Source organism: Sorangium sp. So ce590 (genome assembly GCF_051521365.1).
Taxonomy (GTDB): Bacteria; Myxococcota_A; Polyangia; order Polyangiales; family Polyangiaceae; genus Sorangium.
In genome coordinates, this window is record NZ_CP150346.1 from 3,779,217 (window position 1) to 3,836,887 (window position 57,671).

The window sequence follows — 57,671 nt, forward strand, 5'->3', positions numbered from 1 at the left end:
CCGGTCCATCAGCTCCTGGCGGCTGAACCCGAGCGTGCGCTCCCACGAGGGGCTGAGCTCCCTGAAGCGTCCGTCGAGCGTCGCGATGCCGAGCATGTCGACGGCGAGCGCGTAGAGGCGCCGTTGCTCCTTGTCCTCCTCGCGCACCACCGCGCGCAGGATCGTCCCCGTGCCCTCGGTGAGGGCGAGCCGGGCGAGCTGCGTGTCGGCCTGGATGAACCCGCCGCCCGGTCGCCCGTAGAGCCATCGAAACCGCTGCGGCTCGCCGCGGCTCGCCGCGTCGATCCGCTGCTTCAGGCCTTCCGCCGAGGCGTGTCCATCGGGCTGCAGGAGCGGCGAGAGGCCCGTGAATTCGCGCCCGAGCAGGCCCTCCGTTGGCCCGGCGAGCAGCCGCACCGCGCTCGGGTTGGCGTCGATCACGCGGCCGTTCTCGAGGAGGAGGAGCGCGTCCTCGGCCGCCTCGAACGCGGCCCGGTAGAGATCACGATGGCTCATCGTTGGCGCCGCCTGGCGCCGGGAGTGTCCTGCTGCCGCGTTGTCCTCTCGAGCTCGATCGCCAATCCGCACCTCGAGCGGCCGCCTGCTTCCCCCTCTGCCGCCGCCAACGGCCATTGTGCAGGAAGCCTCGGTGGAGATCGAGAACCATGAGCCCGCTCTGTGCGTCGCCGTCGCGCGCGGAGCTGTTGTCTGCCTGCCACTTGCCGGCGACGACCTCTCGCGTGCCGCGCGCGTCGTGGTAGCGTTGTGCTGTGTCGGGGAGGTTTCCTGCTGCACGACCTGCTGGCGGGCCGCGCTCGCGCGGCGCGAGGGGGGCACGATGATCTCCGAGGCGTGCGGGCTCTGCGCCTGGCCGGTGAGCCTCGAGGTCGGGGACGTGCAGCGGCACAAGAGCGCGCTCATGGATGTGGCGCTGCAGATGCGCGCCGAGGGCAAGGATCCGCTCGCGCGCGTCGCCTTCCGGGGTGCGCTCTACTGGCAGCGCTGGCTCTTGACGAAGGAGCCGGGCCTCCATGAGGAGGCCCGGGTCGTCTCCGGTCTCGAGTTCGCCCGCGAGGCTGGCGACTGGAAGGAGGCCGATCTGCTCCTCGCTCATGTCGACAGGTCGAGCGCGCTCGCGGAGCTGCCGTTCGTCGATCACTGGAAGAAGCTCGTTGCGGAGCACTTGCCGGAGCAGGTCAGCGACGAGCACGAGCTCGAGGAGGCGTTCCAGGAGTTCCGGCGGCATCCCAGCGAGGCGGCCGCGGAGAACGTGCGTCGCTGTGCGACGGCGATCGCGCCGCTCGGGTCGCCGGTCCCGGTGCACAGCCTCCTTGCGCGGGTTGCGGTGGACCTCGGTCAGACCGAGGAAGCGGAGTTCCACCTCGCGGCGCTCGTCGTTTGCCGGCCGCTCTGGATCCCTTACGTCGTGCAGCTGGCCGAGCACCAGGCCAAGCTCGACCTCCCCCGCGCCCTCCGCACCATCGAGGCCGCGCGCCGCCTCTTCGGCCCCGACTTCTGGCTACCGCTTTAGTTACACGGCGGGGGCACGCGCCCCCGCCGCCCCGCCGAGCAAAGCTCGTCGGGGCCCCACCACCCCGCGAACCACACGAGCCGTTGGGGACGTGTTGTCGCTTCGGGCCTGACATTCGTCTCGGCTGGAAGCGTCTGTAGCGCCACGGAACACGCCTAACTCGCCTCGGAAATCAGGCGAGCGCCAGCGTCCGCATCCACCCGCTGATCCGCGTCCCCGCCGGCTTGGGCCACCCCATCCGCGCGAACCGCTCCAGGAGCTGCGGCGTGTGGTCCCCGGTCCGGCTGTCCTTGAACGACGCCCGCGCCGCGTCGAGCTCCCGCGCCGCCTCGTGGAACCGCCCCTCGTGGTACGCGAGCCACGCGAGCGTCAGGTGCCGGTGCTGCCGCGGCTCCGCCTCCGCGAGCGCCACCGCCTCGCACGCGATGAGGTGCTCGCGCGCCTGCTCCGCGTCCCCGCGGTGGAGCGCGATCTGCGCGAAGAGCAGCCGCGCCTCGACGAGGCCCCACGGGTCCGCGAGCGTCTCGTAGATCCTGCCGGCCGAGAGCGCGTGCTCCTCGGCGAGCTCCGGCGCGCCCGCGTCGAGCGCGGCCATCGAGAGGAGCCGCTCGCACCCCGCCTCGCCGCGCGGGTTCGCGAGATCGCGGAAGCTCTGCCGCGCCGCGAGCGCGCCCGCGCGCGACGCCTCGAAGCGGCCGAGGCGGTGATCCACGTGCGAGAGCGTCAGGTCGCACTGCGCGAGCCCGAGCCGGTAGCCGATCGCGTCGAAGTTGGCGCGCGCCGTCGTGAGCAACGATCGCGCCGCCTCCGAGAGCGCCCCGGCCTGCTCGACCATGCTCTGGAGCAGCAGGCACTGCGCTCGGCCGAGCCGATCGCCGACCTCGAGAAAGCGCGCCTCCCCCGACGCGAGCACCGCCCGCGCCCGCGCATGCTCGCCGAGCTGGTAGTCGATCTCCCCGAGCAGCACCTCGCACTGCGCCTGCCCGTGACGGTGGCCGATCTCGTCGAAGATCGCGTGCGCGCGCGCCACGAGCCGCCGGCCCTGCGCCTCCGCGCCGACGTCCGACGCGATGTGCCCGAGCAGGCGCAGGCAGTGCGCCTGGTTCTCCCGATCGCCGGCGTGCTCGAAGATGCGCCGCGCGTCCTCCGCGTCGCGCCGCGCCTCCTCGAGCCGCCCCGCCAGCCGCAGCGCCTCGGCCCGGAAGCGCAGCTGCGTCCCGAGCCGCGTCCCCGTCAGCGCGGGCCGCGTCTCCACGCCGCCCCGGAGGCCCGGGCGCGAGTCGCTGCCCCCGGGCAGCTTGCCGTCGAGCACGGCGAGATCGCGCAGCGTCGCGGCGATGTCGCGCGAGCTCTGCCAGTGCGCCGCCACGTGCGCGTGCATGAGCGCCGCCGCCTCGTCGGTGTCGCCGGCGCGCAGCAGGCTGACCACCCGGTGCCGGAGGATGCGGCGGCTCGACGCGGCCGGGTGCGCGCCGAGCGCGTCGGCGGCGGCGCGGAAGACGCGGGCCGCGTCCGGCTCGAGGAACAGCTGCGAGAGGAGGTGCTCCTGGAGCAGTGCGTGCGGCCAGCGGAGGCGATCGCCCACGGCGAGGAGGATCTGGGCGCGCTGCATGGCCGCGATCGCGCGGTCCGCGGGGATGTCGAGCGGGGTGAGCAGCGCGCGCAGGATCTCGCGCCGGATGTCGCCGCCGAGCGCGGCGGCGGCGCGCGCGCCGGCCCGGAGCTCCTCGGGCAGGGCCGCGAGCCGCTCCTCCCAGAGGTCGGCGGTGGTCGCCGCCTGCACGGCCATCGACGCCTTCGGCACGAAGTACTTGCCCGCGCGGAGCTGCAGATGGCCGCCGCCCGCCCACGCGTGCAAGAGCTGCAGCGCGAAGAGCGGGTTCCCCTTGCAGCGGGCCGTCGCCGCCTCGGCCGCGGCGTCGTCGAGCGGCAGCGTCTCCCGGAGCAGCGCGTGCGTCTGCGTGGGGTTCAGCGGGGCGACGTCGAGCCGCTCCCCGCCGTAGGCCGCGAGCGCCCCCTCCACCCGCTTCGCCGCGACCGGATCGCTCTCGACCGCCTCGCTCCGGACGGTCGCGACGACGAGCAGGCCGAGGTTCGGCGCGTCGCGGTGGAGCGTGAGGAGCCCCTCGAACGTCGTCGAGGACGCGTAGTGCAGGTCGTCGAGCCAGAGGAGCACCGGCCGGTCGCGGCCGATCCGCTCCAGGGTCTTGCGGATGATCAGCCAGCGCAGCTCCGGCCGGTCCAGCCGGAAGCGCTTCCCCGTCGGACCGACCGCCTCGCTCCCCGGGGGCGACGGCTTGATCCACTCGGCGGTCGCCGCGACCCACGTCTTGCCGACCTCGTCCTCGGGCGGGACCTCCCAGAGGTTCATCAGCACCTTCTCGACGATCTCGCGCTCGGCCCGCTCCAGCCGGTAGTGCTGGGTCACCGCGCCGAGGACGCCGTCGAGCGGCGCCGCGATCCGCCGGTAGCGCGCGCGGAGCGGCACCATGAACGCCCGCTCGTGGACCTCCTCGCAGAGCCACTCGGCCAGCCGGCTCTTGCCGACGCCCGCCTCGCCCGCGAGCAGGACGAACCGGTGCATCGCCTTCGGCGCGTCGACCATCTCGGCCACGACCTCCATGAGGCGCGCCCGCTCGCCCGTCCGGGCCACGAACGGGCTCGGCCGGAGCGCGAGCAGGCCGGTGGTCGTCACGGACGGCGGCGGATCGTCGTCTGGAGGCTCGATCAGCTCGGGGGTGAGCAGCTCCTTGCGGCTCGGGGGAAGCCGGCCGCTCGTCAGCAGGGCGAGCGGCAGCGGCGTGGCGGTCACGTTCACGTCGCTGCGCGGCTCGAACCGCTTCCAGACCCGCCGCGCGTCGCCCGCGAAGTCGAAGCGGTGCCAGGGCCGCTTCGCGAGCAGCCGCTTCACGAACTTCGCGACGTCGCCCGGCACCTCCGGGGGCAGCGGCAGGTCCGGGACCGGCGCGCTCCGGTGCTGCTGGAGGAGCTCGTCGTTCGTGCCGTCGTAGACCTCGCCGCCGGCGAGCAGGGCGTAGAGGATGCAGCCGAGCGCGTAGAGGTCCGTCGCGGACCCCACGTGCGGCGCCGCGAAGCGGATCTGCTCCGGCGCCATCCAGCCCGGGGTGCCCGCGCCCCAGCGCACGGTGGGCTCGCTCTCCCTGGAGCCGTCGAGCCGGTGATCGACCCGGTCCTGGATGAGCCACGCGAGCCCGAGGTCGAGCACGTGCACGAGCGGCGGCTCGCCGCCGTGCTGGAGGTCGACGAGGACGTTGGACGGCTTCAGGTCCCCGTGGATCACCCCGCGCGCGTGCGCGTGCGCGAGCGCGCCGAGGACCTGGTCGATGACGCTCCAGATGATCGGCCAGGGCAGCGGGTCCTCGAGCCGGGCGAGGTAGAGCCACTCGTGGAGCGACCTCCCCGGGACGGCGTCCATCACGAGGTAAGGCGTCCCGTTGCTGAGCGCGCCGAAGTCGCGGGCCTTCACGAGCGCCGGGTGCGAGAGGCCGGCGAGCGCCCGGGCTTCCTCCTGGAACCACCAGGCGTCTTCGGGGCGCGCGGCCGCGCCTGGCCGGTCGAGCAGCTTCACGGCGACGCGCTCGTCGATCACGAGATCGCGGCAAAGATAGACGACCCCCATGCCGCCGCGCCCTAGCTCGCGGCGGACCTGGTAGCGACCGGCCAGGATCGTGCCCGGTAAAAAGCCTTCTTCGGACATGGCGGTGAGCGGTCCGATGATAGCCGTGCCGGCCGGGCCCGGTAGACTCGATCTCGCTCGGGCGCTCCCAGGTCGCTCGGCCCCAGTTCGTCGTGTCGCGGCAGCGGCGCGATGCTAGGTTGCAGCCATGGATGCAGCGGTTCGCGTGCTCGCTTTCGCAGGCGCGAGGGACGTCCTCGGCGCCGGAGAAGTGGCGTTGCCCCTGCCTGGCCCCTGCACTGCGGCGGAGCTCCTGGATCACGTCTGCGCTCGCTATCCGGGGCTGACGCCCTACAAGGGCTCTATCCGGGTGGCGGTGAACGGCGTCTATGCGACCTCGAGCGATCCTGTAGGTTTCGGTGACGAGGTGGCGCTCATCCCACCGGTGGCAGGCGGCTAGGGGACCCGCTAGGGACACGTCATGCCTTCTTCTACCGGCCTCGATTCTGCGCGCACGGCGGCCGAAGCCTCGGCCTCGAAGCGGCGCTCGCTGCCGCTCGTCGGCGGCGGGGAACCCGGCCGCCGCGCCGCCGTGATCCCGTACCGGGAGGGCGCCGGCGGGGGGACCTCTGCGCAGGCGGGGCCTGCGCCGCGGAGCGTGCGCATCTCGGTCACGGACCGGTGCGATTTCGCGTGTACCTACTGCCGCCCGTCGCGCCACGACGGCTACGCCGACGTCCGGCTGATGACGTCCGCCTGGCGCACCATCTTCGAGGCCCTGCGCGACGCCGGCATCCGGCGGGTCCGCCTGACCGGCGGCGAGCCGCTGCTCCACCCCGAGATCGTCTCGATCGTCGCGTGCCTCGCCTCGCTCGGCTTCGAGGATCTCGCGCTCACGACGAACGCCTCGCAGCTCTCGCGGCTCGCCTCGCCGCTGCGCGAGGCCGGGCTGCATCGCCTGAACGTCTCGATCGACTCCCTCGATCCCCGGCGTTTCCGCGAGATGACCCGCGGCGGCGAGCTCGCCCGCGTGCTGGAGGGCATCGACGCCGCGATCGCGGCGGGCTTCTCGTCGATCAAGCTGAACACGGTGGTCCTCCGCGGCGTGAACGACGACGAGATCGAGCGGCTCGCGCTGTGGGCCTGGGAGCGGCGGATGGTCCCGCGCTTCCTCGAGGTGATGCCGATCGCCGAGGGCGCGAAGCTCGTCGGCGAGCACCTCGTCACCGCGCCCGAGATGAGGGCGCGCCTCGCCGAGCACCTCCTCCAGGAGGACGCGGTCACCGAGCCCGGGCTCGGGCCGGCGAGGTACGTCCGTGCGCGTCGCGACCCGTCGCTCCGCGTGGGGTTCATCACGGGCACGAGCGACACGTTCTGCGAGAGCTGCGATCGCCTGCGCGTCTCCTCGACGGGCGTGCTCCGGCCTTGCCTCGCCACGGACGACGGCGTCGACGCCTCGCGCGAGGCGAAGGCGGGCGATCCGGCGGCGATCCGCCGGCGCCTGGACGAGGCGTGGCGCCTCAAGCCGGACGGCAAGGTCTGGAAGGGCTGCACGGAAGAGACGGCCTCCACGGTGTCGATCCGCGCGATCGGCGGCTGACCTGCGCGGCGCCGGATCACGGATCGGCTTCGGTCCTGGCGGCTGCCGTGTCAGATTCCGGAGCGATGTCGCAGACCCCTGATCGACCCGGCGAGGGCGGAGCGCTCTCGACCCACCTGTCCCCGAGCGGCGAGGCCCGCATGGTGCCTGTCGAAGGCAAGCCCGTCACGCACCGCCGCGCGGTCGCGTCGGGCGCCGTCCTGATGCGCCCCGAGACGATCGCCCGGGTCGCGCGCGCCGACGCGCCGAAGGGCGACGTCCTCGCCGCGGCGCGGATCGCCGGGATCATGGCGGCGAAGCGCACGCCGGAGCTCATCCCGCTCTGTCACGGGATCGCGCTCACCCACGTCGCGGTCGAGCTCGACGTGGACGAGCCCTCCGCGGCGATCCGGGTGACCGCGGCCGCGGAGGCGCTGGATCGCACCGGGGTCGAGATGGAGGCCATGGTCGCGGTGAGCGCCGCGTGCCTGACGATCTACGACATGCTCAAGGGGATCGACCGCGAGATGGTGATCTCGGAGATCAAGCTCCTCGAGAAGAGCGGGGGCCGTTCCGGTCATTTCCAGAGGAGCGCGCCGTGAGCCGGATCCGCGCCGAGCCGCTGAGCCTCGACGAGCTCATCGCCGCCGTGTCCCATCCTGGCGCGGGCGGCATCGCCACGTTCCTCGGCGTGGTCCGGGACGTCAACGACGGCCGGTCGGTCACGCTGCTGGAGTACGAGGCCTACGGGACGATGGCCGAGGCCGAGATCGAGCGGGTCCTGGCGGAGATCGCCGCGGAGATCCCCGGTGTGCGCGTCGCCGCGACGCACCGGGTCGGCGCGCTTCACATCGGCGACGTCGCCGTGGCCTGCGCCGCGAGCGCGCCGCATCGGGGCGAGGCGTTCCGGGCGTGCCGCCTGCTCATCGACGGCATCAAGGCGCGCCTGCCGATCTGGAAGCGCGAGCACGGCCCGGACGGCCCGTACTGGGTCGGCTGGGAGGACGCCCGCTGCGGCGGCGAGCACGGGCCCGAGGAGCACCACGGGCACGCGCACGGCCACGGCGGGGCGGCGCCTCCAGACGGCACTGGCGGCGCCTAGCGCAAGCCATGGGCCCCGGCGGCGGCGCGCCTGCGCCAGGCGCCTCCAGGCGGCGTCGCCTAGCGCAGGCGCAGCCCGGGCGGCGGCGGCGGCGGCGAGGTGAGCGGGTCGTTCTCCCTCAGGTGGTTGCTGTGCCGGATGTCCGTGCCCTTGACGAGGAACACGACCGACTCGGCGATGTTCATGGCGTGATCGGCGATGCGCTCCAGGTACTTCGCGATCGACTGGATGCGCGTGGCCCTGTACACGGTGCTCGGATCGCGGCTCATCATGCGGAGCAGCTCCTGGAAGATGCGGGCGTAGTGCTCGTCGATCACGTCGTCGCGCGTGAGCAGCTGCTGCGCCCGCTCGCAGTCGCGGGCGACCAGCGCGTCGAGCGCCTCGTGCACCACCTCGATCGCCTCGTCCGAGAGGCCTTGCAGCTCCGCCGCCGGCGCGAGCGGCGGCTCCTCGTTGAGCTCCTGCACCCGCTCGCAGACGTTCACCACGAGGTCGCCGATCCGCTCCAGATCGGTGACGATCTTGAGCGCGGTCGTGACGAAGCGCAGGTCGGAAGCGACGGGCTGGCGCGTCGCGAGGATCCTCATGCAAAGCTCGTCGACCTCGCACTCCAGGCGGTTGATCCGGCGATCGAGCCGGATCGTCGCCTTGGCGAGGCCCGTGTCGCGCGTCGCGAGCGCGGTCGAGCCCTTCTGGATCATCTCCTCGACCAGACTGCCCATCAGGAGCAGTTTTTCGCGCAATGTGCGCAGCTCGTGCTCGTAGACCTTGCTCGTGCGCGACGTCGGCATGAAATTCCCCTCTCCCCTCAGCCGAACTTACCGGTGACGTAATCTTCCGTCTTGCTTTCCTTCGGGTTGGTGAAAATTGTCTCGGTTCTGTCGAACTCCACCAGGTCCCCCATGTAGAAGAAAGCCGTGTAGTCGGAGCACCGCGCGGCCTGCTGCATGTTGTGCGTGACGAGCACGCAAGTATATCGCTGCTTCAGCTCATCGATGAGCTCCTCGACGCGCGCGGTCGCGATCGGATCGAGCGCGGAGCACGGCTCGTCGAGCAGGATCACCTGGGGCTCGACGGCGAGGACGCGGGCGATGCAGAGCCGCTGCTGCTGGCCGCCGGAGAGCGAGAGCCCGGACTGGTCGAGCTTGTCCTTCACCTCGTCCCAGAGCGCGACCTGGCGCAGGCACTTCTCGACGAGACCGGTGGAGTTCTTGACGGAGACCCCGTTCAGCTTGTGCCCGGCGAGGACGTTCTCGCGGATCGACATGGTGGGAAACGGGTTGGGCTTCTGGAACACCATGCCGACGCGGCGGCGCAGTCGCACCGGGTCGACTGCCTTATCATAGATGTTCACGCCGTCGATCATCACCGAGCCCTTCGCCGTGGCCCCGGGCACCTGCTCGTGCATCCGGTTGAGACAGCGCAGGAACGTCGACTTGCCACATCCGGACGGGCCGATGACCGCGGTGACATGGCCGTCCGGGATGTCCAACGTGATGTCGTGGATGGCGTGGAACTTGTGAAAATATGCGTTCAACCGCGTGACGCTGATCTTGGCCGGCGGCGCCTCGGATTCGGGCTCCGCGGAGCGGTGGTCGACGTCGGCGTCGAGGTCTCCGCGGCGTTCCCCGGTCTGTCCATTGTGCGGTGAGTCGAACGAGCTCATCGGGTGCCTTTAACGTGCCTTGACGCTCCGGGACGTCGCGATGCGGGCGAGCAAGTTGAGGAAGAAGACGATGGCGATCAGCACGAGCGCGCCGGTCCAGGCCTCCTGCTGCCATTTCGGGTAGGGCGAGGTCGCGTTCCTCCAGATCTGCACCGGCAGCGAGGCGATGGGGCGGTCGATGGCGACGCTCCAGTACTGGGAGCCGAGCGCGGTGAGGAGCACCGGCGCGGTCTCGCCGGCGATGCGGGCCACGGCGAGCATCACGCCGGTGCCGATGCCCGGAGAGGCCGTCCGGAGCACGACGAGCAGGCTCGTGCGCCACTCCGGAACGCCGAGGGCGAGCGACGCCTCGCGGAGGTGCGCGGGCACGAGCTTGAGCAGCTCCTCGGTCGTGCGGGTCACCGTCGGGAGCATCACGATCGCGAGCGCGATGCCGCCGGCGAGCGCCGAGAAGCGCTTCATCGTGACCACGACGAGGGCGTAGACGAACACGCCGATGGTGATCGAGGGCACGCCGCCGAGCACGTCGGCGATGAACCGGATGGCGCTCGCGAGCTTGCCCCGCCCGATCTCGGCGAGGTACATGCCGGCGAGGATGCCTGTCGGCAGCCCGATGCCGCAGCCGATGGCGACCAGGATGAGCGTGCCGACGACGGCGTTGCCCATGCCGCTCCGCTCCTCGCCGACCGGCTTCGGGAGCTGGGTGAAGAAGTCGAGGGACAGCCCGCTCAGGCCCTTGCCGACCACGTAGATGAAGATCAAGAACAGCGGGACCAGGACGACGACGGCGCTCGCGGCGCAGAGCCCTTCGAAGAAGTAGCCGCGGGCGCGGCGCAGGCGCTCGCCGGGCGCGGGCGTGAGCAGCGTGCGTCGGGGGGCGGTGGACGGGCTCGCCACGGGGGCAGGGGTGTCGCTGCTCATGCGCGCCTCTCCAGCTTGCTCTTGGTCGAGCTCACGAGCCACCGGGCAAAGAGGTTGAGGACGAGGGCGACCCCGAAGAGGAGCAGCGCGATCTTGGAGAGCGCCGACACGTACATGTCGCTTGTCGCCTCGACGAACTCGTTGGCGATGACGCTCGCCATCGAGTACCCGGGGTGGAAGATCGAGGCGCTCACCTTCGGGACGTTGCCGATCATCATCGTGACCGCCATGGTCTCGCCGAGCGCCCGGTTCAGCCCGAGGATGATCGCTCCGATGATGCCCGAGCGCGCGGACGGCAGGACCGCGTAGCGGATGGTGTCCCACGCGGACGCGCCGAGGCCGATCGCCGCCTCGCGATGCAGCTGCGGGACCGCCTGCATCACCTCGCGCGACACCGAGGTGATCGTGGGGACGATCATGATCGCGAGGATGACGCCTGCGGCGAACATGCCGAAGCCGAGCGGCGGGCCCTCGAAGAGGGGCAGGTAGCCGAAGTACTCGATCATGAACGGCTCGACGGTGTCCCGGAGCCAGGGGCGGAGCACGGCGATGCCCCAGAACCCGTAGACGACGCTCGGGATCGCCGCGAGGAGCTCGACCATGAAGCCGAGCGGCTTGCGGATCCGGTGGGGAGCCAGGTCCGACAGGAAGATCGCGAGTCCCAGCGAGACGGGGACCGCGAGCACGATGGCGATCAGCGAGGTGACGACCGTGCCGTAGACGAACGGCAGCGCGCCGAACTGCTCGCGCGCCGGGTCCCACACGGTGCCGGTGAGGAACCCCAGGCCGAACTTGTCGATGGCCAGCCGGGATGACTGGACGAGCTGCAGCACCATCAGCGTGGGCACCGCGAGCACCGTCAGGCCGAACACCGTCAGGATGACGCGGAACGCTCGATCCGCGCCGCGCGCGCCGCGCGCCGCGTCGATCACCGGCGCGGACGATGCGGCTTGTTGCATCGGGACTTCCACCGTGCTCATGGACCTATCCTGCGCGCGCGACGGAGCGCCGTATGCGCCGCTGACGCGCCTTCCTTCATGGTGATGGGGCGAGGAGGGGCTTGCCGTCAGGGCCCACCAGCGCGGCGAGCTTCTTGTCGACCTTCTCCACGACGGCCGTCGGCAGCGGCGCATAGTGGAGATCGTTGGTGAACTTCTGGCCGTCTTGCAGCGCCCATTTTACGAAGCTGGCGAGCACCTTGCCCTTCGCGAGCTCCTTCTGCTCCTGGTACACGAGCAGGTAGGTGAAGCCGGCGATGGGGTACGCGTCCTCGCCCTCGGCGTCGACGAGCGAGACCCGGAGGTCGTCCGGCATCCGGGTGGCGACGCCGGCGCCCGCGGCGGTCGTGCTCTCGAGCGACGGGGCGACGAACTTGCCGCTCTTGTTCCTGAGCGAGGCGAACGTGAGCTTGTTCTGCACCGCGTACGCGAGCTCGATGTAGCCGATCGCGCCGGGCGTGCTCATGATGAGGGCGGAGACGCCGTCGTTGCCCTTGGCGCCGAGGCCGCCCGGCCAGTTGACGCTGGTCCCGCTCCCGGGCCCGCTCTTCCACTCCGGGCTCACCGCGCTCAGGTAGTCGACGAAGATCTTGGTCGTCCCGCTGCCGTCCGAGCGGTGGACCGTCGCGACGTCCTTGTCGGGGAGCTTCACGTCCGGGTTCTCCTTCTGGATGGCCGGGTCGTTCCACTTCTTGATCTTGCCCAGGAAGAGGTGCGCGGCCGCCTCCGGCGTCAGCTTCAGGCCCGACGGCACGCCCTCGAGGTTGTAGGTCAGGACGACCGCGCCCAGGCAGGTCGGCAGGTGCAGGATGCCGGCGGCCTTCGCGAGCTGCTCCTCGGTCATCGGCGCGTCGGTGGCGCCAAAGTCGACGGTCCGCTCGGTGATCTGCCGGATCCCGCCGCCGGAGCCGATGGACTGGTAGTTGATCTTGACCTTGGGGTTCGCTTTCTGGAACTCGGCGATCCACTTCATATAAAGCGGGTACGGAAACGTCGCGCCCGCACCGGTGAGGGGGACCTCCCCGCCGGCGGCCGGCTGGGGCGCCGCGTTCTTGTTCGTGCCAGGGAGCGAGCCGGCCTCTTGGGGAGCGTCGGAGCGACCGCATGCGGCGGCCAGGAGGAGCATCGTCAGGGTGAGCAGAATTCGAGCCATGCACCGCCAGGCGTAGTCGAGTTCTGTGACAGCTGTGTGACAGCAGGGTGGAAGGGCGAGCACCGTGTTTCCCTGACTTTGCGGGCTCACGCCGCGCGCGCGAGGCGGACGGTGAACTGAGTGCCGCGGCCGATTGTGCTCTCGACCTCGATCGAGCCGTTCATGAGCTCGACCAGGTGCTTCACGATGGCGAGGCCGAGCCCCGTGCCGCCCAGATCGCGTGAGCGGCCGGCGTCCACGCGGTAGAACCGCTCGAAGATGCGGCCCAGGTGGTGGGGCGGGATGCCGGGCCCGTCGTCGGCGACGGCGATCGTCACCTGGTGATCGAGCGAGCGCGCCTTCACCGTGACGTGAGCGCCCTCACCCGCGTACTTGATGGCGTTGTCGAGCAGGTTCATGAGCACCTGCTCCAGCGCGCGGCGGTCGCACCGCGCGGGCGCGAGCGCGGCGGCGTCGACGGTCAGCGTGACCCTGCGCCGGCGCGCCGCCTCGGCGAGCAGGTGCGTGACATGATCGATCGCGGGGACGATGTCGAGCTCCGCCAGCGCGAGGGGGAAGCTCTTCGCCTCGATCTTCGAGAGGTCGAGCAGGTCGTCGACGAGGTGGCAGAGCCGCTTCGCGTGCCGATCGATCACGTCGACGAACTCGGCGGCCTCGAGGGGGTCCTGCAGCGCGCCGAGCTGCAGCGTCTCGGCGGCGGTGCTGATCGCGGTGACCGGCGTCCTGAGCTCGTGGGACACGTTGGCGACGAAGTCGGTCCGGATCGTCTCCAGCCGGCGGAGATCGGTGACGTCGTGGAACACCGCGATGAGCCCCGGCTCCGCCGACGCGCCGCCGTGCTCCGCGCGCGCGTCGAGCGCGTCACGCCCGGCGCGCGCCGGGCCCTTCCGGCGCGACACGCGCACGAGCAGCCGCCTCGGCAGCGTCCGCCCGAGCTCGACCTCGACGTCGACCGGCTCGTCCCGCTGGCCGGCGAGCTGGATCGCCTCGGTGAGCCGCGCGTTGCGGATCGACTCGATGACCGAGCGGCCCAGCGCGTCCTCGTCGAGGGAGGCCATCGCGCGCAGCGCCCGGTTGGCGAGGAGGATCCGCCCGTCGCGATCCAGCACGAGCACGCCCTCGCTCATGCCGTCGAGGATGCCCGCGAGCAGGTCGCGCTCGGTCCGGACGTCGGCGATGGAGCGGGAGAGCTCGCTCGTCAGGTGGTTCAGTGCGCGCGCGAGCTGGCGGAGCTCGCCCGAGCCGCGCAGGGGCGCGCGCGTCGACAGGTCGCCCTCGGACATCGCCAGCGCGAAGCGGGTCAGCCTCCGGATGGGGCGCGTGATGAAGAAGGTGGTGGCGGCGCCGACCGAGACGGCGACGACGATCACGGCGCCCATGCCGAACAGCAAGGTCCGCCGCGAGCGCGAGAGGGCCGCGTCGACGGCGGCGCGCGGGCTGTGCTCCGCGAGCAGCGCCGCTTCCATGTCGCGCGCGGCGAGGCGCTCGATCGGGACGCCCGCGAGCAGGAGGACGAGCACCGTCGCCGCCACGAGCTTCGCGCCGACGCCGAGCTGCCTCAGCACGAGCATGGAGCCCCTAGGCGACCTCGGGCCCGGCGCGGAACCGGTAGCCGACGCCGCGCACGGTCTCGATGTAGTCGCCGGCCGCCCCGAGCTTCTCGCGGACGCGCTTCACGTGCGTGTCGACGTTGCGCGCGGTGACGTCGACGTGCGAGCCCCACACCTCGTCGAGGAGCAGATCGCGCGAGAGCACGCGCCCGCGGCGATCGTGGAGCATCATGAGCAGGCGGAACTCGAGCGCCGTCAGCGCGATCTCGTTCTCCTGCACCCACGCCCTGTGCGCGGCCCTGTCGACCCGCAGGATGCCGAAGTCGAACTTCTCCGGGGCCGACGTGGGGCTCTCGGAGCGCTTGAGGATCGCCCGGGCGCGCAGGATGAGCTCTCGCACGCTGAACGGCTTGACGACGTAGTCATCGGCCCCGAGCTCGAAGCCGACGATCCGGTCGATCTCTTCCCCCTTGGCCGTGACCATGATGACGGGGACCGCGGAGGTCTGCGGGTTCTGCTTGAGGCGACGGCAGATCTCGGTGCCCGACATGTCCGGGAGCATCAGGTCGAGCAGGACGAGATCGAACCGCTCCTCCTTGACCGCGCGAAGCGCTGTCTCTCCGCTCCCGGCGGAGACCACATCGAACCCAGCTTGACGGAAGTTGTACGTGAGGACGCGCTGCAGGTCGCGCTCGTCCTCGACGATGAGCACGTGGCTCGGCATGGCCGATGGGTGTAGCAGCGCATTGTGACAGCTTGATGGCGATCGCACGTGCCGCGCGTCGTCGTCGCGAGGCGGAGCTCCTGCGAGCAGGCGGTGGAGCGCGAGGGCGAGGAGAGCGCAGCGAGGCGCGACGGACGGCGGAAGGGAAGCGCACCGGAGGGCGGGCGGCCCGAGCGGAGGCAGCTCTGGGGCAGCGCCGGGCGCAGCCGGGGGGGGCCGCCGGGAGCGGCGTGGCGGCAGGCGGGCGGAAGCGACGGGAGCGCGAGAGCACGCCGGGGGCGCGCAGCGGGACGGATCGCGGACCTTGAGGACGGAATGCGTGGCGCTTGCAACGCTGGGCGTTTTCGCCTAACTGGGCCGCCCATGGCCCTCGAGCGAACCCTCTCAATCATCAAGCCTGATGCGGTAGAAAAGAACACGGCCGGCGCGATCATCGCCCGCCTGGAGCAGGAGGGCTTCACGATCAAAGCGATGAAGCGCATCCACCTCACCCGCGCGGAGGCGGAAGGCTTCTACGCCGAGCACCGTGGACGCGGCTTCTTCGACGAGCTCGTGACGTTCATGTCGCGCAGCCCCATCCTGGTGATGGCGCTCGAGCGCGAGGACGCGGTCGCGAAGTACCGCGAGGTCATCGGCGCGACCGACCCGGCGAAGGCGGCGGAGGGGACGATCCGCAAGCTGTACGGGGCGAACGTGGGCGAGAACGCGGTCCACGGGTCCGACAAGACGGCGACCGCTGCGCGCGAGATCGGCTACTTCTTCGCGGGTTACGAGGTCGCTCCGAGCGCGACGAACTGATGCTCGGCGAGCGGCTCGCCGCTGCGCTCGGCGCGGCGCGGGACGGCGCTGCAGGCATCGAGAGCTTCGCGCACCTGCTCGGCTCGCGCCGCGTCGGGCCGCGCGGGGTCGCCCTCGCGCTGCCGGAGGTGTGTGAGGGGTGCGCGGCGCTCGTCTCCGCCCTCGACAGCCTCTCCGCGGCGGTCCGCGACGGCTTCGTCGAGACCGACGACGCCGCGGCGGCCGACGCCGCGTGCGCGCTGCTCGAGCACGCGGGCGTCGAGGCCGCGCGCCTCACGGAAGAGCTGTCGCGCGCCGCGGCGAGCGCCCCGCCGGGGCGCGGCCCCGGGCGCGGCCGCGGGGAGCGCGCCGGCTCCGAGCGCGGCATCGACGCGCGGCAGCGCCTCGCGCTCGAGGCGTCGGTGCGCAGGACGGCCCGGGAGCTGAGCGGCGCGCTGCGCCTGTCCGAGCTCGTGATCGCGACCCTCGAGCTGCGCCCGACGCCGCTCGATCTCATCGACGTGCTCCGCAACTGGAGCGCCTCCGCGGTCGAGGGGCGGCCGGTCGTCGGCATCTCGGTCGCCTCCGCGGACAGCCGCGCCAACGAGGTGGAGGGCGACGTGCGCGCCGTGAGCGGGCTCATGGAGCTCGCGGTCGGCATAGTCAGCGCCGCGGGCATCGCGAGCCCTCACCTCACCGTCTCCCGCCTGCCGGACGGGCGCTCGACCGTGCGCATCGCGGAGCGCGGCCCGCGCGAGGGGGCGCCGGTGGTCTCCCTCGACGTGGTGCTGCGCGACGGCGGCGAGCGGGCCGCCGCCGTCGCCCGCGTCGTCGCGCGCCGCGCGCGCGTCGATCTCGTCGAGGGGGCAGGCGGGCGCGTCGTCACCATGACGTTCTGACGCCGGTGCCGGTGCTAGCGCGGCCGTGCTAAGGCGGCGCCATGGCCACCGAAGAATCCATGAAGTCCCTTGTCGAGGCGGCGTTCCGCGACCGCGAGCTCCTGCGCTCGCCCGCGCACGAGGCCGCGGTCCTCCGCACGATCGAGTGCCTCGATCAAGGCCTGCTCCGCGTCGCGGAGCCCGACAAGACCCCGCAGGCGGACGGCGAGGTCGCGGCGCCAGGCGGCGACGGCGCGGCGCACCGGTGGGTGACGCACGCGTGGATCAAGGAGGCGATCCTTCTCTACTTCGCGCTCCGCAGCATGAGCGTGATGGAGGTCGGCCCCTTCGAGTTCCACGACAAGATCCCGCTCAAGCGAGGGCTCGACAAGGCGGGCGTCCGCGTCGTCCCGCCGGGGACGGTGCGCTACGGCGCGTTCCTCGAGCAGGGCGCGATCGTCATGCCCGGCTACGTGAACATCGGCGCGTGGGTCGGCTCGGGATCGATGGTCGACACGTGGGCGACGGTCGGGAGCTGCGCGCAGATCGGTCGCGGGGTGCACCTCGCCGGGGGCGTCGGCATCGGCGGGGTGCTCGAGCCGCCGGGGGCGCGGCCGGTGATCATCGAGGACGGCGTCTTCGTCGGCTCGCGCGTGATCGTGGTGGAGGGCGTCGTCGTCGAGGAGGAGGCGGTGCTCGGCGCCGGCGTGGTGCTCACCGCGTCGACGGCGATCCTCGACGTCACGGGGGCCGAGGTCGTCGAGCACCGCGGCCGGGTGCCGGCGCGCAGCGTGGTCATCCCGGGCACGCGGCCGAAGCGCTTCCCCGCGGGGGAGTTCGCGATCCCCTGCGCGCTCATCATCGGCAAGCGGAGCGAGGCGACCGACCGCAAGGTGTCGCTCAACGCGGCGCTGCGCGACTTCGCGGTGCCGGTGTGAGCGCGCGGCCCGACCAGGACGCGGCGGCCGGGGCCGCGCTCGTGGACACGCTGCTCTGGCTGTGCTCCGTCCCGTCGCCCACGGGCGAAGAGCAGGAGCTGTGCTGCGCGGTGGCGGAGCGGCTCGGGCGAGCGCAGCTCGCCGCGCCGGTGCGCCGTCACGGCGATTCGCTCGTCGTGCAGGTGACGCAGGGCACGGGCGGCCCGAAGATCGCGCTGGCCGGGCACCTCGACGTGGTGCGCACCTCGCACGACGGGCCGCCGCGGATCGAGGGGGATCGCCTCTACGGCCCCGGCGCGAGCGACATGAAGTCGGGCCTCGCGCTGATGCTCGATCTCGCCGAGGGCGAGCGGAGGGACGTCGCGGGGGTCGATCTGACGCTCGTGTTCTACGCCCGGGAGGAAGGCCCGTACCTCGAGAACGAGCTCGCGCTGGTCATCGAGCGCGAGCCGGGCCTCCGCGCGCTCGATCTCGCGGTGTGCCTCGAGCCGAGCGACAACAAGCTGAGCCTCGGCGCGAGCGGCTCGCTCCACGCGGGGCTGACGTTCCGCGGGCGGACGGCGCACAGCGCGCGACCGTGGCAGGGCGAGAACGCCATCTACAAGGCGGGCCCGCTCCTGGTCGAGCTCGCCGCCCTCGCGCCGCGCGAGGTCGAGATCGACGGGTTCGTCTACCGGGCCGTGACGACGGCGACGATGGCGCAGGGCGGGCGCGGGCGGAACGTCGTGCCCGACGAGTTCACGATCAACCTGAACCACCGCTTCCCGCCCGGGACCTCGATCCAGGAGGCGCAGCGGACCATCGAGGCGCTCGTGGGCGGCCGCGCCGAGATCGACTGGCGCGACCTCAGCCCCTCGGCGCCGCCGCACGCGTCGCACCCGCTCGTCGTGGCGCTGCGCGAGGCCGGCGTCGCCGCGGTCGAGCCGAAGCAGGCGTGGACCGACGTGGCCCGCTTCGCAGAGCTCGGCGTGCCCGCGGTGAACTTCGGCCCCGGCGAGAACGCCCAGGCGCACCAGCGCAACGAGTGGGCGTCGCTGCAGAAGCTGTCGGAAGGTCGCGCGATCCTCCGCCGCTGGCTCTCGGCGCTCGGACCGGCCTGACCGCACGCGCGCCCCGCTCCAGCGGCGCGCGGCGGTGCGCACCCCTTCCGCGGCGCACGGGCTGTCCGTCAGGACGTTGCGCGCACCGAGAGCCCGACGGCGGGGATGGTGAAGAAGAACGTGCTGCCCTGGCCGGGCGAGCTCTCGACCCAGATCGTGCCGCCGTGGGCCTCCACGATGCCCTTGGTGACGAAGGCCGCGAGCCCCATCCCCTGTCCCAGCGGCCGGCGAGGGGGCGCGTGGCGGGCGAACAGCAGCGGCTGTTGATCCGGCGAGATGCCGGGGCCGGTGTCGGAGATCGAGAATCGCGCGTCGGTGCCCGCGGGCTCCGCGCGCACGGTGATGCGTCCGCCCTTGGGTGTGAAGCGCATCGCGTTGCCGAGCAGGGTGGCGATGACCTGAACGATGCGCTCCCGGTCGCACGCGATGGGCGGCACGTCGTGCGGCAGCTCCTTCGCGATCTCGAGCGGCTTCAGCGCGACGGTCGGCGCGACGAGCTCGATCGCCCTGTCGAGGATCGGCTCGACCTCGTGCGCGCCCTTGCCGACCTTCAGCGAGCCGCTCTCGATGCTCATGGCGTCGATCAGGTCCTGCGCGAGCTGGTTGATCTCGTCCGTCGCGCGGGTGATCGCCTCGAGCTGCCTCCGCCCCGGGCCGTCCTGGGGGATCGAGCGCATCAGCATGCGGGCGCTGACCACGATCACGCTCAGCGAGTTCCTGAGGTCGTGGGAGATGGTGGACACGGTCTCGCGGAGCATGCGCTCGGCCGCCTCCGCGCGACCCTCCAGAAGCTGGCATTGCTCCTCGAGCCGCTCACGCTCAGCCGCATCGCCCCGTGGGGCATGCCGGTCCGCGTCCGCCTTCGATCGCCTGGGCACCCTGGCGCGCAGGGTAGCCGGTCCCGCGGAGCGGGGCCCGCTCGCCGCAGTGGACGTCGAGCCCCTCTTCGGCGAGCGCAGGGGCACCGTGCTGGCGCGCCCGCGGAGCGTGCGGCCGTGCGCTGCATCCGCGCTGTCCGTCGCGTCTTTACCGGCTTTTTTTCTCGTCACCCCCGCCATCCTGGTTCCCTCTTGTCTCTCAGGCGATCAGTTAGCCAGAAAGACTGTACTTGGGATAGTCAGGTGGTGCCTCAGTCAAGTCCTGCCAACGCGGGAGCGCACGTGCGCTGTTTCTCTCGTCGGTATCGCGTCTCGCGCGTCTCGAGGATCTCGCGAGCTCGTGTGCGCGGGACAGGTTTCGCAGGCTGGCCGGGGAGGGGATTGGCGACGCGTCAGGTCGTTCTTTCCGGCTGCGACGACGCGCCCCGCGCGTCGCCGTCGCCGCGCGACAGGAGGCGGCGAATCTCGAGCACGAGCGTGTCCGGCAGACACGGCTTCGTGAGGAAGGCGTCGCACCCCGCGTCCTTCGCCTCGCGCGAGTGCCCCGCGAGCGTGTGACCGGTGAGCGCGACGATGGGGATCCGCTTCGTGCGAGGGTCGCTCTTGAGGTGGCGCGTCGCCTCCCAGCCGTCGATCTCCGGGAGCGACAGATCCATCAGGATGAGGTCCGGGAGCAGCTCGAAGGCGCGATCGAGCGCCTCCCGCCCCGTCGCGGCCTCGGCCACGCGGAACCCGGAGAAGGACAGGTATTCCGCGAACATCTCCCGGTTGTCCTGGAAGTCGTCCACGACCAGGACGAGCGGCGAGAACGCGTTGTCGTCACACTTCACTTCCATCCCAGTGAACCTTTCCATTCCTCGGCGCGCCGCCCGATCGGCGTGAACGACTCCGGCACCGTGCGGTCGGCCTGTCACGCAGGTCATGTAGGGGGCGATCCGCTCGGGTCACGCGATGTTTGTATACCTGATTGCCGGCCCGACGCCGGGCATTTCCCCTCCCCCGCAGGGGTTGCCCTGCACTTGCCCTGAAGGGATCTAAGGTTGTCCCTTACATGCCCTAGGTAGGCCCGTAGGGCCGGCGGACGCCGACGATGTCGTGGAGCAAACGAGCGGCGCTGTCCCAGTCGACCGGCTTCACGAGCACGCCGTCGAAGGCCGAGGCGTTGAGGGCGGCGCGGGCCTCCAGATCGCGCCGGCCGGTGCACGCGAAGATGGCGACGTGCTGGGTCGCCGGGTCGGCGCGCAACGCTTCGGCGACGACGAAGCCGTCGATGCCGGGCATCCTCAGGTCGCACAGGATCACATCCGGCACGTCCTGCGTGGCGAGGAACACGCCGCGCAGCCCCCCCGCCGCCCGCTCTACCAGGAAGCCGTGCGCGGCGAGCGCCGCCTCCGCCATGACGAGGAAATCGGGATCATCGTCCACGATGAGGACCCGGCGACGTCGTTCGACCACCAGGGTGTCCTCGTCGACCTCCTCGTCGTGCTGCTCGGCGAACTCTCGGCGCTCTGCCTCGGACATGCTCCCCCGCTCGCGGCTCGGCTGACAGCGGCTCCCCAGGTGCTCGGCTTCGATGCGTGGCAGCAGGGCAACGACCCCCCCGCCGGCGTTCCTGGAAAGGCCCCCCTGCGTTGGTGGAGGCGAAACCTGAACCCCGGGTACACCTTGTGCCCAGGTCGCTTATCCGCAACCATCAACTGTCCAGCGTAGATGAGGTCTCGGCGCGGTTCGACCTCAGCGTCTGGCGACGGCTGTTTCGGGGCGGTCCCGACGACAGTTGGCTTGCTCGTCCGATGCTCGAAGTCCGCGTTGCTGCATATTCGGAGCAGGCGTCTATGTGGATGGATGACGAGTTCTTCGCGCGGGTGGGCCACGATCTCCGGGGCGAGCTGGCGACCATGCTGGCGGGGGTCCACTATCTTCTGCGTTACCAGAAGGACCTCGGGCCAGCGCCGCGCGACATGCTGGAGCGCGTGCGCGGTGCTGGCGAGCGGCTGAAGCGGCTGCTCGACGAGTTCGACAACTCCATCTGGCTCCGCGCGGACGCGAGCCGTCCGATGACGATCGCCCGCTGCGATGCGGGCGAGCTCGTCCGCCGGGCGGCCGTGCAGCTCGAGGGGACGGCCGCTGCTCGCGGTGTGCAGATCTCCTTCGAGGCCGAGCCCGATGGGGTCCCCACCGTGGAGGGCGATCCGGAGCTCCTCCGGGTGGCGCTCGAGTACGTGCTCGGCTTCGCCATCTTGCGATCGCGCGATCGGCCGGTGCAGGTCCGCGTCTCGAGCGCCGATGGCATGCCGGTGGTGACCTTCATCGACGAGGCGGGCGCTGTCCCGCCGGAGCCGCTCGCCCGGCTGCTCGATCCGTTCGGCGAGCGGGCGGCGATCCCCGCCGACCCGGTCGCGCCGCGCCGTCGAGAGCGGCTCGGCCTCGGGCTCGCGATCGCGCGCGGCATCCTCGACGCGCATGGGGGCGGGCTGACCGTGGAGCCCTCGTCCGGGCGCACGGACGGCGGCACGCCGGCGCCGGTCGCGGACCTCTCCGCGACCGGGCTGCGCTTCACATGCTTCCTCGGCGGCGTTGGGCGGGATTCTCCCACCCAGCTTGCCTGAGACGGAAGATCGCTGCTACGCGGCGAGCGGCGGCGACCAATGAGGCCCCTCCGAGGCCTCCCAACGCGTGGATCGTGTCCGATGAAGACTTCGTCTAGGATGGACCGGGCCGCACGTCGCGAGCGTGCTCCAACCTCCACCGCACACCGATGAATGCGCCTCGATGCCGACGCTGAGCTCTCTCCTCGTGCAGCATGGGGTTACCTCGATGCGGGTGGTCGAGGAGGCCATCGCCCGCCAAGTGCTCCATGGCGGCGACCTCGCCACGAACGTGCTGGAGCTGGGCGCGGTGCGCGAGCGCGAGCTCACGGCGTTGCTCGCGGAGAGCCTCGGGCTCCCGCCCGCCGTGGGTCGGCTGCAGCCTGCGTCGCCCGACGTGCTCCGGACCATCCCGGTCGATCTCGCGGTCCAGCACCGCGTGTTCCCGCTCGACGTGCGCACGGGCCTCGACAGCGCGGCGACGGGAGCCGCGCAGCCGGAGCCGACGCTGGTCATCGCCACGGCCGAGCCCCTCGCGCCGGCCGTGGCGGAGCAGCTGAGCTTCGCGCTGGGGGTCAGCCTGCGGCAGCTCGCTGCGCCGCTGGTGCGCATCCGCCAGGCGCTCGCGGAGCACTACGGGATCGCCCTCGAGCGGCGCCTGTCGCGGCTCGTGAAGCAGCTCGACGCGCGCGCCGAGCCGAGCCCGGCGGAGCGGGTCGAGCCCGCCCCGGCGGCCGCCGCCGCGCTCCCGCCGGAAGCGCCTCCGCCGACGGCCTCGCCCGCCGGTGCGGATGCGGCGCCGCCCGCGCGAGTCGACGCGTCCTCGTCCGCGCAGGTCGACGCGGCGTCCTCTGAGGACGCCGACGCGACGTTCCCCGACGGCGTCGGTGCTCGTGAGCAGGCGGCTGAAGCGGAGCAGCACAAGCGATCGATCATCGACGATGCTCCGACGGTCGAGGCGCTGACCTCGATCCATGACGAGGAGACCGTCGTCGCGGAGGTCTCGCTCAACGAGGCCGTGCCCACGCCGAGGAAGCCGCCGCTCCACGAGCTGGATGACGAGCCGACCGTCGTCGCTGAGTACCCGATCGATCTGCCGTCGTTCCGCTATCTCGAGGCGAACACGCCTGGGGCAGAGGCGCTCGCTTCACGCCTCGCCGAGCTCGCGCCGCGGCGCGGCCGAGCGGCTGCGGCGCCGGCCACGCGCGATCTCGCCACGGCAGATCCGGGCGAGGAGAGCGCGCCACCGGGCCACCTGGCCGCGCCGCAGGAGGAGCCCGCGATCGAGCCGGCGGAGCCGACGCCCCGCCCCGAGGAGCTCGCGCCGCGCCTCTCGGCGTTCGCGGCGGGTGTGCACGCGGCTGCTCCCGTGGAAGCGGCGGCGCCGGTGCCGGCTCCGTCCGGCGCGCGTCCTTCAGCGCCGGGCACTCACCTGCTGACCGGCTGGTTGAAGCGGGCGTCGGCCGCGCCCCGCGCTCGGCAAGATGCGCTGCCGCAAGCCACCGCGTCACACCAGCGCCGGCCCGGCGACTCCGCGCCTGCGACGCAGGCGCCTGTGGCATCTGCACCCGCGGCGCCCGCGCCTGCGGCGCCTGCTCCTGCGGCATCCGCGCCCGTGGTTCCCGCAGCAGCGGCGCTCGCACCTGCGGCATCCGCGCCCGCGACGCCCGCGCCTGTGGCGCGCGCGGTCTCGGCGAGCGCGCCGCCGGCGAAGGGCTCGATGCGCGAAGCGGGCCGGTCTGCGCCGACTGCGCAGCGGCGCAAGGGCCCGTTCACGCTGGCCATGGCCGAGCAGGAGCTCTCCGCGGTCGACTCGAGCGAGGCGGTGCTCGCGATCCTCTTCGACTTCGCGCAGCAGTACTTCGAATACACGGTCCTGTTCACCGTCCACGGCGAGCGCGCTGAAGGCCGCAACGCCGCAGGCCCCGGCGCCGAGCGCGAGCGCGTCACGAAGATCACCGTGCCGTTCGAGCGTCCGACCGCCCTCGCCAGGGCGCGCGCGCTCCGTGCGCCGCTCATCAGCGCCCTCGCCGGCAGCGCCCCTGACGCGGAGCTCCAGCGCGAGCTCGGCAGGAAGGTTCACGCGGCCGCGGTGGCGGTCGTCCCGATCGTCGTGCGCGGCCGCGTCGTCGCGCTCGTCCACGGTGACGATGGCGCCGCGTCGGTCGAGCTCTCCAGCATCGGCGACCTCATCGCGCTCGCCGGGCTCGCGGCAGCGGTGCTGGAGCGGCTCATCCTGCGAAAGAAGCTGAACCGGAGCGGCGGAGCCCAGGAGCCCGTCGCGCCGCAGAGGGCGTCCGCGCCGCCGGCCGAGGCCGCCGCGCCTGCGCAGAGGGCGTCCGCGCCGCCGGCCGAGGCCGCCGCGCCTGCGCAGAGGGCGTCCGCGCCGCCGGCCGAGGCCGCCGCGCCTGCGCAGAGGGCGTCCGCGCCGCCGGCCGAGGCCGCCGCGCCGCTGGACGAGCACGGCGACGAGCTCGCCAAGGATGGCCCGCTCTCCCTGCGCACCCGCGCCGCGCTGCTGGAGCTGAGCAGCAGGGTCCGCGCGGCGTCGCACGGGTCGCCCGCGCCCGACGCTGGATCCCCGCCGCCCGCGGCGCATGCAGACCTCGGCGTGGGAGAGGCAGCGCATGCCGACCGCGAGGAGGTCGAGCCGCAAGGCCCGCGGCACCAGAGCGGCTGGTCCACGGAGGACGGCGGATCCGGGATCGATGCCGTCGCGCGGGCATTCGGGCTCCGCGGCACCGGCGTGGAGGCCGAGCCCGTGCCGCCGGACGAAGGCGTCGCGCACACGATGGCGTTCAGCTCGACCATCCCGTCGGCCCCGGCGCTGCACACGCCGATCCCCGGCGCGGAGCCGCAGTCCCGGCTCGGCCGCGAGGCGAGCGTGGACGTCGTATCGGGTACGGCCGTCACGGCGCCGATGATGCCAGCGGTCACCGAGCCGCTCCTGCAGGCGGTCAAGGCGCCGTCTTCGCCGGTCATCACGGCGTCGTCGGCGCCGCCCGCCATCGACGAGATCCCCGACCTGGAGATCCCCGCGGCGCCGGCGCTCTCGCGGTCCGAGGACTTCGATCTCGGCGAGCCTGAGGAGGCGCGGACGAAGCGGTACTCACGTCCGCCGTGGATGCTCGACAGCTCGATCACGCCCGGCGAAGAGCACCGGGACGCCGGGCCGGCGCCGTCGTCGGACGCGGCGCGCCCTCACTGGCGCCGCCGCACGCCCGTCGCCCTCGAGGCCGCCGCAGCGTATCCGAGGCCCCCGTCAGAGCGGCGCGCCGCGGCCTCGCCCTCTCCGGCCGGCGAGCTGCGCGCGGAGTACAGCTCGCTCGTGCAGCACGTCCTCGCGGGCGGCGAGGCGGGCTCGAGGGCTTTTGCTGAGCTCGTGCGCAACGGCGAGACGGCGATCTCGATCGTCGCCGCGCGTTTTCCCGGTCCGCTCCGGGTCGATCGCCAGCGCTTCCGTGAGCAGATCGCCGGCCCGGATGGCGTCGCGAGCGTCGCCGCGGCGCCCCCCGCCTCCCAGTGCGGGACGCTGCTCGAGCTCATCGTCGCGATCCGGCGCCCGGCGCTTCCCTTCATGACCGTGCGGAGCTCCTCGCCCGACCCCGAGGTGCGCTTCTGGGCCACGCACGTGCTCGGCGAGCTGCCGTATCCGGAGGCTGCCAACGCGCTGCTCCCGCGGCTCTTCGACGACAGCATCGCCGTCCGGCGGATCGCCGTCCGGTCGGCCGCCTTGTTGATCGCGGCGCCGCCCGCGGGCGGCCCGATCCTGCAAGGGCTCGATCACATCGCGCGCGACCGCGAGGAGTCGCCGGTGCGGCGGCTGACCGCCATCGAGACCATGGCCGAGATCCGCTCCGGCTCCAGCGTGCCGGCGCTCGTCAGCGCGCTCTCCGATCCGCACGAGGTGATCGTCGAGGCGTCGGCCCGGGCGCTGCTCGTCATCGCGCGAGAAGATCACGGCCGCGACGCGCGCAAGTGGATGTCGTGGTGGTCGAGGAACGGCGAGCGCCATCGCATCGAGTGGATCATCGACGCGCTCACGCACGAGAAGCCCGCCATCCGCCGCGCGGCCATCGACGAGCTGAAGGGCATCACCCGGGAGTACTTCGGCTACTACGAGGACCTGCCGCGACAGGAGCGGGAGGCCGCCCAGGAGCGCTATCGCGCGTGGTGGACCTCGGAGGGGCGCTCGCGGTTCCGCACCATGGGCTGACGTAGCCGCGCCGAGCGCAACCTGCGGCCGCAGCGGCGAGCGACCTGCTGCCCGTCGCGGCGCGCGACGCCGTTGCGCGTGGGACGTGGGGGGGCGGGCCCGCCCTCACAGGAGGCGGGAGCGACGAGAATGCCCACCGAGCCCGCGCAGGGCAGGGGGTGGGCGGCTCATCCGGTCACCGGGAGCCGCCCCTCGGGTGGATTGGCTGTGGCAGGCGAGAGATCAGACCGCGCAGCGGCGGTTCACTTGGGGGCGGCGGGAGCGGCGGCAGGCTGCGCGGCGGGCGCCGGCCTCCTGGGGGCCGCGGGAGCGGCGGCAGGCACGGTCTCGCCGGCCTCCTTCATGGCCTTGTCGATGAGCTTCTTGAACTTCGAGAACGGCTGCGCGCCGCTGAGGAAGTAGCCGTTCACGACGAAGGCCGGCGTCCCGCTGATGCCCGACTTGTCCGCCACGGAGTTCTCGGCGTCCACGAACGCCTTGTGGGTGTTCGTGTCGAGCGCCTTCTTGAACTTCGTCATGTCGAGGCCCAGCTCCTCGGCGTACTTCTCGAGCGAGGCGCGCGAGAAGGCGTCCGGCTGCCCCTGGTTCTTGAAGAGCACCTCGTGGTACGCCCAGAACCCGGCGTTGCCCTTCTGCGCGAAGGCCTCCTGCGAGGCCTCGGACGCGAGCGGCGCGTTCTTGTGCATCGGCAGCGGCCGGTGGCGCCACACGATCTTCAGCTTGTCGCCGTAGGTCTTCGAGACCTGCGAGACCGTATCCTCGACGCGCTTGCAGAACGGGCACTCGAAGTCCGAGAAGACCTGCATGACGACCTTGGCCCGCTCGCCGCCCTTCCACGGGCTGTTCGGGGCCGGCGCGGCGACTTCCTTGCGCTCGGGCGGCGGCGGCTCCTTGCCGTCCTTGATGATCGCGGCGTAGAGGTCCTTGGCGGCGACGCCCTTGGCGAGCATCCCCTCGGCCTTCTTGATCTCCTCGTCGATGATCGTCTTGAACTTGTCGATCGGCTGCGCGCCGACGAGCCGGCGGCCGTTGATGAAGAAGTGCGGGGTCCCGGACGCCTGCAGGTCGTCCGCGAGCTCCTGATCGGCGGCGATCGACGCGCCGTGCTTCTTGGTGGCGATCGCGACCTTCACCTTCTCGGCGTCGAGCCCGAGCTCCTTGGCGTAGCCGAGCAGGTCGTCGTCGCTGAGCTTCTGCTGGTTCTTCCAGAGCAGGTCGTACGTGTCCCAGAAGCCCTTCTCGCCCTTCTGAGCGCGGGCCTCCATGGCGAGCTCGGCCGCGGGCTCGGCGCGCTGGTGGAACGGGAGCGGGTTGTTCTTCCAGACGAACCGGACCTTGTCCCCGTAGGTCTTGAGGAGCTCCTCCATGGTCGGGACGACCTTGGTGCAGAAGGGGCACTGGAAGTCGGACCACTCGACGATGGTGACGAGCGCGGTGGCCGGCCCCTTCGCGGGCGAGTCGCCGACGGGCACCTTCCAGACCGTCGTGTCGTCCTCCTGCGGGCGCTCGCGGTCCTTCTGGGGGGGCGCCTTCGCCTTGTTCTCGCCGGCGAGCTTGGCGTACACCTTGTCGGGCTTCGTCCCCGCGGCGACCGCCGCCTGCGCGGCCTTGAGCTGCTCCTCGATGACGGCGGTGAACTTGTCGATCGGCTGAGCGCCGCTCAGGAACACGCCGTTGATGATCGAGGCGGGCGTGCCGGTGACGCCGGAGGACTTGCCGACCGCCATGTCGGCGTCGATCTTGGCCATGTACTCCTGCCGATCGAATGCCGCCTTGAACTTCGCCTTGTCGACGCCGGACTCGACCGCCCACTTCTCGAAGTTGTCGGGCGTGAGGCTCTTCTGGTTCTGGAAGGCGAGCTCGTGGAACTTCCAGAAGGCCTTCGAGCCGCCGAGGCGGAACACGGTCTCGGCCGCGAGCGCCGCCGGGCGCGCGTTCTTGTGGAAGGGCAGCGGGTTGTTCTTCCAGATGACGCGCAGCTTCTCGGGACCGTACTTGTCCTTGAGCTGGTTGATCGTGGTCTCGACCCGGGTGCAGAACGGACACTCGAAGTCGCTGAAGACGACCATCGTCACCGGCGCCGTCCGCGCGCCCCACATCGGGTCCTTCGACGACACCGGCACCGCCGCGTCCTCATCGGTCCACGGCTGACCGTCATCGACGGCCGCCGAGATCTCATGCCCGCGCGAGCCGGCGCTCCGATCGATACTCCACATCAGCCCCATCCCTGCGATGAAGCAGAGAAGAAAGCCGACGATGGCTGTTCCCTTGTTCATGATATTTCCTCTCTCAACGGTGGTGGGGCTCCGCCAGGCGGGCCCCTCCTTCAACGCGGGCGCGACACCAGGTGGCGTGCCCGCGACAAGATCGCCAATCGTGCGCTCCCAGGGCGGCGAGCCACCCTGGGCCGAAGGAGCCGCCACCGCGCAGTGCGGCCGCAGCCCCCCGGCGGAGCGCCGGGACCGCTCTGGACCCGCCACGCCGGCGTCTGCGCCCGGCCTCCGTCGCGAGGGCGCGTCGCCCCGGAGAGGGCGAGCCTGCGCGACGCGGAGCCGGACGAGCCGCCTAGCGGGCTCGGGTCAGAACGGCGAACGCTCCGGATCTCGCGGCAGGGCCGGCCACGAACCGCCAGCAGCGGGCTCCGAGAGACCACGCGGCGCGATCGAGCACGGCCTGCCGGCGAGCTCGCCTCATCGAGGCGGGTGGTAGACGCCCTGCTCCACGCCGGAGCGCGGCCCCCCGGGGACCGCGAGGAACGAGAAGAGCCCCACGGGCGTGCCCACGGCAGGGAGGACGAGCTCCGGAACGAGCAGCGCCTGCTGCGGCGGGCTGGAGAGCTCGCTCACAGGGCCGGGATGGCGCGAGCTCGGTCCGACCCTCGGCCAGAGATCGCCCCCCTCGCATCCAGGGACCGCGTCGATCCGCGCATCGGTGATCGGGAGGGTGCGGGGCGGGGCGACCGACGATGCGCCGCGGGGATCGCAGATGGGCGCAGCCCTCGTCGCGCCCGTCGCGTCGTCGACGCTCGTCAGGACGGTGCACGATGGCTCGTCCGGCGGAGCGACGATCGTCATCCGGTCCTCCTCGCAGACCGGAACGATCGCAGCGCCCGCGCGCAGCGGGAGGACCAGCGCCAACGCGAACGTCAGCAAGGTCATCAGGCGCTGGACGGCGTGTCGCGACATCCCTGCCAAGGAGTAGCCGAGGCCAGCGGGGAGAGCAATGGCCGGGGCCTCGGGGGATTGCGGCGTTTTCTGGACTCCCTGGACGGATTCCGGCGCCGCTCAGGGCGGCCGCCCGGAGCGCGCGACTTGTCGACAGGGTGGGGATAACCCTGTGGATAATCTGGAGAGCCCCTGTGTCGAAACGGCGCGGCACGGCGGGAGCACCGCGAAAGCGCGGCCCGTTTCGGCGCGGCAGAGCGAACCTCCCGAAGTTGGCCCACCTTGTCCTACATCCGGTAGGTTCGGTTCATGGCGAACTCCTCCGCGACCGTGCCTCGCCCGGTTCTTCCGCCCTCGCATGAGCCCAACAAGAGCGGCTTCGCTGCGGACGATGTTCCCCGACCGCTCGGACGCTACGTGCTCCTGCGGCGCATCGCTCGGGGGGGCATGGGCGAGGTGTTCCTCGCCTCCACGACCGGCCTCGAGGGGGCCGAGCGCGCCGTCGTCGTGAAGATCATCCGCCGCGAGCACGCGTCCGACCCGAGCTACATCGCCCGCTTCCTGGACGAGGCGCGGGTGCAGGCGCAGCTCCAGCATTCCGGCGTCGCGCAGGTCATCGAGGCGGACGTCGACCCGGCGACGGGGGAGCCGTACGCGGTGGTCGAGCACGTCGAGGGCCGGAGCCTCGGCGAGGTCCGGGCGCGCGCGGTGCAGCTCGGGCACCGCTTCGACTGGGCGGAGGCGGTCGCGATCGCGACCATGATCGCCGAGGCGCTCGCCCACGTGCACGAGCGCAGGGACCCGTCGGGCGCCGCGCTCGGCATCGTGCACCGCGATCTGTCGCCCCAGAACGTGATGCTCGGCTTCTCCGGCGACGTGAAGATCATCGACTTCGGCACCGCGCGCGGGCAGAACCGGCGCTGCCACACGGTCGCGGGCGTCGTCTTCGCGAAGCCGGGCTACGTCGCGCCGGAGGTCGCCAACGGCGATCCGGGCGACGCGCGGGTCGACCTCTACGCGCTCGGGATCATGCTCTGGGAGCTGTGCGCGGGGCGCCGCTTCCTCCAGGGCGACGCGCAGACGCACATGGCCGCGGTCGCGCGCAACCAGAACGACCCGCCGCCGATCGCTCTCTCGCTCGGGGCGACGCCGGCGCTCGACGCCGCGATCGCGCGGCTCACGGCCTTCGACAGGGAGGCCCGGTACCTGTCGAGCCGCGCCGCCGCGCGCGACCTCGCCGCGCTCCTCGGCGCGGCGGTCGCGCTGCCGGGCGGCGAGCGCGGCGTGCGCGCGCGGGCCGCGCACCTGATGCAGCGGCTCTTCCCGGGCGAGCCGGGGCGCTCGCGCGGAGAGTTCGCGACCCTCGCCGCCGCCGCCAAGGCGCACCGCGCCACGGCCGTGACGCCGGTGAGCCCTCGCGCCGAGGCGATGGCCTCGGCCGAGCGCGGCGACGAGGGCATGCTGCCGGGCACGCGCTACCGGCTGCTGCGCGAGATCGGCGCCGGCGCGAGCAGCACGGTCTACGAGGCGGAGCACGTCGACCTCGGGCGCCGCGTGGCGCTCAAGGTCGTCTCCGCCGAGCACTCCGCGACGGACGTGATCGCGAACCGCTTCCGCCGCGAGGCGCGCGTCCTCTCGCGCCTGTCCCACGAGCACCTCGTGAAGGTGCACGACTTCGGCATGGCCGCGGATGGCCGCCTGTTCTGCGGCATGGACCTGCTCGAGGGCGCGACGCTCGACGCCGTGCTTGCCCGCGGGGCCGCGATCGACTGGAGGGACGCGCTCGCGATGGCGGTCAAGGTGCTGAGCGCGCTCGAGCTCACGCACGCCGAGGGCCTCGTGCACCGGGACATCAAGCCCGAGAACCTGTTCCTGACGCGCCCGAGCGGCGCCGAGGGGGCGCCCTCCATCGCGGAGGCCGGCCTGAAGCTGCTCGATTTCGGGCTCGCGAAGTGCCTCTCGGAGGACCGCGGCGAGGTCGACGGCGTCGCGGACGCGACGGGCGCGGGCGAGGGGCCGGCGCGGGCCGCGGTCGCGATCGTGGGGACGCCCGAGTACATGGCCCCCGAGCAGGCCGCGTCGGGGCGCATCGACGGGCGCGCGGATCTCTACGCGCTCGGGTGCGTCCTCTACGAGATGCTCACGGGGCGCCTGCCGTTCGTCGAGCCGAGCCTCGTCGCGCTGCTCGACGCGAAGGTCAAGGGCAGCCCCGAGCGCCTCCGCGAGCGCGCGCCGGCCCGACAGATCCCTCCCTTCGTCGACGAGCTGGTGATGCGCGCGCTGGCGCGCCATCCGAGCGTCCGCTTCCAGAGCGCCACCGAGATGCGTCAGGCCATCCTGACGGCGCTGGGCACGCCCGGGCGCGCGCGCGCCCGCCGCCGCGCGCTCGGTTTCGCGGCGGTGGCCGCCATGATGGCGCTCGCGGGCGTGGTCGTCGTGGGCAAGGGGCGCGAGATCGCGGCGCGCGTTCCAGCGGCCGCTGCGCTGCTCGGCGTCGCGGGCGAGGCGGCCCCTCCGTCGGGCGAGGCGGCTCAGCCTGCTGCGCCCGGCGACGCGCCGGCGGTCGTCTCGGAGGCGCTAGCGGCCGGCGCGGCGCTGCAGGCCCTCGCGGCCGGCGCACCGGCGCAGGCGGCCGGTGCGCCGGCTGCCGCGGTCACCCCGGATGCGGCGGCGCCCGGCGCAGCCGGCGCGCTCGTGCCCAGCGAGGCGGGGCAGGGGAGCGGCGCCCCTTCGGCCCTCGTGGCCTCGCCCGCCGCCGGACCCGATGCGGCCGCGCCCCGAGCAGGGGCCGCGCAGCCCGCCGCCGTCGCGCCGTCTGCGCAGCCCGCCGTCGCGAAGGCCGACGCGGCGAAGCCGCCCGCCAGGAACCAGACCGTCCCGCGCAGGCCGGCGGTCGCGACGCGCGGATCGGCGCTGAAGGCGGACAAGCCTGCGGCGCGCGGCGCGGCGGATCGCGCCTCCCGTGAGGTCGCGAAGCGCGAGTCGAAGGCGCGCGAGCGATCGTCCTCGTCCTCAGCGCGCGAGCCGTCGACGCCGACGCCTGCCCGCGGCGACGCTGACGCGGCAGAGAAAGACGGCAACGAGCACGAGGAACCCACCGAGGCGAAGCGGCGCCGTCACAAGCGGCGGTCCCGGGTCGCCAAGGCCGAGTAAGCTGCGCCCCACGGGGAGCATTTCTCTCGCGCGCACGCTGCGGCGTTGTATACCGCGCAGCCTGCGATGGCTCAGATAGCTCTGTCCGCCCCGGGATCGAACGCCGTTACCTCGGGCCCACCCCATCGCGCCATCCTGCGGCTCGCGCTGCCGACCGTGGCGGCGATGCTCACCCAGAGCATCGTCAACGAGGTCGACATCGTCTTCTTCGCGCACCTGCCGTGCCCCGAGTCGTCGAACGCGCACGCGGCGCTCCTGCCGTCGCTGATCGTCCTCTGGCTGTTCGGCGGCTCGCTCAGCGCGATCTCGGTCGGCACGCAGGCGTTCACCGCGCGCCGATTCGCCGAGAAGCGGTCCGAGGACGCGGGGGCGGTCCTCGCGAACGCCCTCTTCTTCGCGATCGTCGCCGGCGTCGCGTTCTCCGTGATCGGGTACCTGACGATGCCGTACATCCTGTCGGTCATCATCAAGGTGCCCGACGCGCGGCAGGCGGCGCTCGACTACCTCGGCTGGCGCCTGCTCGGGGTGACGTCGATGGCGGCGACGTTCGCCCTGAAGGCGTTCTTCGACGGCATCGGCAAGACGCACATCCACCTCGTCTCGGCGCTCGCGATGAACGCGCTGAACATCGTGCTCTGCATCGTGCTCATCTTCGGCAACGCCTCGCTCGGCATCCCGAAGTACGGCATCGCCGGGGCGGGCATCGCGGGCTTCATCTCGACCTACGTCGGCCTCGCGATCATGGTCGTGTACGCGCTCCTGCCGCAGTACCGGCGCCTCTACCGCCCGTTCGCCACGAGCAAGCTCTCGGCCCCGCTCACCTGGTCGATCCTCAAGCTGTCGATCCCGAGCGCCGTCGCCACCGTCGCCATCATGACGGGCTTCGCCCTGTTCTACGCGATCGCCAGCAAGCTCGACCAGGTCGCGCCGGCGGGCGTGATCTCGCCGCTCTGCCCGGGCGGCCGCGCCGAGCCGGTCTACGGCGCGGCGACCACGGTGATCGTCGGGATCTTGAAGCTCACGTTCACCGCCTGCCTGGCCTTCGGCACGTCGACCGCGACCCTTGTCGCGCAGTCGCTCGGCGAGAAGGACGGCGACAAGGCCGCGCGCTTCGGCTGGGTGAGCGTCCGGCTGGGGCTCGCGATCTTCGGGGTCGTCGGCCTGCTCGAGGCGATCTTCGCCCCGCAGATCCTCGCGTTCGCCAGCAGCAGCGAGCTCGTCCAGGCCGCGGCGCTCCGGCCGCTCCAGGTGATGGGCATCTGCACGCCGATCGTCGCGGTCGGCATGATCCTGACGCAGGCGCTCTTCGGCGCGGGCAACACCGTGTTCGTGATGGTGGTGGAGCTCATCCTGCACTTCACCTGCCTCGTCCCGCTCGCGTGGCTGCTCGGCATCACGCTCGGCTTCGGCCTGATGGGCATCTGGGGGGCCGGCGTCATCTACGTGGTCCTCCTCGCGGCGACCATGGTGTGGAAGTTCCGCTCGGGGGACTGGAAGAAGATCCGGCTCGACGCCCAGCATCCGCCCGACAAGGCCGTGCTCGGCGGGGGCGGCGGCGGTCCGGGCGTGGAGGGGCTCTGACCCGGGCTCAGCGGGGGAACGCGGCGGCGTTCCCGCCGTCGACGGTCACGACGCAGCCCGTCGTGGCCTCGGCGGTCGCGAGGTAGACGAAGGCCTGCGCCACGTCGGCGGCGGTGGTCTCGCGCCGGAGCAGGTTGTCGCGGAAGTAGTCGTCGACCGAGACGTTGCGGGCGCGGGCGCGGGCCTCCAGCAGACCGGCGCCGAACAGCGCGGTCCGGATGCGGTCGGCGTTCACGGCGTTCGCCCGGATGCCCTGGGGGCCGAGGTCGACGGCGTACTGGCGCATCAGCGCGACGAGCGCCGCCTTGGCGACGGAGTACGGGCCGAAGTCGGGCCCCTGGTTGAACGCGCTCTTCGACGCGTTGAACAGGAGCGCGCCGCCCGAGTCCTGGGCGAGCAGCACCCGCGCCGCCGCGCGGGCGACGTTCTGGTGGCCGAGCAGGTTCAGCTCGAGCGAGGCGCACAGGGCCTCGTGTCCCTCGGACGTGTGGATGGGCCCCGAGAACGCGCGGCCGGCGTTCGACACGACGACGTCGACGCCGCCGAAGTGCGCCGCGGCCTGCGCGAACGCCCGGTTCACGCTCGCCTCGCTGCGCACGTCGCAGGCGATCTTCGTGCAGCGGCCGCGGTGGCGTCCCCCGAGCTCGGCGGCGGCCTTCTCGAGGGGCTCCTCGTCGCGATCGGCCAGCACCACGTGCGCTCCCGCGGCGAGGAACGCCGCCGCGGTCGCGTGGCCGATCCCCGAGGCGGCGCCCGTCACCAGCGCGATCCGCCGATCGAGCGGGCCCCTCTGCCCCGCCCCGAGCTTCAGCTTCGCCTGCTCGAGGCTCCAGTACTCCATGTCGAAGAGGTCGAGCTCCGGGACCGGCTGGTACCCGCCGAGCGCCTCGGCGGCCTCGATCACCGAGACGGTGTGATCGTAGACGTCCGCGACGATCTCCGCCTCGGCGTGCGAGCCGCCGACGCACAGCGCGCCCACCCCGGGGAAGAGCAGCACCCGCGGGAACGGATCGAGCTCGTCGCGGGCGACGCCCCGCGCGGCGCAGGAGCGGCGGAAATAGTCGTGGTACTCGGCCACGTACCTCGCGATGGCCTGCTCGACGGCCGCGCGGAAGCGCGCCGTGTCGGTGACGTCGCCGCCGTCGACGATGAGCGGCCGCGCCTTGGTGCGGATGACGTGATCCGGGGTCGCGCAGCCGATCTGCGAGACCCGCGCGACGTCGTCGCGGTCGCAGAACGCGATCAGCTGCAGGCTGGTGCGGAGCGTGCAAACCCAGGGGCGACCCGAGGCGCGGGCGAGCGCGCCCCGGACGACCGGCCCGATGGCGGCGCGGAACTCCGGATCGGGCGCCGCGACCGTCGGGTGCGGGACGATCGCGCTGCGCTGGGCGATGTAGCGCTCGGCGCGCGTCACGGCGTCGATCATGCGCGCATAGCTCTCCTCCGCGGTGTCGCCCCACGTGAAGACCCCGTGCTTGTCGAGGATCATCACCGACGGGAGCGCCCCTTGCGCGAGGCGCGCCCGGACGAGCTCGGCGACGCGACGGGCGAGCGCGAAGCCCGGCATGACATACGGCACGAAGAGCGCCTGGTCCCCGTAGATCTCCCGCACGACCTCGGCCGAGCCGGGCTGATCGATGACCGAGAGCACGGCGTCTGCGTGGGTGTGATCGACGAACTTCGCGGGGAGGATCGCGTGCAGCAGCGCCTCGACCGACGGCGTGGGGCTCGATGGATCCAGCATCTGGCCGCGCAGGAGCGCGACCATCTGCTCGTCGGTCATCGCCTCGAGCTCGCACGCGCGCTGGAGCGGCGCGAGGCGGCACGCGGGGAAGCCGCGCGGCTCGATGGTCGCGAGATCCCACCCGCTGCCCTTGATGAAGAGCACGTCGACGCGATCGCCGAGCAGGTCGACGGCCGTGCTCTTGACGCTCGTGTTCCCGCCGCCGTGGAGCACGAGCGACGGATCGGCGCCGAGCAGGCGCGAGGTGTAGACGCGGAGGGCGAGATCCTCGCCGCAGGTAGCGGCGTAGGTGTCGAGGTAGCGCTGGGCTTCGTCCCTGCTGTGGCGAGGATCCATCGTTCGGCCGCCTACCCCAGCGGCGGAGGCGCCGAAAGCCCGCCGCTCAGTAGCGGTAGTTCTCGGCCTTGAAGGGGCCCTCGGCGGGGATGCCCAGGTACTTCGCCTGCTCCTGCGTGAGCTCCGTCAGCTCGACCCCGAGCTTCGGCAGGTGCAGCGCGGCGACCTTCTCGTCGAGCTTCTTCGGCAGCAGGTGGACGCCGACCGTGTACTTCTCCGTCCACAGGGCGATCTGCGCGAGGACCTGGTTGGAGAACGAGGTCGACATCACGAACGACGGGTGGCCCGTGGCGCACCCGAGGTTCACGAGCCGGCCGCGCGCGAGGACGATGAGCCGCTTGCCGTCCGGGAAGATGAAGTGATCGACCTGCGGCTTGATGTTCTCCTCCTTGATCTCGGGGTTCTTCTCGAGCCACGAGATCTGGATCTCCGAGTCGAAGTGGCCGATGTTGCAGAGGATCGCCTCGTCCTTCATCGCGGTCATGTGCTCGGCGCGCACGACGTCGGCGCATCCGGTCGCCGTGACGAAGATGTCGGCGACCGGGGCGACGGTCTCGAGGCGCTTCACCTCGTAGCCCTCCATCGCCGCTTGCAGCGCGCAGATCGGGTCGATCTCGGTGATGATCACGCGCGCCCCGAGGCCGCGCAGCGACTGCGCGCACCCCTTGCCGACGTCGCCGTAGCCGCACACGACGGCGACCTTGCCGGCGAACATCACGTCGGTGGCCCGCTTGATCCCGTCGCCCAGCGACTCGCGGCAGCCGTAGAGGTTGTCGAACTTGCTCTTCGTCACCGAGTCGTTGACGTTGATCGCGGGCACCTTCAGCTTGCCGGCGCGGTGCATCTCGTAGAGCCGGTGCACGCCCGTCGTCGTCTCCTCCGAGAGCCCGCGGATCGGGTCGGTGCCGGCGAAGAGCTCCGGGTGCTTCTCGTGGGCGATGATCGTGAGATCGCCGCCGTCATCGAGGATCATGTTGGGCCCCTTGCCGCCCTTGAAGGCGTAGATCTGCTGCTCGATGCACCAGTCGTACTCCTCGAGCGTCTCGCCCTTCCAGGCGAAGACCGGGATGCCGGCCGCCGCGATCGCCGCCGCGGCGTGGTCCTGCGTCGAGTAGATGTTGCAGCTCGACCAGGTGACCTCGGCGCCGAGGGCGACCAGCGTCTCGATCAGCACCGCGGTCTGGATCGTCATGTGGAGGCAGCCGGCGACGCGCGCGCCCTTGAGCGGCTGCGACGAGCCGTACTCGGCCCGGAGCGTCATCAGGCCCGGCATCTCCTTCTCGGCGATGCGGATCTCCTTGCGACCCCAGTCAGCAAGCGTGATGTCGGCGACCTTGTAGGAGAGCTTTTTCTCAGCAGTCATGGTGTCCCTTTGCCTTTTCCGGTGAATGCGCTCGAGCGCGCGCCGCGCCAGCCGACGAGCAGCTGCCAAACGAGGTGTCGATCCGGACCTTCGCCCTGCCAGGCGGACGGCAGCCGCCGGATCTCGACGCCGGAGAGCCCGGCCTCCTCGGCGAGGCACCGGAGGTCGTCCGGCGAGAAGCCGAGCCAGATGTCCGCCTCCTGCTCTCGCAGGGTCTGATCGTGGTGCGCCTCGTAATCGAGCACGCACACCGCGCCGCCGCGGGCGTGCGCGGCGTCCTCGCCGCGGCCGGGCGCGGCCGGCCGCGCGAGCTCGACGAGGGCGCGCATCGCCCTCGCCGGCTGCGGTGCGTGGTGCAGCACGCGGGCCGCGAGGACCACGTCCGCGCCGCCGGAGAGGGCCTCGCCGGCCTCCGGCGGACCGCCGCCGAGCGCGCGGGCCACGGCCTGGATCACCTCGGGCCCGTCGATCTCGCCGCACACGAGCTCGACGTTCTCGAGGCTGCGCCGCCGCAGGCGCTCGCCCGCGAGCTGCAGCTGGGCGCTCGCGCGATCGAGCGCGACGACGCGGTCGAAGACGGGGGACAGCACCTCGAGCAGCGCCCCATCGCCGGTGCCCGCGTCGACCGCCAGCCGGCGGTGGGGCAGGAGCGGCGCGAGCGCGGCGAGGTACGCGGCGAGCTCGGACGGCGGCCCCGGGCGCAACGGGCGCCCGCCGCGCGCGAAGAACTCGCGCGTCTCGGCGTCGCGCGCCGCGAGCACCTCCTCGATGCGCGCGAGCGTCCCGTCGGCCGCGCACGCGCGCCGCCCCGCGCGCACGGCGTCGTCGACAACGGGGTCGCTCGTGGCGCGCGGGTCGAGGCGGAGCAGCGTCCACGTGCCCTGACGGCGCGCCAGCAGGATCCCCGCCTCGCGCAGCGCGGCCGCGTGGCGCGAGATCTTCGGCTGGCCCTCACGGAGCAGCTCGGCCAGCTCGCCGACCGCCAGCTCCTCCGCTGCGGCCAGGCCGAGGAGCCGCACCCGCACCGGATCCGAAAGGAGCCGGTACAGCTCGCACCGCGCGACCGCCCCCATCGGCTCGGCCGAGACCTCCGTGAGCGTCATCACGGTTCACATATATGTATCGATGCGCATGAATGCAAATTGAAAGTTCACGCGCAGGAGCGCACGTGCGGTGACGCGGACGTCCGCCAGTCAGGCGCGGACGGACTCAGTCGAGCGATTGGACGGGAGCCGCTGAAGTTGCGGACGGGATCAGCCGAACGAGCGGACGGCCTTGTCGAGCTTCGCCTCTTCCGAGGAGCGGAGCAGGCCCACGGCCACCACGGTGAGGCGCTCCGGCCGGAACAGCGCGCGCGCGGCGTTGCGCACGTCCTCGGCCGTGACGCGGGCGAGCTCCTCGTGCCGCGCCTCCGGGGTGCGGGTGATGTCGGCGAGCGCGGCGAGCCCGTGGAAGCCCGCGGTCGCCTCGGCGTCGTCGAGCATCGCCTCCACCGACCACAGGTGGCGGTCGCGCGCCTTGGCGAGCTCGTCCTCGCGCGGGCCGACCTCGGAGAGCTCGCGGAGCAGCGAGAAGATCTCCCGGACCACCACGGTCGCGCGGTCGTGCTGCACGCCCGCGGCGATGTCGACGACCCCGTCGTCCTCGTAGGCCTCGAACATCCCCGACACGTCGTAGCAGAGGCCCAGCCGGTCGCAGATCCGCTCGTACAGCCGCGTCGACATGCCGTCGTCGAGGACGCGGAGCAGCATCTCCACGGCGGGCTCGCGCGGATCGCGCTCGCTCACGCCACGGAACGCGACCCGCAGCTCGGTCTGGCTCGACTGGTTCTCGATGAAGCGGAACCTCGGCTTCTTCTGTCCGTTCGGCGGCGGCGCGGCGGGCACCTGCTCGCCGCGCGGCATGGCGCCAAAGTGCCGCTCGACGGCCCGCGCGCACGCGTCTGGATCGAGCCGCCCGGCGAGGCAGAGCACCGCGTTCGCCGTCGTGTAGTGCCGGGCGTGATGGGCGCGCAGCATCGGCTCGTCGAAGCGATCGAGCGCGTCGATGCCGCCGGTGATGGTGAAGCCGAGCGGGTGCCGCTCGTACATGAGGGAGCGCGCGTTGTTGTCCGGGTCGATGTCGCGCCCCTCGTCGTCGAGGTCCTCGAGGATCTCCTCGCGCACGATGCCGCGCTCGACCTCGATCGCGGTGAAGCGGGGCGACGTGGCGACCTCGCCGAGCAGGGCGATCACCGGCTCCAGGTTCGCGGGCGGCACGGAGATGCTCATCACGCCGTGGTCGACGTGGGTCGCCGCGTAGAGCGTCCCGCCGAGTCGCTCGAACGCGAGCGCCTGCGCGTGCGCCGACGGCAGCGTCGGCGTCCCCCGGAACACCATGTGCTCCAGGAAATGGGAGATCCCGTTGTTCTCCTGGTTCTCGAACCGCGAGCCGACGCGCAGGTAGAGCGAGGCGACCGCCCGGTGAACGTGCGGCTGCGGGACGAGGACGACCTTGAGGCCGTTCGAGAGGAGGACGTCGCGAGCGTCACGCGGCGGGAGCGACGTCATTCCCCCTCGTCCCCGAGCGGGAGCTCCGACTCGCCGGAGCCGTCCTCGGCCGGCCTGGACTCCTTGAGGAGGTTCTGGTCGTACTTCACCTCGCTGCCGATCGTCGACTTCAGCCGGCGCATGTACCCGATGAGCGCGTCGTTCTGCTTCGCGGCGCGCATCGCGGCGGTGTAGAACTCGCGGTCCTTGTCCCATTGCTCCTGGCTCGCGGACGTCTTCTCCTTGAGCTGGATCACGGCGTAGCCGTTCTCCAGCGCCACGACGTCCTTGGGCAGAGCGCCCGGCTTGTCGAGCTGGAAGGCGATGCGCGCGGCCTCGGTGCTGTCCCTCGCGTCCGTGATCGGGGAGCCCGACACGTTGAACGGCAAGCTCGTCTCGACGGTCGGCCGGTTCGGGTGGTTCGCCATCGTGTAGGGCGGCCGCGCCTCGCCAGGCTCGGCCTGGCCGCCGTCCTTCGCGCCCTCGTTCTTGTTCCCGTCCTGCTTCGCGGCGGCGGGCTGCGCCCCCGCGGCGGCGCCGGCCTTGTCCTTCGCGGGCGCGGGCGCGAGCTGGGCCAGGTAGGCGGCGAGCGCGTCCTCCAGCGACTTGCCGCCCGCGGCGGCGGCGAGCACCTGCTTCGCGGCCTCGGCCGCGAGCCGCTCCGACTCGTGGGCGATGTACAGGTCGCGCGCCGTCTCCAGCCGGCCGATCCTCTCGGCGTCGGCGTCCTTCGCGATCTGCTCGAGCTTGAGCACGTGGAAGCCGTCCTCGGTCTCGATGAGGTCCGACACCTCGCCCGCCTTCATCTCGAAGAGCTTGTCCTCGACAGGCTTGCTGAGCCGGCCCTTGGTCACGCAGCCGAGCTCGCCGCCGCGCGCCGCGCTCGGATCGTCGCTCGCGCTGCGCGCCACGTCGGCGAAGCCCTCGCCCTTCTTGAGGCGCTGGACCGCCGCCTCGATCCGGGCCTTCGCGGCGGCCTTGCCCGCCTCCGGCCCCTGCTCGGCCTCCGCGGGCTGCACCTCGACCATGAGGTCTCGGGCGACCCGGCACTCGGGCAGATAGTGCGCCTTGCGCCCCTCCCAGGTCTTGTCGAGCTCTTCTTTGTTGACGTCCGCCCAGGCCTGGATCGCCTTCTCCGAGGTGTCGACGATGAGGTCGCTGTAGAAGCGCCGGTCGAAGCGCACGTAGCCGAGCGTCCGGGTCGACTTCTCGCGCGAGAACTGCTCGAACGCCTCGCTCTCACCGACCCGGACCCGCGCGCGGATGAGGTCGCGCATCCGCGCGGCGACGAGCTCCTTCCGCTGAGTTTCGCGGAAGTCCGTCGGGCTCATCTTCGTGATGTTCCGGATTTGCTTCTCGTACTGCTTGCTGTCGAACTTCTTTGTCTGGCGGTTGCGGACGTCCAGGTAGCGAATCAGGTCTTCCCGGAGATTCAGGGCGTAACCGACCTGGCGGATCTTGTCCGCCGGCAGCGAGACACGCACCCTGCCGGCAACGAGCTCGGCCGTGAGCTCGTCGTCCGAGACGCTGATCCCGAGGCGCTCCGCGTCCTCGTTGAGCAGCCACCGCTCGTAGAGCCCCTCCGCTGTGAGCCGCCGGTACCCCATCGCCCGGAGGCGGTTTTCGTCGACGGCGCGCATCGCGAGCAGGTTCCTCGAGGCATTGAAGTCGACCGAGGAGATGCAGCTGCCTCGGACCTCGACGGCGCAGCTGCTCGCGGTCGACTGCACGGGGCCCGTGCTCGGGCGGAACTGGACGATGAAGACGACGGCGATCGCGATGACGATGGCAGCGCCGAAGATTTGGCTCAATCTGTTCACGAAGGGCTTGCTCCCGGGGCGTGCGCCGCTCGCTCCTCGAGCGGCCTCCCGCCTTGGCCAGGCGCGGCATAGCACGGCGTCGACGGCGTGTCTTTACGGCGGTCGAGAGCGGGGCTAGGGGCACAGGCCATGGCAAGCTCGAAGTCACACCTCCCTGATTGCGGCCTCTACCTGACGACAAAGCCGCTCCCCGGAAACGAGGACAAGGTGCCTGCCGGCATCCTCGTCTCCTTCCACAACCACTCGGACAACGGTCTGCCGACGGTCACGACGCCTGATCACAACGTGCACAACCGCTGGCACTTCCACGGCCCCGCCGTCGCGTTCCGGGGAACGACGTGGGCGGACTCGCTGCAGCGTCTCCCCGCCGAGGGGTTCTACACGCTGCGCAAGGAGCTCTCGTTCGACGGCGGCAACTGGCCGAAGGGCACGCTGGTGCAGCTCGGTTACACGCAGGCGGGCATGCCTATCCTGTTCATCGCCCGCGTGCGATCGCGGCTCCAGGAGAACGACCTCTTCTTCTCCGACAAGGGCGTGGGCATCAAACGCGACCAGCTGTCCCTGCTCGAGCCCGTCTCCGTCTTCGAGGAGCCGAACGACGGCTCCGGTCACAAGCCCGACCATGCCGAAGCCCACTGAGCGGTCCCACGCTCCCGTCCCTGCTGGATATCAGCCGTAGCCAATATTTCTGTCCTCGGGCACGGCTTGTGCTTGTAAATTTCTTCTGTGATTCGACGCAGAACCCTCACTCCCCCGTCGCTCCAGATTCCCCCTGAGCTCCTGGCCAACCGTCGCAGGAGCCCGCGCCGCGAGCTGAGCGAGCGGGTCCGCCTCGAGGCCGCCGACCGCGCCGTCTCCGGCTGGACGCTCAACATGAGCGTCGGCGGGCTCCGGGTGGTGATAGAAAATTCACTCGACCCCGGCACGGAGCTAACGGTCTGGCTCGACGGTAGATCTCCGCGCCCGGGTCGGATCATGTGGGTGCAGGACGAGCCGGACGGGTCGATCGTGGGGGTCTGCTTCCTGGATGCCCCCGAGGGGGCAGAGGTCCCGGGTCGCCTGGACGACGGGGCGTCGAGGTCGTCACGGTCGAGCTCGTGAGCGGGCACAAACGCGCCGGCCCGCCAGAGCGCCCCACCCCGGTCAGCGCTGGCAGCTTGACGAGGCACCCGTAATTTTGCGATGGATGGTCCTGCTCGCAGCTGGGGGTAGCCGGAAACCAGCGGAAGATGCCGACACCCGCGGAGATAAAGAAGGCCCTGCTCCAAGCCGGATTCGAGGTTTATCGCACCCGTGGCGACGCCGTTCAGGTCGCCGAGCGGGTGCGGGAGAACCTCCTCATGGACTCGGGCATCGTCGTGGGCGCCGAGCCGCTGCGGGTCGGGTTCGTCGTGCGCGCCCAGCGCAACGACTTCCCGGGCGCGACGGACGAGCAGCTCTTCGAGCGGGCGCGGCGGATGGCCGAGCCCGCCGTGGCGCGAGGCTACACCGAGGGCGAGGCCGCGCTCCTGCACGTCCGCGACCCCGGTGACGCCGAGCGGACGCTGGACACCTGGTGCGAGGTCCAGTTCGAGAAGCCGGTCGCGTCGCTCGAGCTCGCCCTCGGCGAGGTGGGGTTCGCCCTCTCGCTCGAGAAGACTGCCCTGCCGCGGTAAGCGGTCAACGATGCCCTTCGACCGAGCCGCGAGCCTGCTCGGGCCCTCGGGCCCGTTCGCGCGCGGGCTGCCGGGGTACGAGGACCGCGAGGGGCAGGTCGCGATGGCGAGCGCCGTGGAGCGGGCGATCGCGGAGGACCGCATCCTCCTCTGCGAGGCGGGCACCGGGACCGGCAAGACGCTCGCGTACCTCGTCCCCGCCATCCTGAGCGGCCGCAAGGTCGTCGTCTCGACCGCGACGAAGGCGCTCGAGGACCAGATCTACACGAAGGATCTGCCGCTCGTGGCCGAGCACCTCCGGCTGGATCCGCGCGCGGCGCTGGTGAAGGGGCTCGGCAACTACCTCTGCCTGCGCCGCTTCAACGAGCTCCGCCAGAGCCCCGGCGCGGGCGCCGGGACCGCGGGGCGCTCGCTGCCGCTCATCGAGGCGTGGGCGCAGGAGACCGAGATGGGCGACGTGGCCGAGCTCGCCTACCTCGCCGAGGGGGATCCGGTCTGGCGGGAGGTGGCGTCGTCCAGCGAGACGCGGCTGGGCGCGTCGTGCGACTACTTCGACGAGTGCTTCGTCACGCGGATGAAGCGCGACAGCGAGGCGGCGCGCCTCCTCATCGTCAATCATCACCTCTTCTTCGCGGACCTGGCCCTGAAGATCGCCGGGGCGCGCCGCGGCTTCGCCGGCGCGGGCGCGCTCCCGCCGTACGATGCGGTCATCTTCGACGAGGCGCACCAGCTCGAGGACATCGCGACGAGCTTCTTCGGCGTCCGCGTCTCGCGCGCGCGGGTCGACTCGATGCTGCGCGACGCGGACCGCGCGTTCATCACGTCGGGCCTCGCCGACCGCATCCTCGGGCGGGGCGAGGGGACGGCGATCACGGCCATCGTGCGCGAGTCCGCGGACGCCCTCTTCGATCGGCTCGCCGCGCTCGGCGGCGCCGCGGGCAGCGGAGATCGCGGCGACTCCCGGGTCCCGCTCGCCAGGGACGCGTGGTCCGGCGAGCTGCTCGGGGCCTACCATCGGCTCGACAACCACCTCGAGGCGCTCGCGGGGTACGCGAGCGCGAACGCGAGCAGCGAGGCGGTGCAGCTCGTCGGCAACCGCGCCGCCCAGCTGCGGGACGACGCCGCGCGGATCGTCGACCCCGGGACGAACCAGGTCACGTGGGTCGAGGTGCGCGGCCGCGCCGTCTCGTTCGGCGCGTCGCCGGTCGATCTCGGGCACATGCTGCGCGAGCACGTCTTCGAGCGGATCGGCGCCGTGGTGCTGACGAGCGCCACGCTGACCACGGGCGGCTCCGCCGGGTCGGGGTTCCGCTTCCTCCGCTCGCGGATGGGGCTCGACGCGGACGTGCCGGTGCCGGTCGACGAGCTCACGGTTCCATCGCCCTTCGACTACCCGAACGCGGCGCTGCTCTACACGCCGCGCGACCTGCCCGAGGCGACCGACGCGGCGTTCGTCGAGCGCGGGGCCGATCGCATCGCCGAGCTCATCGGCATCACGGGCGGCGGCGCGTTCGTCCTCTGCACCTCGGTCCGCGCGATGAACGCGCTGGCCGCCGCGCTCCGCGTCCGGCTCGCGCGCGCCGCGGCCGAGGCCCGGGCGGGCGGGGGCGCGCCGCGGCAGCCGGCTCCGCTGCTCGTGCAGGGGGACGCGCCGAAGGGCGCGCTGCTCCGCCGCTTCCGCGCCGAGCGGCACGCCGTGCTGGTCGCGACGATGAGCTTCTGGGAGGGCGTGGACGTCCCCGGCGAGGCGCTGCGCCTCGTGATCATCGAGAAGCTCCCGTTCGCGGTGCCCACGGATCCTGTCGTCGCGGCCCGGTGCGCGGCGATCGAGCAGGGCGGCGGCAACCCGTTCATCGCCTACAGCGTCCCGCAGGCCGCGATCACCTTGAAGCAGGGCTTCGGCCGGCTGATCCGCGGGCGCACCGATCGGGGCATCGTCGCGATCCTGGACCGCAGGGTCCGCACGCGCGGCTACGGCCGCGTGCTGCTCGACAGCTTGCCCGACGCGCGCCGGACCGAGCGAATCGAGGACGTGCGCGCGTTCTGGGCCGCCGCAACGGCCGGCGCGGGAGCGGAAGGCGAGGAGCGCCGGCCGGGAGAGGCGCCCTGAGGCGAGGCGCAGGGCGAGCGTCCCGGTGAGGCGGTCGCGGGGCGGGGCGAGCGGCCGCTCCGTCGATCGTCAGGGGTACGACGTCTTCCCGTAGATGCACCAGGCGCCGCCCTTCTTCAGGGCGATGGCCTGGCGGAGCTTGTAGTCCTTCTTGAACCTGGGATCGCCGTACGAGGCGCGCGAGGAGGGCACCGTCGGACTCTTGCAGTCGGCCCCGGAGGCGATGATCACGAAGTAGCGCGGGTTCTTGGCGAAGAGCGCGTCGGTGTAGCCGGTCCCCACCTTGTGCGTGTACCCGCCCGGCAGGCGCGAGACCTCGGGGCTGAGCAGCCCGAGCATGTCGACGACCGGGAAGCCCGTGCGGTACCCGATGTAGCCGATGTCGGCGACCGCGATGGGGCCGGGCTCCCCCTTCTGGACGAGCCAGTCGGCCGTGCGCCCGGCCGCGTCGTCCCAGAAGCCCTTGTCGTTGACGAGGAGGTTCCGCTGGGCCCGCACCAGCTCTCCGGTGCGGGTCGCCAGCGTGATCGCGCCGAACGCGGCGATCGCGAGCGACGCTGCCCGCTCGCGGCGCGCGGCGATCGCGCGGATCGCGTCGTCGGCGAGCAGGAACGCGAACGGCTCCGCGGGGGCCAGGAACCGGAAGTACGGCATCCAGTCGCCGCCCACGAAGACGACGTACACGCCGAAGAGCAGCGCGATCGACGCGAGCGCGAGGCCGCTCCGGCGCCGGTGGACGATGGACGAGGCGACCGAGAGGAGCCCGAGCCAGAGGAAGGTGCCGGCGTGCTGCGCGTACTTGCGGACGTAGTCGCTGCCGCCCTGGATCTGCTGCGAGAAATTGCCGGTCTTCGCGGCGAGCGTGTTCGGGAGCCACTCGCCGTAATAGCTGTGCCGCCAGAGCAGGTGCGCGGCGACCGGGAGCGCGAAGGTGAGCAGGCGGAGCACGCTCCGCCGCGAGAACGCCTGCTCCGCGTGCCAGACGACGAGCAACCCGAGGAATAGCGGCGCCTCCGGGCGGGTCAGCGCGGCGAGCGCGAACACCGCGCCGGACCAGGGGAAGGCGAGCGCGGGCCGAGGTGCGTCGCCGGAGGCGGCGGCGTCCTCTTCGCGGAAGAAGAGCTCGGTCCCGCCGAGCGTGAGCAGGAGGAAGAGCGGCGTCTCCAGCCCGAACACCGCGTAGCCGGAGAAGAGGATGCTCGTCGCGAGGAGCCACGTCGCGAGGCAGGGGACGTTCGAGAACGGGCGCAGCCGCTGCGAGAGGAGGTAGGTGGGGACGAGGGCGCCGCAGGCGCAGGCGGCGCCGAGCACCTTCGCGGCGGCCTCCGGCGTCGCGCCGACCTTCACCGCCGCGGCGAGGAGCACCGTCCAGAGGAAGTTCGTGTAGCCCTCGACGCGCTCGCCCACGTTGTAGACGAGCCCGTTTCCGTTCGCGAGGTTCTCCGCGTACCGGAAGGAGATGTACGCGTCGTCGATCGTGAAGCTCGCGACGCGCAGCGCCGCCACGAGCGTGATCAGCATCGGCACGGCCAGCCCGAGCGTGAGCTGCAGCCAGGCGGGGAGGGGAGCGCCGGCGAGCCACGTCCGCAGGTCGCGCGCCGGCGAGGTGTGGCGCTCCTCTTCCATTTCCATCGGCACCTCGCCTCCTGCCTCTTCGCTCATGTCCACGGCGCTCTTCGGCTCTTCGCTCATCGGGCGCCGACCATACCGCGACTGTCACAGCCGCAACGTCGGGCTGCGTAAATCAGGACAGGACGGTGTGCGAACACCCCGACGCAGCGCGAACGAAATTGCGCACTCTGGGCGTCGGACTACGCTGTCGAGGCAGCCAGGCGATGGCTTCCCGCTGGGAAGGAAGGAGTCGAGTGATGAGCGAGCTCGTTGCGCATCTGCCCGTGATCTGTCTCGTCATTGCCCTCGCGGCGCTCGCCGCCGCCGTGGGCCTCGCCCGCCGGGCTTCGCCCCCCGGGGCGCGCTCCCGCGCGCTCTCCGTGAGGGAGCGGGCCATCGTGGCTGCCTGCGCCGACGCGCTCTTTCCCGCCGGCGGCCCGATCCCGGTCTCCGGCACCGAGGCGGGGCTTGTCGAGTACATCGAGCACTACGTCGCCCGCACGCCGCGGCCTCTGCGGCCGTACATGCGGCTGCTCTTCCACTTCGTCGAGCTCTCGCCCTGGGTCTTCGGGCCGCGCCGCGCCCGCTTCACGCGCCTCCCGCAGGCCGATCGCATCGCGGTGCTCGCGTCGATGTCGCAGAGCTGCATCTACCTCCGGCGGGTCACGTTCCTCTCGCTCCGGACGATGCTCTCGATGGGCTACCTCGCGAACGAGAAGGTCGCCCGCGCGATCGGCGTCGCCTGCTGCGCCACGCCCTTCGAGCGCCGCGCCGCCACGCGCGCGTCGGGAGAGCCGGTCGCCGTGGAGCCCCCGTCGCTCGCGCCGGGGGTGACGGCATGAAGCTACCCGCCCCTCAGGAGCCGCCGCGCTCCGCGCACCCCGATCGCGGCGACAAGCGCTCGCTCTCCGGGGCCACGCTCCGCTCGAGGGCCGAGGTGGAGCCGCTCCCGCCCGTCGAGCCGCGCTCCCAGGTGAAGGTGTTCGCCGACTACGACGGCGAGGTGCAGGCCTCGTGCGAGGTGCTCGTCGTCGGGTCGGGGCCGGGCGGGGCGGTCGTCGCCAAGGAGCTCGCCGAGGCGGGGCGCGACGTGATCCTCGTGGAGGAAGGCCCGCCGTTCGGGGTGGAGGATTTCCGGCAGGAGGCGGGCGAGTCGCTGGCGCGCACGCTGCGCGAGGGCGGGATGCGAGCGGCCCGGGGGCGCATGCTCATCCCGACCATGCAGGCGATCGCGCTCGGCGGCGGCTCGGTCGTCAACTCGGCGATCTGCGCGCGCTCGCCCGCCTGGGTGTTCGACAAGTGGGCGGAGCGAGCGGGGACGGCGGCGATCACGCTCGACGCGCTGCTGCCCCACTACCAGCGCGTCGAGCGCCTGCTCGGCGTCTCGCCGACGCCGGTGGAGGTGCAGGGCGAGCGCAACCTGCGCTTCAAGCGCGGCTGCGACGCGCTGGGGCTGTCGAGCGAGCCGACCCACCGCAACGTGCGCGGCTGCCGCGGCTCGGGCGAGTGCTTCACCGGGTGCCGCAACCGCGCGAAGATGTCGACCGATATCTCGTACGTCCCGGCCGCGATCCGGGCAGGCGCGCGCGTGTTCACCAGCGTCCGCGCCGAGCACCTGCTCGTCTCGGGCAGGCGGGCCACCGGGATGCGCGGTCGCACCATCGAGCCCTTCACGTGGCGCGAGGGCGCGCCCGTCGAGATCCGGGCGAAGCTCGTCGTGCTCGCCGCGGGCTGCATGGCCACGCCGCTGATCCTGCTCCGCAGCGGCGCCGCCAACTCGAGCGGCCACGTGGGCAACGAGCTGCAGCTCCACCCGGGGCTCGCCATCATGGCGGTGTTCCCGGATCCCACCGATCCGTGGGAGGGCGCGACCCAGGGCTATCATTCGCTCCACTTCCTCGAGCAGGGCATCAAGCTCGAGGTCCTCTGGTCGCCCCCCGCCGTGCTTGCCGCGCGGTTCCCCGGGTTCGGGTACGACTACCAGCGTCACCTCCGGACCTACAACCGGATGGCGCCGTTCGACGTGATCATCGCGGCCGAGCAGTCGCGCGGGACGGTCCGTCCGAAGCGCGGCAGCTGGGATCCCGATGTGCGGTTCGACTACGCACCGCGCGACGTCGAGAAGATCCAGCGCGGTCTGGGCATCCTGTCCGACATCTGCTGGGCGGCCGGGGCCGCGTCGATCCTGCCCGGGCTGCACGGCGTCCCCGACGAGCTGACGTCGCCGGAGGAAGCCGAGATCTTGAAGAGCAAGCGGCTCGACGGGCGCGACACGATCACCGCGGCGAACCACGCCTTCGGCACGGCGCGGATGTCGCGGAGGCCGCGGGACGGGGTCGTCGACGAGGAGGGGCGCTGCCACGACCTCGACAACGTTTACGTCGCCGACACGAGCATCTTTCCTGGAAGTCCTGCCGTGAACCCGATGCTCACGTGCATGGCGCTGGCCGATCGCATCGCGTACGGCATCATCGAGCGCTGGTGATGCGCGCGGCGGCGTGTCACCACAGGAGTCAGCGATCCGGGGGCGTCGCGTCCGTTGCGCAGGAACGACATGTCACGGACGGCATGTGAGGGGGGCCTTGCACCCGAGAAGGAGGCAACTCCCGAGTTGATGAGGGGCCCGCGCGAGCTACAAGTTTAACGGCACGTTTCATAACGCACGGGGCCGAGCCGTCCGTCCGCCGAGCTGGGAGGGAAGCTTTGGGACCGAACGCAGTTTCTGCTGCAATTCCGCGCGGACAGGCGCGCTCGCCGCACCGGAGCCACAGCCACCACGGCCGGGTGCTCCTCGTCGAGGATGAGCCTGACCAGGCAGCCATCCTCGAGGCGGTGCTGCGCCATGAAGGGCTCGACGTGGTCGTCGCGTCGAGCGGCGAGCAGGCGCTCGAGATCCATCAGCGGACGCCGGCTGACGTGCTCGTCACGGATCTCAACCTGCCCGGGATGACGGGCGTCGATCTCATGCGCCGGCTCTCGCCGAGCGAGCTCGATGGCCCCGAGCCGAAGGCGCCGCCGCCCCACGTGGTCATGGTCACCGGCGCCGCGTCGATCACGAGCGCCGTCGACGCCCTCAAGCTGGGAGCGGCCGACTACCTGCAGAAGCCGCTCGATCCCGCCCGCCTCGTGCTGCTCGTGCGCGAGCTGCTCTCGTCGCCGCCGACCGAGTTCGACGACGACGATCCCCTCCACGGGCAGCTCGTGTTCGAGGGGATGATCGGTGGCTCGACGCGGATGCGGGAGGTCTTCACCCGCATCGATCGCGTCGCCGCGACGATGGCGCCCGTGCTGATCGTCGGCGAGAGCGGCACGGGCAAAGAGCTCGTCGCGCGCGCCATCCACAACCGGAGCCGCCGTCGCGCCGGCCCGTTCGTACCGGTGCACACCGGGGCGATCCCGCGCGAGCTCATCGGCAGCGAGCTCTTCGGTCACGAGAAGGGCTCGTTTACCGGCGCGTTCGCGGCCGCGGAGGGCAAGTTCGAGGCGGCGGCCGGCGGCACCGTCTTCCTCGACGAGGTGGGCACGATGGACGCTGCCGTGCAGGTCAGCCTCCTCCGCGTGCTCGAGACGTACCGGTTCACCCGCGTCGGCGGCCGCAAGGAGATCGAGGCCGACGTGCGCGTCGTCGCCGCGACGAACAAGGATCTGCTCGACCTCGTCGACGACTGCGTCTTCCGCGAGGACCTCTACTACCGGCTCAACGTGTTCACGGTGACGCTGCCGCCGCTGCGCGAGCGCCGGGACGACATCCTGCCGATCGCCGAGCGCTTCCTGCTCAAGTTCGCCAAGCGCTACGGCACCCCGGCCCGCCGCCTCTCGGACGCCGCCGTCGAGCGGCTGACGGAGCACGACTGGCCGGGCAACGTCCGCGAGCTGCGCAACGTCATCGAGCAGACCGCGCTCTTCGCGTCGAACGAGCTGGTCTCGGCGAACGACGTCCAGCTCGGCCAGGGCCGGATCGAGCGGCGGTCTGCCCGGCGTTCTTACGACAGCATCTCGACGGGGAGGGCCGCGGCGCCGGTCGTCCATCCCGAGCCGGCCGAGCCGCTGTCGGTGCCGATCGTCCACGTGTCCGACATGGCGGTCCCCTCCGAGCCGGCGCCATCGCACGTCGTCACAGCGCCGCCTGCGCCGCCCTCCACGGGCCCTGCCTCGCTCCCGCGGAGGCCGCAGGGGGAAGCGGGCGTGCACGAGGCCGAGCCGCCCCGGGACGCCGGTGAGGCGGCGGAGCACCCGCTCGTGCTGCGCCTCCCGGTCGGCACGCGCCTGGCCGACGCGGAGCGCAAGCTCATCCTCCTGACCCTCGAGGCCGTGCGCGGCAACAAGCAGCGCGCGGCGCGCGTGCTCGGGATCAGCCGCCGCGGCCTGTACTCGAAGCTGCAGGCGTACGGGGAGCACGTGGGCAGCCACGAGGCCCAGGGGCCGAGCGAGAGCGTCGAGCCGCAGGACCCGGTCGACGATGTGCCGGTCGTGGCCGACGAGCCCAGCCTCGACGAGCTCGGCTCCGTGCGCGGCGACGCCTGAACGGGGATCTCTCGCCGCGCCGTCCTGCCGTACGGCAGCACTCCAGCCCTGCCGGACCCCGGCACCGCTGGGTGTGAGCCAGATCCCCACCGAGCACCGGCGTTTGAGGCGCTCCGCACGGCGGCTGGTCTCACTCCAGGCGCCGGCCTGCGGGCTCCTACGATGCGTCCCGACAACGGTTACGTCGGCGGCTCGTCCCTTTGTGCTTTACGAAGGGACGACGACCTCGGCTATCGTAAAGCGGAGCTGCGAGATCAGACGCGCGACTGGCACGTCAGAGAGCGGGCCACCGGCGCGGCATCAAGGTAAACTCTACGCGACGCCTCGCCGGCACCACACCCCTGCGGGCCAGCCCCCAATGAAGATCACCTGCCAGTCCTGTCAGTCGAAATACACCGTCTCGGACGAGAAGGTCCAAGGCAGAACCGTCAAGATCAAGTGCCGCAAATGCGGCGCCACGATCCTCGTGAACAGCTCGGGCGTGACGACCAGCGGCGGGGTCGCCGATCCGGTCTCCGGCACGAGCATTCCGGCCGACGGGACCACGTACCTGGTCAACGTGGCGGATGGCGATCAACGCTCGATGACGGTGGCCGAGATCGTCGCCAGCTATCAGGCGGGGACGATCAACGCCGAGACGTACATCTGGGCGGACGGGATGGCCGACTGGCAGCCGCTCGGCCAGGTCGACACGATCGTCGCGGCGCTGCACGCTGGCAGCGCCCCGGCCTCCGTGGCCGCGCAGGACTCGGCGCCCGTGCAGTCGCAGTCCGTGCCCAGCGCCGCCGCGCCGGTCGGTCCGACGTCCCCGGGGGTCGAGGCGGTCGCGGCGGCCGCTCCTCGCGCGGCGGCGGTGCGCCGCGATCCGGCGCGCCCGACGCAGGACCTCTTCGGCGCGAGCCCGGGGCCCGAGGCGCACCGGCCCAGCTCCGACGACGTGGCCACGAGCGCTCCGCTCTTCAAGAGCGGCGCTGCTCCTGGCCAGCGCGACGAGAACTCGATGCTGTTCTCGCTGAGCGCCCTCACGGCGAAGGCCGCCCCTGCTCCGGCACGGGCGGCCGTCAGCGCCTCGGACGACTCCGGCCTCATCGACCTGAAGGCCCTCGCCTCGGGGGCCGGCGTCCGAGCGCCGTCGCCGGTCGCGAGCATCGTCGCCAGCGACGGCGGCCTGTTCCAGCTCAGCGCGCCCATCGTGACCACGGCGCGGGCGCCGTCCGTCGCGCCGCCGACCGTCGATGCCCCTGCCAAGAACCGGGCGCCGATCATCATCGGCGCCGGCATCGCGATCGCGGGCATCGCGATCGCAGGCGTCTTCCTCCTGATGAAGGGCGGCGGCGAAGCGCCGGCGCCCACCGCTGCCGAGATCACGCCGCCCGTGGCGGCGGCCCCGGCGACGACGGCGCCCCCCGAGCCCGAGCCGCCGCCGGCGCCCACCGCGACGGCGATCGCGAGCGCCACGGCGGAGCCGGTCGCGACCGCGGCGCCGACCGCCGCCCCGGCGGCAGCGGGCGCGCGCGCGGGATCGAGGCCGGCGCGTCCGGCGAGCGGCAGCACCGGGGGCAAGGCGCAGCAGTCCGGCGCGGCCTCTCCCACGCCCGCCGCCCCGGCCCCGAAGCGCGGCGGCTGCGGGTGCGCGGTGGGCGATCTGATGTGCGCGATGCAGTGCTCCGCCAAGGGCAAGTGAACGCGCGGGGGCCTGTCGTCAGGCCCCGCTGTGATCCGGAGCGCCTCGCCGGGTGAGCGGCGCTCCTGCGGCTGGCGACTCGCCAGCGCTGGCCGCGCGAGACGCGATCGCCGCGAGCCGACGGACCAGACCACGCACGAGATGAGCCGTGGCTGCCTCCGTCGAGCGGACGGCAGCAAGAACGGTGCGGCGCCCCGGGGGGCGCGCTAGCATCGTCCGTCATGACCGAGCCCGACGGGCGGCTGCACGCGCCGATTCCTCGGTGGACGCCGCGCGCTGCGCCGCTCCTCGCGATGACGCTGCTCCTCGGCGTGAGCGCTGCAGGGTGCGGCGGACAGGCGGCGATCGCGTCGGCCGGAGGGCAGGCGTCGAGCGATCACGGCGGCGCTGCGCAGGCGTCGCTCTCGGCGCCGGGCGGCCTAGCCGCGCGGGGGGCGCTCGTGACGATGGTCACGCCGTCGCTGCTGCTCCCGGATCTCGTCGGAGAGCGCGGCGTGGTGGCCAGCGAGGCAGGGGCCAAGCGGGTGCTCATCGATCGCATGCGCGTCATCGCGCGCGACGATGGATCGCTCGAGCGCGCCGCTGACCTGTTGCCGTCGGGTCAGGTCACCGCGCTCAAGCTCCCGACGCGGCTCGGCGGCGGTTACCTGTTCTACGCGTCGAACCGCGGGAGCGCGCAGCTCTGGCGAGCTCAGTCGTGGCTCGCCCCGCTCGAGCCGCTCGTCCAGCTGCCGTCGGAGGCGAACGAGATCATCGCGGGGTTCGATCGCCTCTATGCCCGGCTCTCGCACAGCCATCGGCTCTTCGCGATCGACGCGCAGACGGGCGCGGCGATGCCGCTCGGCCCGCTTCCGCCGGCGAGCGCCTACGGCCAGCTCGCGTTCGCCGACGGCTGGCGCGCCGTGGTCGAGGCCGATCTGCGCGGCCTGCTCGTCACCTTCGACGCCGGGGCCACGTGGCGTGAGGTCGAGATCGACGCGCGGCCGACCTCCGTGAGCATCATCGGCGGCGACCCGGCCGTGATGACGGCGAACGGGTTCTACTCGGTCGATGCCCGCGGCGGCGTGACGTATCGGACCCTCGATGCGTCGGACGATGTGCAGGAGCCCCCGGCGCGCGCCCAGGGGCCGTTCGGGCGGCGCGCGCTGCGCACCGCGGTCGAGGACGGGTGGCCCGACTCGAGCTCGACCGCGGTGGTGGCGCGCGGCGGCGCCCTCGCGCGCGTGTCGCTGCGCGATGGGTCGGTCGTGGACGTCGCGCCCGACGCCTACCCCGAGCGCGAGGCGACGTGCCATGCGATCCGCACCGGCGCATCGTTCGGCTTCGTCTGCGGCGAGCGCGAGGGGCCGACGACGCTCTACGCCTTCCAGCCGCCGCTCGGCATGCGCCGGCTGATGCGCTTCGACAAGCCTCGCTTCGTGGCCTCGAGCGGCAACGGCGCGCTGGTGATCCGCGGCTCGTGCGGTGAGGACGGCGATGTGCGGGACGGCCGCGCGTACTGCATCGTCGCCGCCGAGGGAGGCGCCCGCGAGATCCACGTCCGCGCGCCCGCGCGAGACATCGGCATCGAGCGTGTCGTCGCGCTCGCGGACGGCCGGGTCGCCGTCCTCTCGCCGCCTCGTCCCGGCGTGTCGGGGCAGCTCACGCTGCTGAAGGGGAGCGACGTTACGGCCGTCCCCTTGATCTTTCCGACCAAGCCCCGCAGCACGGTCCGCGACCTGCAGCGCGGCATGTGGCTGGAGGGGTTCGAGGAGCGGGAGCCTGGCGTGCTCGGCGGCTGGGTGGAGGCCGGCGGTCCGATCGTGGGCGTCCGGATCGACGTGAAGAGCGGCAACGTGACCGCCGGCGCGCCGCGCCAGGACGGTACGGGCGCGCTCCTGTCAGGACGGTTCGCGCTCTCCCTGGGAGAGGGCGAGCTCGCCGCCGAGTCGACGGACGGCGGCATGACGTGGCGCTCGATCGAGGTGCCGGAGCGCGACGACGACAGGGCGGCGTCCCGGACGCGCGCGTGCGGCCCTGTCGGCTGCGTCTTCAAGGGCTGGATCCGGGTCGGCTGGGGGAAGACGACGGTGCCGGACGATCTCGCCGAAGCGAAGCCGCCGCCGGTGCTTCAGACGCCGCTCCGCGCGGGGAGCCCGATCGGGATGCGCTGCGAGGCGCTCGGCTCCTCGACCCCGCCGCTGCCGGACAGGCCGTCGGCCGCGCGCGCCGCGCCCGCCGTGCGGCCAGCGCCGTCGGCCGCGCGCTCGGTGTCCAAGGCGACGGCGGCTTCCGCGTGGGCTCCGTTCCGCAACACCCCGCCGCCCGCGCTCGGGGCGGATGAGATCGGCTTCGACAACGGAGCCCCGTACGACATCGTGACGATGCGCGCCTACGCGTGGGGCAAGCGGGGCGCTGACTGGGCGCGCGCTGGGCGATGGCTCATCCGCTTCGATGACCGCTTCGACCCGGAGGGCGGGGTGCGCTCCAGCGGCGTGAGCGCCTCACCGTGGTCGGATGAGGCGTCGGCCGCCGAGGCGCTCGGGGTGGCGAACTACGGGACTGCCTCCTGGGGCGCGTACCTCGATCCCGGCGGACGGGCTGCGTTGACCCACGTGTGTCGGGGCGCTGGATGCAACCTGTTCGCCGTCTCCGAGGGGCTGTCGGTCCTTCCGTTTCGCGACAGCGCCGGCCGCGCCGGCAATTTCCTCCGGCCGTTCCCGAACGGCGCCGTCCGGCTCGGCGAGACCTGGTTCTTCGTGACGCCCGGCGGCTCGTACGAAGCCGTGGCGCTGTGGCGCGCCGATCTCGGGATCGCGCGGCAGCTGGCGACCTACCATCGCCCTGGGCGCACGAGCTACGGCGTCGATCCGCCGCGCCTCGTCCGGCGTGTGCTGGGCGGCGGCGTCGGCCTGCTCATCTCGACGGCCCCGGACCCTGGCGTGCGCGCCGGCTCCTGGCACGTGCTCCCGATCGATCGCGACACGGGCGCGCTCGGCGAGGCGGTGCCGCTCGGCCGCAAGGATCTCGTGGACACGCCGCTCGACCGCTGTCATCCGGGTCAGGACGGCTGGCTGCTCGACACCAGCCTGGAGGGCTCGCCGAGCTTCGATCTCGGCGGCAGCTATCCGTCCGTCGATGGCGCCGAGTTCCGGCTTCGCCTGGATCCCGGCAGCGCGTGCGTCGAGGCGATGTCGGTGAGGCTGCAGGGCACCTTCTCGAAGGCGCCCGAGAAGCAGCTCGATATCGCCGCCGGGGCGATCCCGCTCGCGGCGACCGAGCGGACGACGGGCCGGAGGTGGCGGCTGCGCTGCGAGCCGAAGGACGCTGCCAGGTGAGCGTTAGTTTGCGATGGCGTCGGTGGAGACCGCGTTCACCTGCCCCTCGACGCTCACCTCCTCGCCGTCTCCGTAGCGGATGGTTCCGAGCCAGTCTGCCGTCCAGGCGATCGGCGCCGCGGCGCTGTTGACCTGCGCCGGCCCCGAGGCGTTCACGACGATCTCGCCGATCAGCCCGGCGGTCTCCGAGGCGTCCATGCCCTCGCGCCAGAGGAGCTTGAGCCCGCCTGCGCAGAGCATCGCCATGCAGTCGCTGTTGCAGCCGGCGTAGCCGCCGAGCAGCTCGCCGAGCGCCGAGCATTCCGCTCCGTCGGCGAGCGCCGCAGGGACGGACTCCGCCGTTGTCTCCGCTGCAGCCCCGAGCCCGGCCGCGCCGCCGATGTAACCGCTCGGCACCCACGAGAGCGTCCCGGCGAGGCGGAGCACATCGCCGGGATCCGCTGTCCACGACATGAGCTGCTCTGGCGGTACGCCCGCGCTGTCGGCGGTGACGCTGCCGAGCCAGCTCGCCTCGAAGAGCGCGCTTCCCGGCATTTCTTCCAGCCCGCTCAGATGGCCGTCGATCGCGAGCGGCGTATCCGCGAGCCCGGCGCGGGCCCATGCACGACACCTGTTGCGCAGGGGGATCGGGAGCGCGGCGAGGTGCGCCTGCGCCGCCGCGTCCCAGCCGCGCTCGACCCGCTGCGCAGCGAACGCGCCTGCCTGCACCGACGGCGCCGCGCGCTGCATGGCGTCGAGCAGGGACGCGGCTTCCGCGCCGGCGGGCAAAAAGGCGTCGAGCAGCTGCTCGGTCGCCGCCTCGAGCAACGCGTTCAGCCCATCGTCCGTCACGAGCGTCAGCTTCGTGTTCAGGTGCGTCGCCGCCA

43 protein-coding genes (2 of these 43 cut by a window edge) are annotated in these 57,671 nt (G+C 72.3%); 22 read left to right on the top strand and 21 right to left on the bottom strand.

What is annotated here, in order from left to right; all coding sequences use genetic code 11:
* Positions 1 to 495 carry the beginning of a PAS domain S-box protein gene (locus tag WMF28_RS14305; RefSeq protein WP_437602774.1) on the bottom strand. It extends 1,509 nt beyond the left edge of the window, so only the first 495 of its 2,004 coding nucleotides appear in the window; it begins with the start codon at positions 493 to 495; the stop codon falls past the left edge of the window.
* Between the two features lie 322 nt (positions 496 to 817).
* Between WMF28_RS14305 and WMF28_RS14310 the strand changes: the two genes are divergently transcribed.
* Positions 818 to 1,510 (top strand): hypothetical protein, encoded by a 693-nt coding sequence (locus WMF28_RS14310; RefSeq protein WP_437602775.1) that lies wholly within the window; start codon positions 818 to 820, stop codon positions 1,508 to 1,510.
* Between the two features lie 172 nt (positions 1,511 to 1,682).
* On the opposite strand, the gene WMF28_RS14315 is transcribed toward WMF28_RS14310, so the two are convergent.
* Positions 1,683 to 5,228 (bottom strand): protein kinase domain-containing protein, encoded by a 3,546-nt coding sequence (locus tag WMF28_RS14315; protein ID WP_437602776.1) that lies wholly within the window; start codon positions 5,226 to 5,228, stop codon positions 1,683 to 1,685.
* A 127-nt stretch (positions 5,229 to 5,355) separates the two neighbouring features.
* Here WMF28_RS14315 and WMF28_RS14320 point away from each other — a divergent pair, with 127 nt between their 5' ends.
* From WMF28_RS14320 to WMF28_RS14335, 4 genes are all read left to right on the top strand, one after another.
* On the top strand, positions 5,356 to 5,607 hold the full coding sequence (locus WMF28_RS14320; RefSeq protein WP_437580366.1) for a MoaD/ThiS family protein: 252 nt from the start codon (positions 5,356 to 5,358) through the stop codon (positions 5,605 to 5,607).
* A 21-nt stretch (positions 5,608 to 5,628) separates the two neighbouring features.
* Complete coding sequence (gene moaA / locus WMF28_RS14325; protein ID WP_437602777.1) at positions 5,629 to 6,747, top strand: GTP 3',8-cyclase MoaA; 1,119 nt, start codon at positions 5,629 to 5,631, stop codon at positions 6,745 to 6,747.
* Between the two features lie 65 nt (positions 6,748 to 6,812).
* Positions 6,813 to 7,328: a cyclic pyranopterin monophosphate synthase MoaC gene (gene moaC, locus WMF28_RS14330; protein ID WP_437491183.1), complete on the top strand. Its 516-nt coding sequence runs from the start codon at positions 6,813 to 6,815 to the stop codon at positions 7,326 to 7,328.
* Complete coding sequence (locus tag WMF28_RS14335; RefSeq protein WP_437602778.1) at positions 7,325 to 7,828, top strand: molybdenum cofactor biosynthesis protein MoaE; 504 nt, start codon at positions 7,325 to 7,327, stop codon at positions 7,826 to 7,828. Before moaC ends, WMF28_RS14335 begins: the two co-directional genes overlap by 4 nt.
* Before the next feature lie 59 nt (positions 7,829 to 7,887).
* Here WMF28_RS14335 and phoU read toward each other — a convergent pair whose 3' ends face one another.
* From phoU to WMF28_RS14370, 7 genes are all read right to left on the bottom strand, one after another.
* The gene (gene phoU, locus WMF28_RS14340) at positions 7,888 to 8,619 is read right to left on the bottom strand and encodes a phosphate signaling complex protein PhoU (protein ID WP_437602779.1); all 732 of its coding nucleotides are present in this window, start codon (positions 8,617 to 8,619) and stop codon (positions 7,888 to 7,890) included.
* A 17-nt stretch (positions 8,620 to 8,636) separates the two neighbouring features.
* Positions 8,637 to 9,494 carry a phosphate ABC transporter ATP-binding protein PstB gene (pstB, locus tag WMF28_RS14345; RefSeq protein WP_437602780.1) on the bottom strand — a complete coding sequence of 286 codons (858 nt, stop codon included), beginning with the start codon at positions 9,492 to 9,494 and terminating at the stop codon, positions 8,637 to 8,639.
* A 9-nt stretch (positions 9,495 to 9,503) separates the two neighbouring features.
* Positions 9,504 to 10,415, bottom strand: a complete 912-nt coding sequence (gene pstA, locus WMF28_RS14350; protein WP_437602781.1) for a phosphate ABC transporter permease PstA — start codon at positions 10,413 to 10,415, stop codon at positions 9,504 to 9,506.
* Positions 10,412 to 11,374: a phosphate ABC transporter permease subunit PstC gene (gene pstC, locus WMF28_RS14355; RefSeq protein WP_437602782.1), complete on the bottom strand. Its 963-nt coding sequence runs from the start codon at positions 11,372 to 11,374 to the stop codon at positions 10,412 to 10,414. Before pstC ends, pstA begins: the two co-directional genes overlap by 4 nt.
* 76 nt (positions 11,375 to 11,450) lie before the next feature.
* Positions 11,451 to 12,566, bottom strand: coding sequence for a phosphate ABC transporter substrate-binding protein PstS (gene pstS, locus WMF28_RS14360; RefSeq protein WP_437602783.1), 1,116 nt, complete (start codon positions 12,564 to 12,566; stop codon positions 11,451 to 11,453).
* 86 nt (positions 12,567 to 12,652) lie between these two features.
* Positions 12,653 to 14,137 (bottom strand): HAMP domain-containing sensor histidine kinase, encoded by a 1,485-nt coding sequence (locus tag WMF28_RS14365; RefSeq protein WP_437602784.1) that lies wholly within the window; start codon positions 14,135 to 14,137, stop codon positions 12,653 to 12,655.
* 7 nt (positions 14,138 to 14,144) lie between these two features.
* Entirely contained in the window at positions 14,145 to 14,840 is a 696-nt protein-coding gene (locus tag WMF28_RS14370; RefSeq protein WP_437602786.1) for a response regulator, read from the bottom strand.
* 363 nt (positions 14,841 to 15,203) lie between these two features.
* Here WMF28_RS14370 and ndk point away from each other — a divergent pair, with 363 nt between their 5' ends.
* From ndk to dapE, 4 genes are read left to right on the top strand one after another with little or no spacing between them, the layout of a single operon-like run.
* Entirely contained in the window at positions 15,204 to 15,638 is a 435-nt protein-coding gene (gene ndk, locus WMF28_RS14375; protein ID WP_437580377.1) for a nucleoside-diphosphate kinase, read from the top strand.
* Positions 15,638 to 16,516: a hypothetical protein gene (locus WMF28_RS14380; protein WP_437602787.1), complete on the top strand. Its 879-nt coding sequence runs from the start codon at positions 15,638 to 15,640 to the stop codon at positions 16,514 to 16,516. Before ndk ends, WMF28_RS14380 begins: the two co-directional genes overlap by 1 nt.
* Positions 16,517 to 16,557: 41 nt before the next feature.
* Positions 16,558 to 17,433: a 2,3,4,5-tetrahydropyridine-2,6-dicarboxylate N-succinyltransferase gene (locus WMF28_RS14385; RefSeq protein ID WP_437602788.1), complete on the top strand. Its 876-nt coding sequence runs from the start codon at positions 16,558 to 16,560 to the stop codon at positions 17,431 to 17,433.
* Positions 17,430 to 18,533, top strand: coding sequence for a succinyl-diaminopimelate desuccinylase (gene dapE, locus WMF28_RS14390; RefSeq protein WP_437602789.1), 1,104 nt, complete (start codon positions 17,430 to 17,432; stop codon positions 18,531 to 18,533). The genes WMF28_RS14385 and dapE overlap by 4 nt, the downstream gene beginning before the upstream one ends.
* Positions 18,534 to 18,601: 68 nt before the next feature.
* On the opposite strand, the gene WMF28_RS14395 is transcribed toward dapE, so the two are convergent.
* From WMF28_RS14395 to WMF28_RS14405, 3 genes are all read right to left on the bottom strand, one after another.
* Positions 18,602 to 19,291 carry a sensor histidine kinase gene (locus WMF28_RS14395; protein ID WP_437580382.1) on the bottom strand — a complete coding sequence of 230 codons (690 nt, stop codon included), beginning with the start codon at positions 19,289 to 19,291 and terminating at the stop codon, positions 18,602 to 18,604.
* A 512-nt stretch (positions 19,292 to 19,803) separates the two neighbouring features.
* Positions 19,804 to 20,247, bottom strand: a complete 444-nt coding sequence (locus tag WMF28_RS14400; RefSeq protein ID WP_437602791.1) for a response regulator — start codon at positions 20,245 to 20,247, stop codon at positions 19,804 to 19,806.
* 220 nt (positions 20,248 to 20,467) lie between these two features.
* Positions 20,468 to 20,932: a response regulator gene (locus tag WMF28_RS14405; RefSeq protein WP_437602792.1), complete on the bottom strand. Its 465-nt coding sequence runs from the start codon at positions 20,930 to 20,932 to the stop codon at positions 20,468 to 20,470.
* 314 nt (positions 20,933 to 21,246) lie between these two features.
* Between WMF28_RS14405 and WMF28_RS14410 the strand changes: the two genes are divergently transcribed.
* Both WMF28_RS14410 and WMF28_RS14415 read left to right on the top strand, forming a co-directional pair.
* Entirely contained in the window at positions 21,247 to 22,020 is a 774-nt protein-coding gene (locus WMF28_RS14410; RefSeq protein ID WP_437602793.1) for a sensor histidine kinase, read from the top strand.
* Positions 22,021 to 22,183: 163 nt separating this feature from the next.
* Positions 22,184 to 26,215, top strand: a complete 4,032-nt coding sequence (locus WMF28_RS14415; RefSeq protein ID WP_437602794.1) for a HEAT repeat domain-containing protein — start codon at positions 22,184 to 22,186, stop codon at positions 26,213 to 26,215.
* 242 nt (positions 26,216 to 26,457) lie between these two features.
* Here the strand turns inward: WMF28_RS14415 and WMF28_RS14420 are convergent, their stop codons facing one another.
* Together WMF28_RS14420 and WMF28_RS14425 are read right to left on the bottom strand one after the other, a co-directional pair.
* On the bottom strand, positions 26,458 to 28,491 hold the full coding sequence (locus WMF28_RS14420) for a DsbA family protein (RefSeq protein ID WP_437602795.1): 2,034 nt from the start codon (positions 28,489 to 28,491) through the stop codon (positions 26,458 to 26,460).
* Between the two features lie 414 nt (positions 28,492 to 28,905).
* Positions 28,906 to 29,400, bottom strand: coding sequence for a hypothetical protein (locus WMF28_RS14425; protein ID WP_437602796.1), 495 nt, complete (start codon positions 29,398 to 29,400; stop codon positions 28,906 to 28,908).
* A 288-nt stretch (positions 29,401 to 29,688) separates the two neighbouring features.
* Between WMF28_RS14425 and WMF28_RS14430 the strand changes: the two genes are divergently transcribed.
* Complete coding sequence (locus tag WMF28_RS14430) at positions 29,689 to 32,532, top strand: serine/threonine-protein kinase (RefSeq protein ID WP_437602797.1); 2,844 nt, start codon at positions 29,689 to 29,691, stop codon at positions 32,530 to 32,532.
* A gap of 66 nt (positions 32,533 to 32,598) precedes the next feature.
* A complete protein-coding gene (locus WMF28_RS14435; RefSeq protein ID WP_437602798.1) occupies positions 32,599 to 34,113 on the top strand; it encodes an MATE family efflux transporter in 1,515 nt (504 codons plus the stop codon).
* Between the two features lie 7 nt (positions 34,114 to 34,120).
* Here WMF28_RS14435 and WMF28_RS14440 read toward each other — a convergent pair whose 3' ends face one another.
* From WMF28_RS14440 to WMF28_RS14460, 5 genes are all read right to left on the bottom strand, one after another.
* The gene (locus tag WMF28_RS14440; RefSeq protein ID WP_437602799.1) at positions 34,121 to 36,193 is read right to left on the bottom strand and encodes a bifunctional aldolase/short-chain dehydrogenase; all 2,073 of its coding nucleotides are present in this window, start codon (positions 36,191 to 36,193) and stop codon (positions 34,121 to 34,123) included.
* Positions 36,194 to 36,239: 46 nt separating this feature from the next.
* Positions 36,240 to 37,556: an adenosylhomocysteinase gene (ahcY, locus tag WMF28_RS14445; protein ID WP_437602800.1), complete on the bottom strand. Its 1,317-nt coding sequence runs from the start codon at positions 37,554 to 37,556 to the stop codon at positions 36,240 to 36,242.
* Positions 37,553 to 38,659 (bottom strand): ArsR/SmtB family transcription factor, encoded by a 1,107-nt coding sequence (locus WMF28_RS14450; protein ID WP_437604257.1) that lies wholly within the window; start codon positions 38,657 to 38,659, stop codon positions 37,553 to 37,555. The genes ahcY and WMF28_RS14450 overlap by 4 nt, the downstream gene beginning before the upstream one ends.
* Before the next feature lie 150 nt (positions 38,660 to 38,809).
* Entirely contained in the window at positions 38,810 to 40,105 is a 1,296-nt protein-coding gene (locus WMF28_RS14455; RefSeq protein WP_437602801.1) for a M16 family metallopeptidase, read from the bottom strand.
* Positions 40,102 to 41,904, bottom strand: coding sequence for a peptidylprolyl isomerase (locus WMF28_RS14460; RefSeq protein WP_437602802.1), 1,803 nt, complete (start codon positions 41,902 to 41,904; stop codon positions 40,102 to 40,104). The genes WMF28_RS14455 and WMF28_RS14460 overlap by 4 nt, the downstream gene beginning before the upstream one ends.
* 129 nt (positions 41,905 to 42,033) lie before the next feature.
* Here WMF28_RS14460 and WMF28_RS14465 point away from each other — a divergent pair, with 129 nt between their 5' ends.
* The 4 genes from WMF28_RS14465 to WMF28_RS14480 all read left to right on the top strand — a co-directional run bounded on the left by WMF28_RS14465 (position 42,034) and on the right by WMF28_RS14480 (position 45,669).
* Entirely contained in the window at positions 42,034 to 42,543 is a 510-nt protein-coding gene (locus WMF28_RS14465; RefSeq protein ID WP_437602804.1) for a hypothetical protein, read from the top strand.
* Positions 42,544 to 42,630: 87 nt separating this feature from the next.
* Positions 42,631 to 43,005, top strand: coding sequence for a PilZ domain-containing protein (locus WMF28_RS14470; protein ID WP_437602805.1), 375 nt, complete (start codon positions 42,631 to 42,633; stop codon positions 43,003 to 43,005).
* A gap of 128 nt (positions 43,006 to 43,133) precedes the next feature.
* Complete coding sequence (locus WMF28_RS14475; RefSeq protein WP_437602806.1) at positions 43,134 to 43,559, top strand: hypothetical protein; 426 nt, start codon at positions 43,134 to 43,136, stop codon at positions 43,557 to 43,559.
* Between the two features lie 10 nt (positions 43,560 to 43,569).
* Positions 43,570 to 45,669 carry an ATP-dependent DNA helicase gene (locus tag WMF28_RS14480; RefSeq protein ID WP_437602807.1) on the top strand — a complete coding sequence of 700 codons (2,100 nt, stop codon included), beginning with the start codon at positions 43,570 to 43,572 and terminating at the stop codon, positions 45,667 to 45,669.
* Between the two features lie 69 nt (positions 45,670 to 45,738).
* On the opposite strand, the gene WMF28_RS14485 is transcribed toward WMF28_RS14480, so the two are convergent.
* Positions 45,739 to 47,361 carry a hypothetical protein gene (locus WMF28_RS14485; RefSeq protein ID WP_437602808.1) on the bottom strand — a complete coding sequence of 541 codons (1,623 nt, stop codon included), beginning with the start codon at positions 47,359 to 47,361 and terminating at the stop codon, positions 45,739 to 45,741.
* A 176-nt stretch (positions 47,362 to 47,537) separates the two neighbouring features.
* Here WMF28_RS14485 and WMF28_RS14490 point away from each other — a divergent pair, with 176 nt between their 5' ends.
* From WMF28_RS14490 to WMF28_RS14510, 5 genes are all read left to right on the top strand, one after another.
* Positions 47,538 to 48,122, top strand: a complete 585-nt coding sequence (locus tag WMF28_RS14490) for a gluconate 2-dehydrogenase subunit 3 family protein (RefSeq protein WP_437602809.1) — start codon at positions 47,538 to 47,540, stop codon at positions 48,120 to 48,122.
* Positions 48,119 to 49,765, top strand: coding sequence for a GMC family oxidoreductase (locus WMF28_RS14495; RefSeq protein ID WP_437602810.1), 1,647 nt, complete (start codon positions 48,119 to 48,121; stop codon positions 49,763 to 49,765). The genes WMF28_RS14490 and WMF28_RS14495 overlap by 4 nt, the downstream gene beginning before the upstream one ends.
* A 299-nt stretch (positions 49,766 to 50,064) precedes the next feature.
* The gene (locus WMF28_RS14500) at positions 50,065 to 51,804 is read left to right on the top strand and encodes a sigma 54-interacting transcriptional regulator (protein WP_437602811.1); all 1,740 of its coding nucleotides are present in this window, start codon (positions 50,065 to 50,067) and stop codon (positions 51,802 to 51,804) included.
* 358 nt (positions 51,805 to 52,162) lie between these two features.
* Positions 52,163 to 53,488, top strand: coding sequence for a zinc-ribbon domain-containing protein (locus tag WMF28_RS14505; RefSeq protein ID WP_437602812.1), 1,326 nt, complete (start codon positions 52,163 to 52,165; stop codon positions 53,486 to 53,488).
* 221 nt (positions 53,489 to 53,709) lie between these two features.
* Positions 53,710 to 56,805, top strand: a complete 3,096-nt coding sequence (locus WMF28_RS14510) for a hypothetical protein (RefSeq protein WP_437602813.1) — start codon at positions 53,710 to 53,712, stop codon at positions 56,803 to 56,805.
* Positions 56,806 to 56,808: 3 nt separating this feature from the next.
* Here the strand turns inward: WMF28_RS14510 and WMF28_RS14515 are convergent, their stop codons facing one another.
* On the bottom strand, positions 56,809 to 57,671 hold the 3' portion of the coding sequence (locus WMF28_RS14515) for a hypothetical protein (RefSeq protein WP_437602814.1). 712 nt of this gene lie beyond the right edge of the window; only the last 863 of its 1,575 coding nucleotides appear in the window; the start codon falls outside the window, past its right edge — the gene reads right to left on this strand; the stop codon is at positions 56,809 to 56,811.

Coding starts and splice junctions, on each gene's coding strand:
- WMF28_RS14490 (WP_437602809.1), top strand. CDS start 47,538: ATGAGCGAGCTCGTTGCGCATCTGCCCGTGATCTGTCTCGTCATTGCC.
- WMF28_RS14310 (WP_437602775.1), top strand. CDS start 818: ATGATCTCCGAGGCGTGCGGGCTCTGCGCCTGGCCGGTGAGCCTCGAG.
- WMF28_RS14440 (WP_437602799.1), bottom strand. CDS start 36,193: ATGGATCCTCGCCACAGCAGGGACGAAGCCCAGCGCTACCTCGACACC.
- WMF28_RS14455 (WP_437602801.1), bottom strand. CDS start 40,105: ATGACGTCGCTCCCGCCGCGTGACGCTCGCGACGTCCTCCTCTCGAAC.
- pstS (WP_437602783.1), bottom strand. CDS start 12,566: ATGGCTCGAATTCTGCTCACCCTGACGATGCTCCTCCTGGCCGCCGCA.
- pstB (WP_437602780.1), bottom strand. CDS start 9,494: ATGAGCTCGTTCGACTCACCGCACAATGGACAGACCGGGGAACGCCGC.
- WMF28_RS14435 (WP_437602798.1), top strand. CDS start 32,599: ATGGCTCAGATAGCTCTGTCCGCCCCGGGATCGAACGCCGTTACCTCG.
- WMF28_RS14510 (WP_437602813.1), top strand. CDS start 53,710: ATGACCGAGCCCGACGGGCGGCTGCACGCGCCGATTCCTCGGTGGACG.
- ahcY (WP_437602800.1), bottom strand. CDS start 37,556: ATGACTGCTGAGAAAAAGCTCTCCTACAAGGTCGCCGACATCACGCTT.
- WMF28_RS14320 (WP_437580366.1), top strand. CDS start 5,356: ATGGATGCAGCGGTTCGCGTGCTCGCTTTCGCAGGCGCGAGGGACGTC.
- WMF28_RS14475 (WP_437602806.1), top strand. CDS start 43,134: ATGCCGACACCCGCGGAGATAAAGAAGGCCCTGCTCCAAGCCGGATTC.
- WMF28_RS14415 (WP_437602794.1), top strand. CDS start 22,184: ATGCCGACGCTGAGCTCTCTCCTCGTGCAGCATGGGGTTACCTCGATG.
- WMF28_RS14410 (WP_437602793.1), top strand. CDS start 21,247: ATGTGGATGGATGACGAGTTCTTCGCGCGGGTGGGCCACGATCTCCGG.
- WMF28_RS14380 (WP_437602787.1), top strand. CDS start 15,638: ATGCTCGGCGAGCGGCTCGCCGCTGCGCTCGGCGCGGCGCGGGACGGC.
- WMF28_RS14420 (WP_437602795.1), bottom strand. CDS start 28,491: ATGAACAAGGGAACAGCCATCGTCGGCTTTCTTCTCTGCTTCATCGCA.
- WMF28_RS14505 (WP_437602812.1), top strand. CDS start 52,163: ATGAAGATCACCTGCCAGTCCTGTCAGTCGAAATACACCGTCTCGGAC.
- WMF28_RS14365 (WP_437602784.1), bottom strand. CDS start 14,137: ATGCTCGTGCTGAGGCAGCTCGGCGTCGGCGCGAAGCTCGTGGCGGCG.
- WMF28_RS14395 (WP_437580382.1), bottom strand. CDS start 19,291: ATGCTCCGCGAGACCGTGTCCACCATCTCCCACGACCTCAGGAACTCG.
- pstC (WP_437602782.1), bottom strand. CDS start 11,374: ATGCAACAAGCCGCATCGTCCGCGCCGGTGATCGACGCGGCGCGCGGC.
- WMF28_RS14400 (WP_437602791.1), bottom strand. CDS start 20,247: ATGGAAGTGAAGTGTGACGACAACGCGTTCTCGCCGCTCGTCCTGGTC.
- WMF28_RS14480 (WP_437602807.1), top strand. CDS start 43,570: ATGCCCTTCGACCGAGCCGCGAGCCTGCTCGGGCCCTCGGGCCCGTTC.
- WMF28_RS14495 (WP_437602810.1), top strand. CDS start 48,119: ATGAAGCTACCCGCCCCTCAGGAGCCGCCGCGCTCCGCGCACCCCGAT.
- pstA (WP_437602781.1), bottom strand. CDS start 10,415: ATGAGCAGCGACACCCCTGCCCCCGTGGCGAGCCCGTCCACCGCCCCC.
- WMF28_RS14315 (WP_437602776.1), bottom strand. CDS start 5,228: ATGTCCGAAGAAGGCTTTTTACCGGGCACGATCCTGGCCGGTCGCTAC.
- WMF28_RS14385 (WP_437602788.1), top strand. CDS start 16,558: ATGGCCACCGAAGAATCCATGAAGTCCCTTGTCGAGGCGGCGTTCCGC.
- WMF28_RS14405 (WP_437602792.1), bottom strand. CDS start 20,932: ATGTCCGAGGCAGAGCGCCGAGAGTTCGCCGAGCAGCACGACGAGGAG.
- WMF28_RS14425 (WP_437602796.1), bottom strand. CDS start 29,400: ATGTCGCGACACGCCGTCCAGCGCCTGATGACCTTGCTGACGTTCGCG.
- WMF28_RS14465 (WP_437602804.1), top strand. CDS start 42,034: ATGGCAAGCTCGAAGTCACACCTCCCTGATTGCGGCCTCTACCTGACG.
- WMF28_RS14430 (WP_437602797.1), top strand. CDS start 29,689: ATGGCGAACTCCTCCGCGACCGTGCCTCGCCCGGTTCTTCCGCCCTCG.
- WMF28_RS14370 (WP_437602786.1), bottom strand. CDS start 14,840: ATGCCGAGCCACGTGCTCATCGTCGAGGACGAGCGCGACCTGCAGCGC.
- moaC (WP_437491183.1), top strand. CDS start 6,813: ATGTCGCAGACCCCTGATCGACCCGGCGAGGGCGGAGCGCTCTCGACC.
- WMF28_RS14450 (WP_437604257.1), bottom strand. CDS start 38,659: ATGACGCTCACGGAGGTCTCGGCCGAGCCGATGGGGGCGGTCGCGCGG.
- ndk (WP_437580377.1), top strand. CDS start 15,204: ATGGCCCTCGAGCGAACCCTCTCAATCATCAAGCCTGATGCGGTAGAA.
- phoU (WP_437602779.1), bottom strand. CDS start 8,619: ATGCCGACGTCGCGCACGAGCAAGGTCTACGAGCACGAGCTGCGCACA.
- moaA (WP_437602777.1), top strand. CDS start 5,629: ATGCCTTCTTCTACCGGCCTCGATTCTGCGCGCACGGCGGCCGAAGCC.
- WMF28_RS14485 (WP_437602808.1), bottom strand. CDS start 47,361: ATGAGCGAAGAGCCGAAGAGCGCCGTGGACATGAGCGAAGAGGCAGGA.